Origin of the sequence: Aestuariibius insulae (genome assembly GCF_040783535.2) — a bacterium.
Classification (GTDB): Bacteria; Pseudomonadota; Alphaproteobacteria; order Rhodobacterales; family Rhodobacteraceae; genus Aestuariibius; species Aestuariibius insulae.
Window position 1 is genome coordinate 1 of sequence record NZ_JBFONW020000006.1, and the last position, 56,335, is coordinate 56,335.

Here is a 56,335-nt window from a genome sequence, read left to right on the forward strand (position 1 = left end):
TCTATACGTTCGACGAGAACGGCAAGGTCGCCAGCCTGCAAAACATCGCCCCCGAAGTCCGCTTCAAACTGGCATGGCTTGGCACACTCAGCAGCGTGCTGATGTTCGTGGGCAATTTCTTCCCGCCGGCCGCGATTGCAGGGGCGGCCACAAAATTCGCGTACGACGCGGCCAATAACCAGGTCTCTTTCCAAAACGCACTCACTGTAGCCGCGCAGGTGGCGGGCGCCTACACCACTGGCGGACAGGGTCCGCAATGGCTCGCTCCTGCCCTGACCGCTACCTCCGCGGCCCTGTCCGACAACTGGGACCAGTTCGCCGTCAACTTGATCCTTACCGCAGCCGGAGTTCAGGCGGCCCAGCAAGGGGTTGGGCAGACGGTCAATCTCGCCAAAATCGCGAATGGCGTGGAAGCTGCGATCGTTGTCTATGACGGGATCGAAAGCGGATCGGTGTTCGAGATTGCAGAAGGCGTGTTCCTTCTGGGGGCTAGCTTTGCTGACAATGGCGATGTCAAATTCCTGCTGGGCGGCGCCGATCTCGCCCGAGTTGGACAAGCCGTCGAGGATGGCGATCTCAGCACGATCCTGACCGCCACGGCTGGCTTCCTGATAAGACAAGGTATCTTCACCCAAGGCGAGCAGCGGATTGACGGAACACCCCAGAACACGCCGGAGCCGATCAACTATGTCGTCGGAGGACTGACACTCGCGGGCGCAGTCGTCAAATTGGTGGATAACGCCGATGACGGTCTGGTCACCGACGAAATCCTGTCCTTCATCTCCAGCCTCAATAGCGGGGTGACCAACTTAACCGGACAGGACCAGCTGGAGCTGCTCGGCGGCCGCTTGACCGCGCTGTTCGGAGGCGATCGTCCCATTCGTGGCCTGATCCCGGATATGAACGGTCTGACCGAACGGGGCTACGACCGCGAAGTCCGCATTCTCTATGACGCCGAGGGCGAGCCTGTGGCCTTCCTTGGACTGGATGGAACTGAAATCGGAAGCATCGAGAAAGCTGTCGATGGATCCCATAATTTCTATCTGTTTGACGCAAACGGAGACGAATTCTTTGTCTTCAATCACAACAGGCAAACAGACGAGATCAGCGAATATCGTGTGTTAACGGCGAAAGATCATGCCAACGGGGTAGAGGTCGCCGGGCCTATTGATTGGTTTAAAGGGCTATTTGGGGGCGGGAACGAAAAGACCCCGCAGTCCTTTAACGGCTTGCAGACCGTCGACTCCATCGATGGCCTGGAGCAACATCCATTCGAACGCTCTTTGTTTTATCTCCCAGAGAAAAGCACTGAACCAACTGCTTTGCAGCTGGATGGTGGCTCTTACGCACTGGCCGGTGTTACGGATCCTGGAGGATTTGAACGACAGTTCTATACCTTCCCCAGCTTCAAAGAATTTGATTCCGTAGACTGGCATGCTCAGGAAGGGGACATCGTCGAGGAAGGACAGCTCCTCTATACACTGCAAAGTACTGAAGTCGACAATGAACTTAGAGAGGCGCAAGACAGCCTTGAAGCAGCAGAAGACAGGCTGGCACCTGTCTTGAACGAAGGACGCCGCCAGGCTCTTTCGGAGAAGGGCGATATTCTTAAAGATTTGGGGGAAATAGACACAAGCATTAGAAATATTGCGATCGAAATACGGAGACTCGATACCGATATCAGAAGTGCAGATGGCTCTCTCGACACTTTTCAGGGGCGTATCGATGCAAAGAATGCTCAAATTGCTGCAGCTGCCGCCAGCGTTGCTAGAAACCAAGCATCTATCGACCAGATCGACGGAACAGATGTTGAAGAACAAGGGGGTGTTTCAAACGTACACCTTGTTGAACTTCGGGATCAGCTTGGCACGGCGAAGGAAGTCCTTGCTGAATTTCAGGGAGATTTAGCAGAGATTATGGGCGAACGGGACCGGGTTTCGATTGCGCGCAATGGACTTGTATCTAATCGCGATTTATTGGTGGAGCAAAAAGATACACTCTATGAGCCTCAGATAGAAGTTCTGAATCAGAGGCTTGAGCAAATTTCAGTGCTTGAGAATCTCACACCAGAAGAGGCTTTAAGGCGCGTACAAGAAGATGATACGAATAGTCTTACACCTGCGGTAGCGGATGCTGCGAATGCCGTTCTTGCAGCCAAGGGAACGCTTTCGGGTGCGCAACAAAAGAAAGACGATCTTGAGATTAGATCGCCTATCGACGGCAAATTTTCGCAAGTTCTCCCAGATGGCCTGAGGTTCAATCTCTTGGACGGAACGGTGAAATTGGTGAACGACACCAGCACCGGCTTGGGCCAGGTTCCATCTGATCCCGAAAGAAATCGGCCGACTCAAGGGGCTGATGGCACGACACCCTCCGTGACACCGCTTGAATCCGCTCCGGCCGTCATTTCGCTGTATGGGCTCGCAGAAGCTCAAGCCGACAAATATACGCCAGGCGAAAAAGTGACTTTTCAGACAGAGGATGGGCGTTTAGGGACTGTCGAAGTCGTAGAAGTGACACGTCAATCTACGAATGGATATCGCGTCGTCCTTGAGAATCCGATGTTTCTTGATGGCACCGGATTGACAATGGCTGAATCGGCTCCGATCCGAGTATTCGACTCTGACGCATCGCGTTTGCATAGGAGTACTCATTTGATTAATCCCATAGACAATGTCGCGTTCGCACCGCCTTCGGCTTTGATTGTCAATCCGCAGGAACTGCCGCAAGTAGAGCAGGACTTCTTCATCAAAGTACCAGTCCTAGGTGTGGACGACAGAGGCGAAGAAGTCGTTATCGCACACGTAGAGGTAACCGGACGAACACAGACGGACGGACGAGTGGTCCGGTTGATGAATGGAACCACAGCAAAGATGACCAGGGCAGATTCCGATGTCAGCGTACCGGTCGAGGTCAATATCTCCGATCTAACGCTGACCGCGACGGGGTCTAGTACAGCCGAATCGCCACGTGAGAAAAGTGGAGTTGAATTTCAGGTATCAGTGCCCTTTATCGACAATAACGGTACCGTCTCTCGAGGTCGATCAACTACAATTGGTGGCGACGGTTCACTCAACGGAAATGGATCCTCCGATAAGATAATTCCCGGAGTAAATATCGGCGGCGGCTTTAACGTTGGGTTGAACGGTAACACTGGCTGGACAAAGAACGTGACCGAGCTCCCGTCTTCTCAGCAATTGAAGTTCCCCGTTCATATTGTTCCGAGTGGATACTTGCCAAGGGAAACCTATCCCGATCATGAAACCTTGGAGACTGTCTACATCCATGTCCCAAGCGCAGTAGCTGGAGAAGTTCCTCGGTAGCCAAAGGACCGGGAAACATACCAAATATTAGCCTAGTCCCGGAGGTATGTCCCAAGCGCAAGGGCGCGGCTGCAAGTAAATGAACGCTTGGAGTTGCGGCCTTTATGATGAGGCGTCTCTACCGCGCTCGAAAACTTGATATTGTTGGAAGCAATCTGCGCTCATACAAAAATCGATCGTCTTGCCGCGTCTAGTCACCGACCGGTCCGTTAACCGGGATCCGTCCTCGAGAATCACCGACCAAATACCGACGCGATACCGACCGGATACCGAAGGGCAAAATCGGGACATCTCGGCGCGTTAACCCGGCCGGGGAATTTCACGGTCGGACGAACTTGGCCCCGCTCACCGACCGGGTGCTCTGGCTTCCCGCAGGCTGCGCGGTATCCACGAAAACCCCTGTCTCGCAGGCCACTCCGTTCCCGTTCGCATCGTTGCGCGCATGATAGCCCGGAGCGCCCTTCACAGCCGGCGCGAGCCCCAGATGTTGCGTCATCCGGCAGCCGGACATCGACATCAGGTGCGCGATCGTTACCTGCATCGGAAAGGGGCTCGTCCGGATATAGATCGAGAGCGAGATGCTCAGCACCACCAGCGGCAGAAGCAGGATCCGCGTCAGAATAAAGTGCAAAGACAAGACCTTGGCGCGCTCACGGTCCGCACGCCTCTGCCGCCGCGTAGGCCGCGGTTTGGGAGTTTCGGTCGCTGTCATGATCCCGCTCTAGCGATCAAATACGGCACATCCATGACCTCAGATATGCTTACCGATCTCCCAGCCGGTCCCATCCAAAAGCCGCTCACCCGCCTCCACCGGAAGATCCTCCAGCGCCGATCCCATGCTGTCATTCCAGCGGTTCAGATATCCAAATAGCGCAATAACTGCCATGATTTCAATGACATCCGCGTCGGACCAATGCGCCGTCAGCCGCGCCCCGATCTCGTCCGTGACAGCATTCGGCACCTCGCTCGCCGCCCGGGCAAAGACCAGCGCCGCGACCTCCGCCTCGCTGAACACACCCGAGTTTTCCGGATCCGACACCGCCGCCAGACGCTCCTCGGACGCCCCGAACCGCTCGGAGGCGAGGATCATATGCGCCCGGCAATACATGCAGCCCGAGGCAAAGGACGAGGCGTACCCGATCAGCCGCTTGAACTCCGCCGTCACACCCTCGCTTGGCTTCATCACCGCAACGTTCAGCGCCGTATAAGCCTCGGCGATCTCGGGACGCCATGCCATAGTCCGGATGGAATTTGGAACGACCCCAAGCGGACCTTTGAAAAACTGAACCTTTTCAGCAAGATCCGGGTCGAGCTCCGCATCGCTTAGCGGGGAAACTAGCGCCATGATGTTGTCCTTCTGCCCTATCAGGTGGCAGGCAGGCTAGCAGTCTCCCCGCAGGCTGGCGAGATCAGAAGTCGAAGAGCTCTGACAGAAAACTCTCTTTTTTTCGGCGCTTACGGTGCCCCCCATCGTGTGGCCGATCGTCATAATAGTGGTCATCATCCGAGAATGATGCCGAAGGCGGCGGAGGAGGAGGCGGAGCCGCAGCCGCGGACCGCTCCACGATCTTGTCAAGCTCCCCCCGATCCAACCAGACGCCGCGGCATTGCGGGCAATAGTCAATCTCGACCCCCGCTCGGTCGGTCATCACAAGCTGGGTTCCATCGATCGGGCATTGCATAGGCAGATCTCCTTAAGGGCGGCTCTCCTCCATATATGGATCTACAGATCGCCACCGCAACGGCTCAGCAACCGCTTGCTTAGCCTTTCGTTAACCAACTTCAGCGACGGTCGCTCCGGGGTGATCGGAGAGAGTGATGCGGGTCTGGTTTGCGATTTGTCTGGCCATCTGGGGCGGCACCCTCGATGCCGGTCCGTGGCCGCGCGGAAAGGGCAAGGCCTTTGTCTCTGTCTCGAGCACGTTCTCCCTGACCGGCGATCTGCTCAAGCCGATCCAGTACGAGCCATCGCTCTATGCCGAATACGGTGTGACCGAGCGATTAACTTTCGGGCTTGATGTCTTCGTTGCGGGCGATTTCGATCAGCCGACCGCATTTGTCTTTGGGCGACTTCCGATCCTCGAGAGACGGATTGAGGATCCGGTGGCCGTCACGCTTGGCGTCGGCTTCGAGGAAACCCCTCGCGGGCAAAAGCAGCTCATCCGCGCCGGTCTTGCCTGGGGCCGAGGCTTTGAAAGAGGCTGGCTCGCCGTCGACAGCTTTGCCACGATCGGTCTTGATGGCGGTGATCTGGATCTCAAGCTGGATGCGACCTGGGGCCGTAATTTTGGTAAACGGTGGACAACCGCCCTGCAGCTTCAGACCGGTCAAACTGGCAGGAGGGAGGATCCCTTCGCGAAACTGGCTCCATCGATCATCCTGTCGATCCACGACAAGGCGCGGGTCGAGCTTGGCATCGTGCATCACCTGACCGACGAGGATGTTACAACAGCCGTCAAACTGGGGAGCTGGCTGGAATTCTGATCGAGCTACCAGCCCTCGGTTCCCGGCCCGCCCTTAACGATACCGCGCAGGTTCGAAGTGACCCACCCCCCGTAAAAGCTGCCGGGCTGCGGCGTGACCTTGTCATCTCCAACCCAGACAGCGTCGATGGCATGCGCATAAATCGCCACGTGATCCTTAAGCGCCTCGAAGGCCGCTGTCGGATTGGGGTAGGTCCACGCCGCGCTCTTTACCGTTCGCCCGGCAAAGACGAGGTCGAAATACTTGGCATGCCCTTTCCACTCGCAAAAGCTGCGATGCAAAGAGGGATGCAACGCATCTGGGGCCATCTCTGCAAGTGGGATGTAGTAGGTCGGCGCATGATGGGTTTCGAGGATGCGAAGACCCTTATGGGTCGCGAAAAGCACCTGCCCGGCCACCTCTCCCCGCAGCAGATGCGGCACGGGTTCGAGCGCTGGTGGACGAGGATAATCGCGTACGTTTTCCAGGGGCAGTGTCATAAGAGGCAGGTAGCTCGCACCTGGGCGTCGCCAACCACGACTAGAGCGATGCAATCTGCGATCATCCCGCACAATCCGGTGAAGCCGAATCGGCGGAGGACAGCACGGCACGTGGCAGCGATCTGTGTTAAATCGGCCCGAATTCGCGTTAAGATATCGTTCTGCGCCACGTCATTTGGACCGTATCACGGCTTGATCCGGGCATGTGCAGGCAAGAATGCAGCCCACAAAAGGGTGCGACTGACATCCGCCGCATATCAATAAGTTCCAATGGTTTGCGTGCCGAACCTTGATGTCTACCGCGGATCGGAGCGACCATCTCAACCGATCAGCGCACCCCTCCGATCACAGCACATCTGGTAAATCGCTCTTTAACCATTCGTTCAGACTTCGCCCCTACCGCTTGGAGCTGTCACAGGTCTAGGGACAGACCTTTTTCGCTTACATTCGGGATCGGGCCCGTGCTGAGGAAGTTCGAATGTTTGTTCGTGAAATCGGTCTCGACCGGACGGATACCCCCGTCGGGTCCGTTCAGGAGACTATTGCAGTTATAGGTTTGGGCTATGTCGGCCTTCCTCTCGCGGTCCGTCTTGCCGAAAAGTTCGGCCGGGTCATCGGCTTCGATATCAACCAAGGGCGGATCCAAGGCCTTCGCGATGGCATCGACACCACCGGCGAGGTAGAGCCCTCGCGGCTTGGCGACAGCCGTCTTGCGATCACGCACAATGTCGAGGAGATCGCCGACGCCACCTGTTTCATCGTGACGGTTCCGACCCCGATCGATACGCAGAAAAGGCCCGATCTTGGCCCGTTGAGATCGGCATGCCAGGCCCTTGGGCCGTTGTTGAAGCAAGGCGACCTCGTTGTCTTTGAATCGACCGTTTATCCCGGCGTGACCGAGGATATCTGCGGACCGATCCTCTCCGACTTCTCCGGCCTGACGGCGGGCAGCGATTTCAGTCTCGGCTATAGCCCCGAACGGATCAACCCGGGCGACAAAGCCAACACCGTCGAGACCATTGTAAAGAACGTCTCCGCAGACAGCGATGCGGCGCTCGACCGGGTCGCCGCGATCTACGAACATGTGACCGATGCAGGCATTTGCCGGTGCTCGTCCATCCGCGTGGCCGAAGGCGCGAAGGTTCTAGAAAACACCCAGCGCGACGTGAATATCGCTTTGATGAACGAGCTTGCGCTGATCTGCCAGGCCGTCGGGATCGAAACCTCCGAGGTGATCGAAGCCGCTTCCTCCAAGTGGAATTTCGTGCCGTTCACACCCGGTCTCGTCGGCGGGCACTGCATCGGCGTCGATCCCTATTATCTCGCCGCGCTCAGCGAACAGCATGGGTTGCATCCCGAAGTGATCCTTGCCGGACGCCGCCTGAATGACGGGATGGTCCGCCACGTGGCCAGCGCCGCCGTCAAGATGCTGGTTCAGAAGGGAGATGCCTTGCGGACGGCGCGCATTGGCCTTTTTGGAGTGACGTTCAAGGAAAACGTTCCCGACATTCGGAATTCAAAAGCGATTGAGCTGATCGGCGAACTGGAGACCTTTGGCCTTTCCCCGATGATCCATGACGCGATCTGCCCTCACGATGCTCTTTTCGCCGAAGGCATCACAGCTTCGCCGCTCAGCAAGATGTGGGATCTTGATCTGGCGATCGTGGCATCCCCGCATGACGCGTATCTCTCCGATGGTGCCTTTTTCGAACGGTTGAACCCGGGCGGGATCCTGATGGACATCCGGGGAGCCTACCGCAAACGCGACCGACCTGCTGGCCTGAACTATTGGGCGCTGTGAGCGCGCGATATGTTCTCCATCACCCCCATCGGATCCTGCCGGATCGCAACGCCGCTTCGGCTAGCGCGAAGCCATCACGGCTTCGCCCTTAACCGGACGCGAAGCCTCGGGTTCACGCATTCATCGGCCGAAGCCGTACAGGCGGTGCGGGTTCTGCAAGAAGAGCTGACGATCCCGGAGCCTCTCTGGCCCCTGGTGGCCCGAGACGTGGACCGCACTACGACGCTTGCGACCCCGCATGAACCGGCCGATCTCTATATCGTCGAGATTTCTTCGGCAAAGAAGATCAAGCTGGATGGCATCTGCCTGCAGCACAACTATTTCGGGCATGTTTTTAAGGATATGCTCACCTCTCCTGCGGGCGGCCGAGGCTTCTGGGATCGCGCCGCATCCGGCAATCAAGCTCTGATCGATGAGGGCCTCGCAGGCTGGAACCGGCCGGAGGAGGTTGCGCTCTTGCGGCAGGCCAGGCTTTCAAGGACCACCCCAGAAGAGCTCGAGGCGGATATTCGTATCCTGACCGGCAAACTTCCACAGGTTCTCTTCGTCACCCATGTCAACGCAGTAAAACCCGACGGCCAGCCTATCACCTCTCGCGCAAGCTTCATCGATGAGGTCGAAAGAGCGGTCAAAGCGGCCGGAGAAGAGGTCTTCAATCCAACGCGTTGGATGAACGAAATGGGGCAGACCGCGGCGATCGAGGATTACAGCGACGGGCTCGCCCATTTCACCGAGGCGTTCAGCCTGCGCGTCGCCGACGCCTGGATGGACCGGGTCATAGCCCCCGCAATCGACCGGACGGTTCTTGCGGAAAAGACAGCCGTGACCTGTCTGGTCCCCCATGTGACGGCACGCATCGAAGGTGGACATCTGCAAGGTCTTGGTCCTCGCCTTGCCGCTCTCGCGGATGCGCTGCCGGACGATGCCGCCCTCTCCGCTTTGCAATGCGATCTCGCTCTGGCTGAGCGGAAGGCCGACGATGCTCTCGACGTCTTGGCGAAGCGGATCGAGCGCAATCCGTCCGATATCCGGGCGCGACTGGATCATGCGGACCTTGCGCTGACCCTCGACAGATTTGACGCCGCGTTGGAAAGCGAGACGGAGCTCGCGCTGACGGAAAGCGGACGGCCGGGCCCCGATTTGATCCAGATTGGACGCCGGGCGCTCAAGGCAGGGGAACGTCCGGAGCTGGCCGCCAACTTCTTCCGGCTTGCCTTCCAGACCGTTCCGAAGATGGCAGCAACCGCGCTGGCACGGCTGGCGCTGGAGCATGACGTCGCTCTCTTTCGGATGACAAGCGACCACGACGGTCGCGCCATCTGCGCTGATGTTTCCCCGGACCTCGCTTGGTCGCTCCTGAAGACCCCCGGATCGGGCCTTCAGGCCGAGGATCTTCTCTTCAGAGCGGATGAGCTCAGTATAGAAGTGCTTGCGGACCTCATCGACTGGCTGACACGGCGCGGCAAGCCTGAGATTGCGGTTCTCTTCATCAAGGCTTGGACTGATGCTCATGGTCATCGACCGCTTGAAGCCAAGCCGCTTCAAACGGCCCTCGACAGCTGGCTCGACCGGACCATGCAAGCAGACGACCCTGTCGCCCGCCTTGCGGGTCTTGCCGACCTGACAGACGCGCATCCGCGCCACCGAGAGGCGCGGATCGCCTTTCGTGACGCGCGTCGGGATCTGGTCACACAGATCCGCGCCCTTGCCGCAGAGAATGATCTCAAGGCGCTCGATACGCTCGAGGACCGCTTGGTCGGTGTCATCGAACCGGTCGCAGATCTCCCTCTCTTCCAGGCGCGGCTCCGCTACGCCGCTGGAGAGTACCGGATCGCAATGCGCAAGGGGCTGGAGGCCGCGATCCTCAAGCCGGACAATCTGTCGATCTGGGCGCTCCTGATGCGCGCCGCGCACGCAGCAGGCGACCGCCCTGCCCTCTTGCGATTTGCAGCGAGGGTACGAGATTTGTCGGACGATGCCACGATCCGTCTGCAACAAGAGGCTGAGGGTCATCTTGTTCAGACAGCATCGCCCCGCGCGACGCCCAGCCATCTCGCGGAGGTCTGATCGATGCTCCGTTTCTCCGATTTTGCCCAAAGCGAACCGGCTCTTTCCGAGCCGCCCGAAGAGGTCGTCTGCAAGATCCAGAATCTCGCCAACGGGATCCACGACCCCAGCGAGGCTCGCCTCGCGCTGGACCAGCTCATGCCGGACCTGCGCCGCTACCGCCCGGATCCACGGCTCTTCCTACCCGCCGCCATGCTCGTCGAAAAACAGCGGCAAACCGACGGAATGCTGGAGTTCTGGTCCGATCTTACTGCTCTGTTCCCGGGCGAGATGCTGCCATTGCGGATGACCATGCGCTGGCATCGGCGCGCCAAGCAGGTCGAGACAGGGATCGCAGCTCTCGAGGCGCTCTGCCCCGACGCCCGAACCGATCTGGTTCAGACCGAGATCATGATGCTTGGCTTGTCCGAGCTTCGGGCGCATGAAGCCCTCGATGCCCTAATGGCCGATGCGATGATCGCATTCCCCGACGTCCGGCCAATCCGCATGCGCTACATTCAGTGTCTCGTTCAGCAATCGCGATATCTGGACGCGGACAAGGTAGCCTCTCAAATCATCGGTCGGGACAGGATGGGCGCATCCTCCCAGGCGCTTCTAACACGCGTCGCCCATCGCGCGAGCATCATGCGCCGCTACGGGCTGGACCGCGAAGCGGATGTCATCGGAGAGCTTGCCCGCCGGATGGCACTCAGACCGCGGCGTCCGCTGGATCGATCCGAGATTGGCCAGATCGCTTTCTTCACAGGACAGTTGGGAACAGGCGGTGCAGAACGGCAGATGAGCCGTCTGGCCTCGACCCTTCAAAACCACGCCGAAACCGGAGCACCTGCATCCGGCATGAAGGTAAAGCCTCCACTGGTCTGCGTCCGGCATGCAACGCCCGGTCGTGGCGACTTTTTTCTACCCGTTCTGAAAGACGCCGGGGTTCAGACCAGTGTTCTGAGCGATCTTCCCGCCGAGCCCATGCCCGAGCTGCCAGACGGCCTTTCAGATCTTCTCGAGATCCTGCCTGAAGATCTGCTGGTCAACACCGCGAAACTGATCCCCTGGTTCGAGCAAAACAAGGTCGACGTCGCTTACATCTGGCAGGACGGCGGGGTGCTCGCCGCCGGACTAGCAGCATTGATTGCCGGAGTGCCCCGGATCGTCACCTCCTTTCGCGGACTGCCGCCAAATCTACGGCCCGCCCTTTCCCGCGCTGAGATGAAACCGCTCTATGCGGCTCTGGCTGAGATGCCGCATGTCACTTTCTCGTCGAACAGCCGCAAGACCGCAGAGGCCTATGAAGACTGGCTAGAATTGGCTCGCGGCGCAATCAAGGTGATCCCGAATGCTATCCCCCCCGTCTTGCCGGAGGGATCGCCTGACGATCACGCTTGGTGGAACCGAACGCTCGCGCGGTCTCCGGCCTGCGACAAGACCGTCCTCGGCGTCTTTAGGTTTGACACCAACAAGCGTCCGCTGTTCTGGATCGATTGTGCCGCCGCCCATGCACGGCGCGATCCAGCGACCCGGTTCGTCCTTGTCGGCAGCGGACACGACCACCCCGCCTGTGCCGAGCGTATTCGCGAGCTTGAGCTCGAAGACCGTATCTTCCTGGCCGGACTGCGCGAAAATGTCGGCTTCTTCATGCATCGCGCGGATTTGGTGATGCATCTGGCCCGCATGGAAGGTCTTCCCAACGTTCTGATCGAAGCGCAGCTCGCCGGGGTTCCCGTCCTTGCAACGCCAGCTGGCGGGACATCCGAAGTCGTTGTGGATGGACGAACCGGCTGGATACTCGAGGATGCAGAAGATCCGGCGCAGACCGATGTCTGCTTCGCCCTCGAGCGGATGCTTTCCAATCCGGCAGAGCTGGAGCGGATGGGACAAGAGGCGGCTGGACATGCAGAGCCGCGGTTCCTTATCGACAAGATAATCGACCGTACCGTCGATCTCTTTCTCGAGACAAGGATCTGACCTCATGCGCACTGTCTTCATCACCGGAACTGCCGGTTTCATCGGCTACCACCTCGCGGATCTCCTGCTGGCAGAAGGCTTCCGGGTCGCGGGCTATGACGGCATGACGGATTACTACGATGTCTCGCTCAAGCAGCGGCGCCATCAAATGCTGCTGCAAAACCCAAACTTCACCGCGACCGAGGCGTTGCTCGAGAACGAGGTCGCGCTCAAGACGGCCCTCGATACCGCCAAGCCCGATGTTATCGTGCATCTCGCGGCGCAAGCGGGTGTTCGCTATAGCCTGGAAAACCCGCGCGCCTATGTCGATGCCAACCTGATCGGCACCTTCAACATCATGGAGGAGGCCCGGCATCGCGGCGTCGATCATCTGCTGATGGCCTCGACGTCTTCCGTCTACGGCGGCAACGAGGAAATGCCGTTCATGGAAACGCAGCAGACCGATCATCCACTCACGCTTTATGCCGCGACTAAAAAGGCAAACGAGGCGATGTCGCATGCCAATGCGCATCTGTGGAAGATTCCGACCACGATGTTCCGCTTTTTCACGGTCTACGGACCATGGGGACGGCCCGATCTGTCGCTTTACAAATTCGTTCGGGCCGCGCTCGAGGGCGAGCCTATCGACGTCTACAACCACGGACAGATGTCACGCGACTTCACCTATGTGACGGACCTCGTTCGCGGAATCCGCCTTCTGATAGATACGCCTCCGGTCGAGCCTGCCTCCCGCAAGGACATCGCCGAAGGCGATACGCTTAGCCCGGTGGCCCCCTGGCGCGTGGTGAATATCGGGAACGGGCAGCAAGTCCCGTTGATGGAATTCATCTCCGAAACAGAAGCGGCCCTCGGTTTCGAAATTCAGAAGAACTTCATGGATATGCAAAAAGGAGACGTTCCGGGCACCTGGGCTTCGTCCGATCTTCTGCATGAACTGACAGGCTTCCGTCCACAGACACCTGTTTCAGAGGGAGTTCGCAGGTTTGTCACCTGGTACAGGGATTACTATAGTGTCTAGCGCCCTGCCCCTGCTCGAGCCGACCTATGCCTCGCGGACCGACCGGATCGCCGCGCTCATGCGGCGCGAACGTCAAAGTCGCTTCGCGGCCTCGGCTCTGGGATATTTCTGGAGCTATCTGACACCTCTGACTTGGATCGCGCTTGTCGTAATCGTCTTCCGTCTTCTCGAACGCGCGACACCTCTTTATGTCCCTGCCGAGATTTTCGTGGCGACGGGCATCCTGCCCTATCTCATCTTTCGCTACACAATCACATCGATGAGCCGCTCTCTCGTGAGTGGCCGCTACATGCTGTATTTTCAACCCGTTAGCAGCTCCGAGCTGCTCCTCGCCTCGGCTCTGCTTGAACTCATCAACATGTTCGTGACGGCAATCGTCATCTTCGGACTGATCACCCTGCTCTTCGACGCGCCGCTCCCGGCCGATCCCTTCGGCGTTCTAATAGCGCTCGGTCTGGCTTGGGCACTCGGCGCGGGGTTTGGCCGCCTTGCCGCCGTTCTGGTTCTTGTCAGCGACAGTTTCGCAAGAGCCATCCCGATCATCCTGCGGCCTCTCTTCTGGCTTTCAGGGATTTTCTACACCGCCAGCGAACTTCCCGGCGCCGTACAGAGCCTTCTTTGGTACAGCCCGACCTTCCACATCGTCGAGCTTCTTCGCGAAAGCTATTTCCGCGACTACTCATCGCCTGTCTCTAGCCTGTGGTACCCCGTTTTCATCGCGCTTCTCCTCGCCCTTGCCTCGGTGCCACTCGAACGCCGGATCACAGCGCGCCGGGCGTCGAGGTACCGGTTATGATCAGACTTCACGACGTCACATTGCATCCTGCCAGACGCGACGCCCCGATCTTGCGCAACGCCAACGCTATTTTCCATCCGCGCGAGAAAGTCGGGATCCTGGCCCCAGTCGGTTCGGGCAAATCTTCCATCGCCCGCCTGATTTGCGGCGCTGAGCGTCCAGATAGCGGCTCGATTGAGAGGGCGGGACGCGTCTCCTGGCCGATCGGTCTTGCCGGTCCGTTTCACGCCGAGCTCGGCATTATCGAAAATCTCGGCCTGATCGCGGATCTTCTCGGCGAGGATCGAGATGGTTTGATCGCCTTCTGCCTTTCGTTCTGCGATTTCGGCCAAGCCATCGAAGGCCGGATGAAGGATCTCACGCCCGCCCAGCGCGCCTGTCTGGCCTATGCCTGCTCGCTCGCCGTCGTTTGCGATATCTATGTCGCGGACGAAACGCTGACGGTCGGCGACGCTGATCTAAGGGCAAAATGCGATGCGCTTCTCGAACGTCGCCTGCGCAGATCGGGCCTGATCTTTCTGTCCCGCAACCCCAGCCAGCTCAGCCAGCGCTGCACAAGATTTTACGTTCTGCTTGGCGGTAAGCTGATCTCCTGCCGTACGCCAGAGATCGGTCAGGAGGCGCTTCGCCTCGCCGCTGCGACAGAGCGAGAGGAAAAGGAGATGCTGCATGCCGGATGATCTGCGTGTCCATACACCCGACCCCAAGGAAGAGAGCGAGCGCATTCGCAAATGGCGCGAGGAAAGAGCCCGCGTCGCCGAGGAGGAAAAGCAGGAAAGAATCCGAAAGGCGGCGGAGGACAAAGCCCGCCGCGCGGAAGAGGAGGCAGTCGCCCGGCGGCATGAGGCCGAGGCGCTTCTTCCAACCGAGGATGATCTGGTCGTGTTCGGCGCGTCGCTGAAACGCAAGCGCAGGCAGCGCAAGGCACGCCTGCTTTTGGAACTGGCTGTGTTCGTTCTTCTGCCCGCAGCGCTCTGCTTCATCTACCTATCCCAATACGCCACTCCGCTTTACGAGGCGCGCTCCGTCATCGCGATCTCCCGAACCGGCCCGTCATCCGAGAACGGGGCAGGAGGATTGCTCAGCTCGATGTCATCGAATGCCGCTTCTGCAGAGATTTTCATGGCGCACGAATATGTTCAGTCGCAGGACCTGATGGACACGCTCGAGACAGAAATGGGTCTTGTGACCGAACTGAGCGGCGACCGGGTCGATCCCCTCAGACGCCTGCGCGATGTTCCCATGCTACAGCTCGGCAAGCAGGATCAATTCAGCCGCTTCGTTGACGCTTCGATCAATATCCAATCGGGACTGATGACCCTTTACGTTCGGCTCCCGAACCCCGTGCAATCGACTGAGGTCTCCGAGAAGATCCTCGAGCGCACCGCGGACAGGATGAACGCGCTGGCGGGTGATCTCTTCGGCGAACGGCTAGGTCTCGCGACACGGTCGGTCGAGGCCGCCCGCGCAGATCTGAGAATGGCGCAGGAAACTCTGACCGGATTACAGATCGACAGCGGTGAAACCGATCCCCGCCAGACAGTCGAAGTCATCTACGCGCGCATCCGTGATCTCGAATCCGAAAGTCAGAACCTGCGGGCCGATATTACCCGGGCAGAGATCGAAGGGCGCGGAAACAGCTACACCACCCAGAAGATCACCGATATGGAGGCTCGCCTCCGCGATCAGATCGCCGCGCAGCGCGATCTCCTTGAACACGGATCGGATGGCCAAAGCATGGCCTTGAATACGCGGCTCATGCAATACGAGCTGGCGACGCTCGATGTGCGCGTTGCCGAACAGGCGCTTGCATCAGCGCTCCAATCCCTGTCAGAGGCCCGCGATGCCGCAGCGCTTGATCTGAGCCTGTTTCAGGTTGTGGTGCCGCCCCGGACCTCCGGAACGGCCAGCCATCCGAATGCCGCGATGTCGGCACTCGTGGTTCTTCTAATTGCTCTGGGACTCTTTGCGGCGATCAAGTTCATCCTGCCGTCACGCCCGTAATCCAAGAGTTACAGCGTCACCTTCAAATCACCCGCAGAGGTGCGAAAGAGATCGCCAGCAGAAAGGCCTCCGGCCAGCGCCGCCGTCTGATCTTCGAAAACAGGCAGCGACTTCAGTTCGACCCGGCCTGACTTGCGGACGGTCAGCGCGTTGGACCGCTGGCTCGAAGATGTGCCCGAGCCGACTTGGAACACCACCGGATCGGCCTCCGCCGTGCGATACTCCGAGAACATCCCAACTGCTGTCGATCCTTCGTCGGCAACCGTGTGGCCTCGCCCCGTCGCAAGCGTGTAGCGAGCGCCCAGCGTATTTTGATATCCGAACCCGGCGAAGTAATCCGCGCTATCATTGGCCTCTACCGCCCGCCCGGCCACGATACCGTAATTGGCAAGATTGGCCGTCACGCATTCGTAGCCGATCGCCGCCGTATAGTTTCCATCGGCATAGCACTTGTATCCCCAGCAAATCGCTCCATTCACCCCGGGGCCATCTGCGGGAGTGGACGAGGTCCAGCTGTCGCGCGAGACCAGAGTATCAAAGGTACAGAGGGCGGTCATATCTCCCGGCGCAAGCGGACCGGCGCCTCGGCTGTAGAAGATCTGCGGGGCAGTTTCCGTCACACCGGCATCCGCGATCCGGTGATATCCTGACATCCACAGGCTTTCGCCAAGGAAATGGGTGAAATCGCCCGATCCGGTTTCTGAGAACTCCGTCTTCAGACCGTTCGACGGGACAAAAATGTTCGAATTGTCCACGTGACTGCACAGATACTGAAGCGCCCCTCGCCACTCGTAACGATCATGCAGATCGGACGGACCCATATGGTAAACCGGCGTGTGATCGGCGCACCAGGCCTCGGCTCTGAGCTGCGCGTTAAAAAGGCTGAGATTGTCGCGATGGGTGACGAAGTCATCTTCGAAGTTCGCCTCTCCCTGCGCCATGATGATCTCGTCGACCTGCGTGATACCGGCTTGCTGAAGCACGGCAGACGCAAGAGCGGCCTCGATCTTCGTCTTGATCGCAGCAAACCGCTCGGACGCGGCGCCATTGCTGACCCAGTCCTGAATGGGCCGACCGCCCTGCGCGTCGTAGATGATAAAAACCGGCCGTCCGGTGTCATCCGCGATACGGTGCGCGCGCCCAAGGGCGTAGTTGTTGTTGCCTTGGTTGCCATGCGGGTTAGAGCGGATCCAAGGCTCGGCGGTCCGGTCCGAGCTGCCCCAGTCGTTCGTGACGCCGTCCCAGCACCGCACCAGAGAGGACGCAGGGTTTGGGCCATCCGCATTGGCGCCTGCAGCATTGGACTGGCCAGTCACCGCAATCACGTAGGGCCCATTTACATGGAGCAGTTTAACAGCACCCGCCGTCACGAGATGCGGTATGCTCGACGTGCTGTCGACCCGGTATGCAGCGCGCTCCTTGAGCGTTTTCAGCACCGTGCCATCAGGCCAACTCTGGCTGTCTGCCTTCAGGCCGGACACATCCTCGAAATCCGGGATACCGGTAGAGCCTCCGCCGATACTGCCGGTCAGATCTGCCAGCGTTCCGACATCGGTTCCGCCGGAATTCACGTTGTTCGTGCCGGATGTGGCCGTCATGAACCGCGTCAGCGCAAGCGCGTCGATCGCGGCGTTCTGAAGATCCTGTTCGGATGCCATCAGTTACTCTCCAAATGTCTGAGGATCTGCGTATAGGTGAGGATCGGCTCCCGAACCGGTGGCGGGGCGAACCCGCCGCGCGGTGCAAAATAGAGCCAGGACAAAGCTGCCCCGATCATCACCAACCTGCCACGATATCGGTGGCGCTCGTACCTGTCGCCCAGACCCGGCGCGCACGCACCGGATGCCAGCCGACCTGCATGGCGCGCAATGTAACGACGCGGCCGCCGGCCAGCGTCAGACGAACGTCGCCCGCGCCTCCGACATAGATGGCCCGAGACGTGACGGTCAGATCGGCGCCGTCATCCGGCGTAATATCAAGAGCATCGACAATCGGGGCCGAAAGCCCGACGGCATGGGAGGCAAACGGATCGTTCATGGCAAACGGCCTTTCCTGAAACATGGCGCAACTGCGCGATGTCAGGCGTCCTAAGCCGCCTGTCTAAAGAGAGCCTGACGGGACCGCGCGGTGACCCGGGCCACGCAACAGAGATCAAAGCCCGCCGACCGCCTTCAACTCGCTCACGATCCCGTCGATTCCCTCGCCATTACGCAAAGCCGCAAATACCACCGGACGTCCCGATCTCATCCGGTCCGCATCCTTTGCCATCACCTCGAGCGAAGCACCGACATGGGGCGCCAGATCCGTCTTGTTGACCACCAGAAGATCTGACCGCGTGATCGCCGGCCCTCCCTTGCGCGGGATGTCCTCTCCGGCGGCCACATCGATCACATAGATCGTCACATCTGCCAGCTCCGGCGAGAAGGTCGCGCTCAGATTATCGCCGCCGCTTTCGATGAACACGATCTCAAGATCCGGGATCGCCTCGGTCAATTCCGCAATCGCCGCGAGATTGATGGATGCATCCTCGCGGATCGCGGTATGAGGACATCCTCCCGTCTGGACGCCCCGGATCCGGTCAGATCGCAGCACCTGCATCCGGACGAGCGCCTCTGCATCCTCGGTCGTATAGATATCATTCGTGACGACCGCGATCGAATGGCTGCCCCCGAAGGCCTGCGCCAGCTTGCCCGTCAGCGTCGTCTTCCCGGCCCCGACAGGTCCGCCGATCCCGACGCGCAGAGGCCCGTTCATCGCCCCCATCTCAGGACCGGAACAAGCGCACAGGCAATTCCGCCTGCCGCATCGCCGCTATATCCGCACTGAACGTCGCCATCCCGATCTCCTCTATATCCGATCTCGCCGCCTCCTCCGCGATTTCACAGCACACCGCGCCAAGCGCATGGATCATCGCCTGCGCTCGCGACTGCCCAAGGGGAAGAAGCCGCTGGCCCGCATGGACCAAAGCCGTGACCGTTGCCTGCAGATAAAGCGCCGCGACCGGCTCGACCGGTAACCCTCTCACGCGCACAGCCTCCCCAAGAACGACTGGATAGGCCGTGGCCGCTGTCTCGAGAGCAAAGCTGTCCCGCAGCAAAAGCTGCAAAGCCGCCCCCGTTTCCGTCAGCTCCCGCCGCCGTCCCGCCGATCCGGCAAGCGCCAGCGCCAGATCGTCGACCTCCTCGCCTCGCGCGGCGGATGCCATGAGGATGGCATCGGTCCGGCCAGAGCCAAACCGCAGCATCCCATCGATCCAATCCTCGAGGCCGGAGACATCCAGCCCGTCCGATACCGCCGCCTCGAGCCCCTGACTGAACGAAAAGCCCCCCGTCGGAGAGGAAGGCGAGAGCCATTGCGCCACCATCAAAAGGTCAGTCCCGGTCAGCGATATCAATGCGAATGACCCGCCACACGTCCATGGCCGTAGGCGCCGCCCTCAGGTGTGAACGCAGCCGAGAACGGGCGAAGTTTGGCACCAAGCCGGGCCAGCATATCGCGCATCACAGCCTCGTCCTGCACGATCAGCGCATCGCTTCCGATCTCGCAGGGCGCATGCCGGTTCCCAATATGCCAGGCAAGTCTCGGCAAATCGCCGCGCACCTCCAGAACCGCTTCTTCTGAGGCAACGACGGCCACAAAGCGACCATCCTCCAAGATAAAGGCATCACCATGATCCACCGACATGGCTTTGGGCAAGTCGACGAGGAAATCCCATCCCTCGACGGTCACAAGCCGTTTGCGCCGGAGCAGCCGCGCCGCATAGTCGAGCTGGACCGATCCCGCGACCTCCGCGCTGGATGGCTCGACGCTCCGGGCGACCGGGAGCTCTATCCCCACATCTGTCAAAACAGAAAATACCGCTGCGCCATCGGAAGCTCGGTCGCGGGCTCGCAGGTCAGGAGCTCTCCATCGGCGCGAACCTCGTAGGTCTCCGGATGCACCTCGATCTGAGGCAAAGCGGTGTTCAGTTTCAAATCAGCTTTCCCGATCCCCCGCGTGCCTTCAACGGCGACAGTCTCCTTGGCCAGCCCCAACGCCTGCCCGACCCCCGAGGCCGCCGCACTAACGAACGTCACCGCAGACCGCTCTACCGCGCGCCCATAGGCCCCGAACATCGGCCGACTATAGACCGGCTGCGGCGTCGGGATCGAGGCATTGGGATCGCCCATCTGCGCCGCCGCAATCGTCCCGCCGATCAACACCATCTCGGGCTTCACACCGAAGAACGCGGGATCCCACAGCACCAGATCGGCGCGCTTGCCTTCCTCGACAGACCCGATCTCACGACTCATGCCATGGGCAATCGCGGGATTAATCGTATATTTCGCGATATAGCGGCGCACTCGCATATTGTCGTTGTCGCCCGTCTCTTCGGGCAAGGCGCCCCGCTGCACCTTCATCTTGTGGGCTGTCTGCCAGGTCCGGATCAGAACCTCTCCGACGCGCCCCATCGCCTGACTGTCGCTCGCGATGATCGAAAACGCGCCCATATCATGCAGGATATCCTCGGCGGCAATCGTCTCCTGACGGATCCGGCTTTCGGCAAAGGCGACATCCTCGGGCACCCGCTTATCAAGGTGATGGCACACCATTAGCATGTCGAGATGCTCATCGACCGTATTGACCGTGAAAGGCCGCGTCGGGTTGGTCGAGGATGGAAGGACATGCGCCTCGCCACAGATCTTGATGATATCCGGCGCATGGCCGCCCCCGGCCCCTTCGGTATGGAAAGCATGGATGGTCCGGCCCTTCATGGCCTCGACCGTTGTCTCCACGAACCCGCTTTCGTTCAGCGTATCGGTATGGATCATCACCTGAACGTCCATGTCGTCCGCAACCGACAGGCAGCAATCGATGGCCGCCGGAGTTGTCCCCCAGTCCTCGTGCAGCTTCAGCGCGCAGGCCCCAGCCTCGACCATTTCAATCAAAGCGTCAGGCCGAGAGGCATTGCCCTTCCCCGAGATCGCTAGGTTCATCGGAAACGCATCGAAAGCCTGAAGCATCCGCCCGATATGCCAGGATCCAGGCGTACAGGTCGTCGCCAGAGTGCCATGGGCAGGCCCCGTCCCGCCGCCCAGCATCGTTGTCACCCCCGAATGGAGCGCATCCTCTATCTGCTGCGGGCAGATAAAGTGGATATGGCTGTCAAAGCCCCCCGCGGTCAGGATCTTGCCCTCGCCAGCAATCGCCTCGGTGCCGGGACCGACGACGATATCCACCCCCGGCTGGGTATCTGGATTGCCCGCCTTGCCGATCTTGGCGATCCGCCCGTCCCTCAGACCGACATCCGCCTTGTAGATCCCCGACCAGTCGACAATCAGCGCATTGGTGATCACCGTATCGACAGCCCCTTCGGCCCGCGTGACCTGAGACTGTCCCATCCCGTCCCGGATGACCTTGCCGCCGCCGAACTTCACCTCCTCGCCATAGGTGGTAAAATCCTTCTCGACCTCGATAATCAGCTCCGTATCGGCCAGCCGGACCCGGTCTCCCGTCGTCGGCCCGAACATGCCCGTATAATCAGCTCGGGAGATCCGTGTCGCCATCAGACGCCCCTTTCCGCGCTACCGTGACCCAAGCTTCGGCCCCCGCTTTGCCAGCTACGTGAATTCGCCCCGGTCTTTCGCCCCAAAGGCGCGATTGCGGCATCCATCACCTGATCGGGCCGCTTTCCCATCATCAACGCTTTAGAGGCCGCAACCGTCGCCTCAGTGAAAGCGGGCAGCTTTTCGTCCACCATCCGCCGCTGCTCCTGCGGCGTGACCGACCAGAACCCGGCCATGCCCATTATCCGCATAGCCATCACTGACTGGGTCTCGGCCATCAGTTTCCAGACCTGGAACGAGCTATTCACCATCTCGGCCGGTGTCGGATACATCTTGGAACGTCTGACCATCTCAAAGATCTCCCATGACCTGCGAATTGAACCCGAAGATCCTGCGATCTCCGGCCACATCGATCAGCCGCACCTCGCGGCGCTGCCCCGGCTCGAACCGCACCGCCGTTCCCGCCGCGATATCCAGCCGCTTGCCCCGCGCCGCCTCCCGGTCAAAGTCCAAAGCGGCATTCGCCTCGGCAAAGTGATAGTGCGAGCCGACCTGGATCGGACGATCCCCGGTATTGGCAACCTCCAGCGTCACAGCCTCGCGGCCCGCATTCAGTTCCAGATCGCCGTCGGCCACCATGATCTCTCCGGGCACCATCAGACGAGCGCCATGATCCGCGCCGGACCGCCCGTTCCGCCACGATGCTTGGGCGCGCCCACGACCAGCGTTGCTCCAGCCGCCGGTAGCCCCTCGAGCCCCGCGATACACTCGATCCCGTAACGCCCCGCCGGGAGCCAGGCGTAATGCGTCGCAAAGTCGGCGCTTGGCCCATGATCCAGCGACAGAGTGTCCACCGCCATCGCAACAGCAGTGGTTTCCAGCAGCATCGCGGTCGCATCGGGATGAAAACCGGGGAAATGCATCACACCCTCAGCGTCGACATTGCGAAACCCCTCGCCCGAGGCCTTGGGCGCCCAGCCCGACAGCATCGCAACGCAAGCCCGATCCGGGATATCGCCGTTTGCCGCGATCCAGGCGTCGAGATCCTCCGGCGTCACCTGCGCATCGGGATCAGCATCCGCTTTCTCGCGGATATCGACGACGCATAGCGGAACAACCAGATCCTCGACAGGAAGCTCGTCCACCGACGCCCCATCCGCCGAAAAATGCAGCGGCGCATCGATATGCGTGCCGGTATGCTCGTTCACTGTCAGCACATACAGATTGAACCCGGAATCTGCGAAATCGAACGTCTTTTCTGACGAAAGGCCCGGCTCCCCGAAATAGGTCGGGAAGCTGCCATCATAGGTGTGGGTCAGATCCCGGACCGACCCATGACCTGCCGCCAGCGCCGGAGGCGCAGTTCCGACGGCCGCAACAGCAGCCCCCGCCGCTGCCCCGCGAAACAAGTCCCGTCGACTGACCATCCGGTCCTTCACGCTTTCCATTACGCAGGCATGACACATGAGACGTCTCCTTCACTTCAATGCGGCAGGGTCAGGTAAACGGCCACGCCGCCCGACAACCCGATGATGGTGATCCAGTAGGCAATCGACGGCACATGCCAGTGCCGGTCGCGAAGTCCCTGCCCGTCGGCGGCTTTGCAGATCTCCTCGGGCAGGCCCAACATTTCCCGCTCCATCTGCATAAGGAACAACACGGTCCGGTTAATATCCCGCTGGATAAAGAAAAAACGAAGCGCCCCGCCAAGATTGAAGACGACAGGCAGCATGTAGATCGCATCAAGCTCTGTCGTGCCCAGCATGAAGGTCATAGCGACCTGGCTGCTATAGACCGTGATCCAGCCGAAATAGGCGAATGTCGCGAGGATCGAATGGCGGATCCATTGTTCCCGCTCGGCCTGAAGGGTCGTCACGCGCGACGAGAACAGCCGGTATTGCTCGAGGACGAACCGAAAGGTCCGCTGTTCCTCGCTCCAGGGTTCGATCATCGCATCAAGCGTCATCGGATTGGCCTGTGCACGGTGACAAGCTTCGTGCCATCAGGAAAGGTCGCCTCGACCTGCACTTCGTCGATCATCTCAGGGATCCCCGGCATGCATTGATCCGCGCGGATCACCTCCGCACCGGCCTCCATCATATCGGCGACCGACCGGCCGTCCCGCGCGCCCTCGACCACGAAATCGGTGATCAGCGCGATCGCTTCGGGATGGTTCAGCTTCACGCCCCGCTCCAATCGTTTACGCGCCACTTCGGCTGCCAAGGCCACAAGCAGCTTGTCCTTCTCGCGCGGCGTCAATTGCATCGGATCACAACCCCCAGACCTTTGGCATCGCAGTGTCGGTCAACCTCTCCAGATACGGCAGAAGGGCCCGGCGCAGTTCGAACCCATCCTCCGCTATCACACGCGCGAACAGAACCCCTTCCGAAACAAGGCTCGCCGCCCCCCCTTTGGGAGCGGGATGGCGCGAATGCCGCTCCGCCTCGGGGGAGACTATCAAAACCTGAGCAACCGCTCCTCCGCCACTCGCAAGGACAGGACGGGACAGCTGGCCAATCGCGGCATCAAGGCGGACCGCATCGGCAAAGACCAGCCGGCCACCCCGCCGGACGCGCCATTGGTCGCGAAATCTCAGGTTGGTCAGTCGCTCGCCCATCGCCCGGCGCCCGAAAACAAGGGCTTCGACAGCAATCAGCGTCGCATCCGCCGCAAGATCGGCGTCGAACCGTCGGTCGAGCGCCGCGCTGTCATAGAGAAGTGTTTCCTGGGGAAGCCAGAACAGCGATGCAGCGACATCGAGCCGAAGACGTGTTGCGATCTGTCCCACCTCGCCAGGCTGCGCGCGGTAGGCTCGCTCAGCCGCTTGGGTGGCGTACCGCAACTGCGCCCCTGGCCCGACCTCCAACTCGGTCACGAACCGGTCGCCGCCGGTGACCCCACCGGTCGTGTTCAAGGCAACCAGATCGACCGGTCCAGTGGTTCGGGGAAAGAGAGCTTTCAGCGATCCTTGCTGGCGCAGTTTCTCCAGACCCGCCGTTCCCACCCGGGCGCGAAGAAGTCCTGCCGCGCGAGGCTGAACATCGATCTTGGGATCTGGCAGTTGTGCGTCGAGCAAGGCGCGGGGGGTCTTTCCTGATGCAAGTACGCTCAGGCTAGTCGCTCGAGGCGGTCGCGGCTATCCCGCGTAGCCCTCGGCATGATCCAGGGACGCGAGATAGCCACCGCTTAAGGCACCTGCCCAAAATATGGGCAGGCAAGGCTTGTTTGGCAGCGCCAGATTACGACGGGCGGTCGATCCGAGCGATCACATTGACCGTTCCGCGTACAGGTTGCGCCCAATTAATCTGGATCTGGTCGTCATTCGATCCCGCGGATTCCACCACATGGTGGCCCGGGTAGACCACCTGCCCGCTGCCGTTTCTTAGCGGGCCATCGGACACCACGGCCTCGACCGTGCGGGCCTGCCCGCCAAACGGCAGGAACGGCGCGCAGTCCACGGTCCAGGTCGACGCGGCCGACCCTTCCTCATGCTTAAGGCTAACGGGATTGTAGATCGGCTCTTTGACTGCGTTGAAGGTGTTTCCAGAGAAGACGACATTGACCATTCGCCCGTAATCGAGATCGGCATAGGTCGTATCGACCCGCTCGATGCGGTCGACATTTCCATTCAGCGCCCGGAACACGTTGCCGATCACGCTCAGCCCCTGAATGTAATGCCCCGGCCCATGCGGCTTGATCACGATCCAGTTGAACCAGTCCGCCGCACCGATGGCGGTGAACACATTGCCTGAAATCGTCATGCCACCGAACGAGAACTGGTTGTTAAACTCAGGCCGCGACTCGTGCTCGTTCGTCCACTCGATGAAGTTGTTGTCGATATAGTTTCCGGTGATGAAGCTCATCGTGTTGGGTGTGGTAAACACGATCCCGCCAAGGCGCGGAGCATCCGTTTCGCTGTCTCCGTGAAACCAGTGATTGCCGATGATCGAGTTTCCGGTCCCCGACAGAACGCAGAAATGCCGGAACAGAACCGTGCGGCAATCGCGGATCTTCACGTCATTGGCATTCGCATTCAGCGCGATCGTCGTCCGATCCTGCGCCCGCAGCGGCTGCTCGTTCGACAGGAACTGACACTGATCGATCAAAAGCCCCTGACAGGCGGTATTGATAGAGGTGATCCCCCGATCCTTCGGGCGGGTGATAAAGCAATCGGTGATCATCGAGGCAAGGCCGGTTCGGGCCAGCATGATGGCACTGGCCTCACCCGAGCACTGGAACTCGATCCCCTTCATCTGAAAGACGCTGAGCTGATTGAACCCGCTGAAATCCAGAAGATACTTGAACCGCCGGAACGTATAGACCTGCGTGCCTTCCGCATCGAAAAGAGGCTGGCTCAGCGTCACGCTTTGCTGGCCGATATTCACATCCTGCACATAGACTTCCCGCCCGACGCCGGAGCCTTCGACAAGCGATCCGATGGGGATATTCGCGACGTTCTGCACATTGGTCAGCTGCCGCTCATTGGAAGGGGTATAGGTGCCTTGCGAGCTGACAACGATCGTATCCCAAGCAGGGCCGGGGACCGGAAAGAACTGACCGTTCCGGATCACCCGGCGGGTCGCGAATGTGTCGCGCGTGGCAACAGCCGCCTGCATGTCCATGGGCCGCGTCAGCCCGATCCGGCGCCCGTCCAGATCCAGAGATTCATGGTCGTTGAAATGCAACAGCGCCTGAAACGCCTTGCGGAACGCCTCTTCCTCGTCGCCGAACGCATCGACATAGCTCGAGAAATCGTAGTTCTTGGCCAGAACGAACCGATCCTCGGCATCCATCGTCAGACGACCCTCGAACCGGACCGTATTCGACATCGTCAGGTTCCGCCCGATCCGGTACACACCCGCCGGCACAAGGACATCCCGCCCCTCTGCCGCACTGTCGGCCGCGATGAAAGCATCGGTGTCATCCGTCGTGCCATCGCCCTTCGCGCCATAGTCCCGCACGTCGACGGTCGAGATCAGCGAGCCCAGAAATGCACCCGACGCATCCTCAACCGTGATGTCATCGATCCGAACCACACCGCCATTTGGCCCTTCGATATTCAGCCCGATATGCCCGTAGGCGACATTGTCGTCCCAGACCATATCGACGCCGCCGCGCTCACCGATGCCGATGATCGCCCGAACCTCGAAGACCTCTCCGTAAGCGGTCAGCTGAACCTCGGGCCCGGCCTCGGGAACGCTACCGACGCGCGATCCGTTGGACCGCGCCGCGTAGCCCGCGATCCGCACGATCGGCAATGCGCCCGCCACACATTTCACCCGCGCCGTCACCTGCAGATAGCAACCCGGCAGAATCGGCGTCTCGCCCATAAACCGAAGCTTGGTCACGCTGTCGGTCTTTATGATCTCCAGACAGCCGCCGAAGTCCTGATCGGACGGCACGAACGCGCCCGACCCCGATCCGGCATAGGTGTCCGATCCCGGCGTGCCGTCGCCGCTCGACCACTGATCCAGCCCTGCCGCAAACGGCGGCGGCGTCAGCACCAGTCCGTCGGTAATCGCCTTGTTCATGAAGATCCCCTTTCCCATTCGGCCCCGACATCAAGGGCGCTCTTGCGAAAGAGGGATTAGAAGCGAAATCTCAACGAGCTCTGAGACCACCGTCACGGTGGCCCCGGCCCCGCAACGGGGCGCGAGCTAGGCGCCGAGCCCCGGCATGGGAAGAAGCTGGACCCCGTTAATCTGCCAGCCCTCCTCGGTCTCGATCATCTGATAGTCCAGCATATGCAACTTTCCGTCCGCATCGCGCACCATCACCTGCTGCCAAAGCCGCCCGGCCACCTCGCGCAGGTCCAGATACCGCACCTCTGCGTTGTTCCAGACCATCGGATAGCCCTGCTCGACCATCGTTCCAAAGGTTTCGGGCGTGCCGAACATGCCTTTGATCATGGGCGAGGCGTATTCGAACGCCGCCTCGGGATCGCGCGCCTGAAAGGCCTCCATCTGGTTCTGGATCGTCCGCTCTATCGCGGCGCTGTCTCCAGTATTCTGGGCAAATCCATAGCTCGCCCAGACCAGTCCCAACGCCAGTATACACCATCTGAACATGACCGATTTCTCCTCATCACCATGTCACTGATACGCAACATAGCGGAAATCGGTTTCATTTCTCCAAACGGCCTTCCAGAGCATCTCCAATCAGCCGCGCCGTATCCTCGATCCCGTAAAGCGCGATGAACCCGCCAAACCGCGGTCCCTGACTGGCACCCAGCAGCACCTCGTAAAGCGCCGTGAACCAGGCCCGAAGCGGCTCGAACCCGTGGTCCTTGCCGACGGCGAACACCATCGATTGCAGCTCTTCGGGATCGGCGCTGCCGTACCAGCCCTCCAGCCGCGTCTTGAGATCCTCCAGCGCCGCCCGCTCAGTGTCAGAGGGCGCGCGGTAAACCTTCTCGGGCTTCACGAAGTCGTTGTAATACCGCACAGCAAAACCAGCCGCCTGATCCAGATCCGGATGGCTTTCAGGCGAGGTGTCGGGCGCATAGCGCTGAATAAAGCCCCAAAGCTGCGCCTTCTCCTCGGCCGCAGACACGCTGGCGAGGTTCAAAAGCATCGCGAACGGCACCACCATGTTCGAGGCAGGCACGTTATGCCCGTGGATATGAAAGACCGGATTGCTCAGCCGCTGATCCGGCTCCTGCCCGCCATAGGCGCCAAGCTGCTGGTGATACTCGTCCACCGCCTTCGGGATCACATCGAAATGCAGCCGCTTCGCCGTCTTGGGCTTCTGATACATGAAATATTGCAGGCTCTCGGGCGAGGCATAGGCCAGCCAGTCCTCCATCGAGAGGCCATTACCCTTCGATTTGGAAATCTTCTGCCCATGCTCGTCATTGAACAACTCGTAATTCAGCGTCTCGGGCGGCCGCTCCCCCAGCGCGCGGCAGATCTTGGTCGATTGCTGCACGCTGGTAATCAGATCCTTTCCGGACATTTCGTAATCGACGCCCAAAGCGGCCCAGCGCATGGCCCAATCGGGCTTCCACTGCATCTTCACATGCCCGCCGGTCACCGGCACCTCGATCCGCTCTCCATCCGGCTCCTCATAGACGATCGTGCCCTTCTCCACATTCCGCTCCAACGTCGGCACCTGCAGGACATGCCCCGTCTTCGGAGAGATCGGGAGGAAACACGAATAGGTCGCCTGCCGTTCGGGCCCCAGTGTCGGCAGCATGATCTCCTGAATCTTGTCGAACCGCTCCAGCGCCCGCAGCAGCATCTCGTCAAAGACCCCGCGCGTGTAATAGTCCGTCGCGCTCACGAACTCGTATTCGAACCCATAGCTATCAAGGAAATCCATCAGCATCGCGTTGTTGTGCTGGGCAAATCCGTCATGCGTGCCAAAGGGATCGCGCACACGCGTTAGCGGCAGGTTCAGATCCTTTGCCATCTCCTTCTGCATCGGCACGTTGGTCGGCACCTTCCGCAATCCGTCCATATCGTCGGAAAAGCAGATCAGGCGCGTCGGGATATCGCTCAGGATCTCAAAAGCGCGCCGCACCATCGTCGTGCGCGCAACCTCCCCGAACGTGCCGATATGCGGAAGCCCCGACGGCCCGTATCCCGTCTGGAACAGAACATGCCCCTTCTCGGGCGCCCCGCGCTCATACCGTTTGAGCACTCTGCGTGCCTCTTCAAAGGGCCAGGCCTTGGATCGCATCGCAGCGTCGCGCAAATCGGTCATCGCTTCTTTCCCTTCGCCCGACCGCCGGGCGTGCGCGTGCCTATTGCGGGGCCGCAAGCAGGTCAATAAATGACTATCCTAAATGAAGGCAAAGGACGCCCAGTGAACCAACCCACCCCAATGACCGCTCAGGACGCGCTTGCCGCCATGATGGTGGCCGTTTCGGCTTCGGACGAGCATATGCGCACGTCCGAGCTTCTCAAGATCACCAATATCGTCGAAACACTTCCGGTCTTCGCGGGCTACGACCCCGACAAGCTGACGCTTGTCTCCCAGACGGTCTTCGATCTTTTTGAACAGGAAGACGGGCTCGATGCGCTTTTCGGCCTCATCCGCTCCGCGCTCGAGCCCCGCCTTCACGAAACCGCCTACGCTCTGGCCTGCGACGTGGCCGCCTCTGACGGCATCATCGCCCAGTCCGAGGCCCGTCTGCTGGAAGAGATGCGTTACGAACTCGACCTCGACCGCCTCCATGCCGCTGCCATCGAACGGGGCGCGCGCGCCCGGCACATGACGCTCTGACGCAAAAGGGCGGCCCGTTCAGGACCGCCCATTGCTTACCTTAGTCCAACCCGGATCAGTTGTTGGTCTCGCCCTCTTCGACTTCGGGCTCTTCGACCTCAACCTCTGCTTCGGCCTCTTCCTCGGGTGTGTTCACATCGACCGTCGGCACCGTCACTTCGACCTCGGTCGTTCCGGTTTCGATGGATCCCACATCGGCATCGAATTCGGGCGCCTGGCCCCCTTCGACCTCGACATCCACATCCGGCAGCTCGGCCTCTTGGGTCTGATCGACATCGATCAACGTCACGCCCAGCCAGATTGCGATACCGACAATGATAACACCCACAATCGCGAGAACGGGTTTCATTCTTTTATCTCCTTGTCCCAATAGGACATTCTGCTTCGATCATCAGGTCGACTCCCGAAAGACAAATTGGTTCCACAGCAATATGCCGAAGATTATTGGAACTTTGACCTCTCGCGGACCATTCCCAATGCAGACACAGCAAAAACACCAAAGGAGACCTCCAATGGAATTCATTCTTGGTCTGATCCACCTCGCGCTCGTTATCTACGCGGTCTACAATATCGTGACCTCGGGCGCATCGACAGGTGCTAAGGTATTGTGGGCACTGTTTGTTTTGATCTTCCCGGTCGTCGGCTTTATCGTCTGGCTGATCGCGGGACCACGCGGATCAGCTGCCACAGCCTAACGTAAGATCATATCTTAAAAAGGGGCGGCTCCATCGCGAGCCGCCCCTTTTTTTATCCATTATCATGCCAATTCAATCGGCAATCTATTGCCCATAAAGGCGGCCCCACCGCTGTAGCAGCCTCTGTTGCAGCTTTTTCGATCTCGTATTCCAAGCGCGGCCTCCATCGGGGCGCTCCCGCTGCGCCCGTGTCAGCGTCGCCCGGCGGGCGCTGTCGGCCGAGAAATACGCAAAGGCAAGGTCCGTCCCATCCACCGCATCGGCAAATCCCGCAAGAGCGCTCACAAAGTTCAGCGTGCCGGTCTTGGCCTGCACCTTTACAGGATGATCGCCGATGATGCGCCGGTCCTCGCCCCGCATCGGGATCGTCTTGAGAAGAGGCCGCAAAGGCCCGTTCGGCCCGGAGGCGACGAGGATCTTGATCATCTCCGCCGGAGAGATTGCCGACGCATCGCCCAGTCCCGAATGATCCACGAACCGGGCAGCAACCCCGAACTTGGACGCCGCCCAAAGCGACATGGCCCGGCCTGACGCTTGAAGGCTGGCAGGCACCTGGCCCGAGGCCGCCGTCGCCGTCATGCCCATCGCCTCTGCTGTGATATTGGTCGAATAAAGCAGCATATCGCGAACGATAAGGCGCAATTCCGGCGACCGCCGCTCGGCCAGCACGTCGCCGCGCGGACGCGCCGTCGTTTCGACCACATCGCCCTCGACCGTGATCCCCTCGGCATCGAGCATCCGCAGAAACACATCGCCCGCATAAAGGGCAGGCTTGCGCACGGGAAGCCACCGGCTCCCGCCATTACCCAGCGCCCCGCGCGCCACCGTCCACTGATCGGCATCGCTGCCTTCGCTATAGGTATAAACCGGACTGCGCCGCTCCACGACCTCCATCCTCGAGATCGAGACGGTGGGTTTGTACTGCTCCGTGCGCGCGTCCATCGCCACGTCATAGCTGTCGCCGTTGCGCTTCCACTCGAAATGCACGCGATTGAAATTGAGGTTGATCCCCGACACCGACGGCGAATAGCCGACATAGTCAGGCTGCCCGGGATCGATGCTGGACACGAACGGCAAAGCCCCGGCCCAGACCTTCAGATCGCCCGACACCCGCAGGACACCCTGCTCCTTCAGCCGTGTCGCGAAGCGCGCCAGATGATCCGTATTCATCACCGGATCGCCGCCGCCGACCAGCACGAGATCACCATCGAGCAACCCGTCACTGACCGGAGCGGTCCCCAGAACGGTTGTCCGGAACCGATAATCCGCGCCCAGCTTGTCCAGCGCGTAAACCGCCGTCACAGCTTTCAAGGCACTGGCCGGCGGCAACGGGACATCCGTATCGACCCCCTCGAGCACCACGCCGGTCCGCGCATCGGCCACGGCAAAGGCAACCGCCCCGCTTAGCCCTGCCTCATCGACCATCTTCTGCGAATTGGTGCGGGCCACAGGCCGCCGCGAGGCCGCATCGTCAGGCCGCCTGACCGGCCTCAGCGATGTCAGCGGAGCGTTTGCCCAAGCTGCGCCTGCGATGCCGGACGTGATCCCGCCCAAAAGCGCGCGGCGCGTCACATTTGAAATCAACCGTTTCGTCATCCCAAAAGTCCTCTGCCACAGGCCACGATCCCCAAGCAAGATCCCGGCCCGGTCTATGGGGGCATAACCGGCCAAACTCGCGCAAAGTTCATCACGCGTTTACATCTGATCCCCCCGCGCGGCGCGGATGAGGCGATCCTGAGGCAGTCAGACCGACGGCACCCAATCGCCAGCCGCCCTGATCGCGCTGGACGACACCTCCATCATCGGCAGGTTTTGAAATGCCCAGGCTGGCGCTTCGGTCTGCCCCAACAAACGCGCCCGCTGTCCCTTGAGCCGGGAGGCCCCAAAGACCCGCGCCGCGACCGACATCCGGGCCGAGATCCGCTCTCCGGGCCGGGCAAGCACTCCGACTGGCACCGTCTCCATGATCCACCGCCAGCGCTCCCAGTGATGGAACTGCGCCAGATTGTCCGCGCCCATGAGCCAGACGAACCGGACCCCCGGATAAAGCCGCAATAGCGCCTCCAGCGTCTCAGCCGTATAGCGCGTGCCGGTTCGAACCTCGATATCCGTCACATCCACGCGCGGATGCCTGATCAAAGCGCGCGCCGCTCTCATCCGGTCCTCCACCGGCGCCGGTCCTCGCGCCTTGAGCGGATTACCGGGAGACACCAGCCACCAAACACGGTCCAGCCCGAACCGTTTAAGCGCCTCTCGCGTGATATGTGCATGCCCTTCATGTGGAGGATCGAAAGACCCTCCCAAAAGACCGATGACCTGACCGGCGCGGGCATAGGGAAAACCAGAGCGCATGCGCTTCCATCCCGCGAAAATCTCGTTTTTGCAATGGGGTAGACGGACCCAGACCGTCAGGCAGGCTTGTCCTCAAGCGGCACGACCTCATCCCCCAGGGTGATCCGTCCGTCTGCCAGAACCTCCGCATACCAGCCGCCATGCCCTCGGACCGCCGAATAGCCACCCGTTCCCAGAACCTCTTCCATCCGCGAACATGGATGGCACGGCCCTGTCACCCTCAACTCGGCCTCGCCAACGCGAAGACGCCGCCCCTTCAAAGCGGCGAGGTTCAGCCCTGTCACGCTCAGATTCCGCCGCAGCAACTCTGGCGGCAGACGCTTATGCCCCAGCATCGCGGCGATCACCGGCAGATGTTCTCCTTGCACGAGCGTCACCGCCCTCAGCTCCGACACCCCGTGATCCCCCTCGATCCCGGCCCGCGTCACTCCCGCCTGCTCCAGAACGCGCATCGGGGCCCGCCGCTCCGGACGGACCCCGATCCAGTCAAGCCGCCCGGGCTGCGCAAACCGCGCCATCATCTCGCGCAGGTCGCTCATCCCCGACGGCCTTTCTTCACATCACGCGCCGACGATCATGCCGCCATTGGGATGCAATGTCTGCCCATTGAAGTAATTGCCGTCCGACGAGCACAGAAACAGATAGGACGTGGCAACCTCCCAAGGCTGCCCGGGCCGCCCCATCGGCACGCCGGATCCGAAATCCTCGACCTGCTCGGCAGGCATCGTGCCCGGAATGAACGGCGTCCAGATCGGCCCGGGAGCGACCGTGTTCACCCGAATCCCCTTCTCGATCAGGTTCTCCGCCAGGCTCCGCGAAAACGCCAGCGACGCACCGCGCGTGGTCGAATAGGAGATCAGCGATCCCATCCCCGCAAATGCATTCACCGACGACGTGTTCACGATCGACGCACCCTCGCTTAGATGCGGCAAGGCGGCCTGCGTACAGAAGAAATACCCCATGACATTGCTGTCAAAGGTCCGCCGCAGCGTCTCCTCGTCCAGCTCCGTCAGATCCTCGTCCAGCCATTGCTGCGCGGCATTGTTGATCAGAATATCCAGCTTGCCGAACCGCTCGACCGTCTTGGCGACGATCTCTTCGGCATGGGCCTTCTTGCCGATATCGCCGGGAAGCAGCAGCGCCTCGGACCCTTCGGCCTCAACCAGCCGCTTCGTCTCCTCGGCATCCTTGTACTCCTCAAGATAGGCGATCGCCACCTTCGCGCCTTCCCGCGCGAATAGCACCGACACGGCCCGCCCGATCCCGCTGTCGCCGCCTGTGATCAGCGCGACCTTGCCCTCCAGCTTTCCGACGCCGGGATGGCGCGGCATATAGTCCGGCGCTGGCTCCATCTTGTGCTCGTCGGCGGGCATGGCATCCTGATCCTGAGCGGGGATCTTCACAGCTTCATTCATGGTGTCACTCCTCATTTGCGTCGCCAGCAAACGGATTGCGCCCCCCACACGTTCCAAGGCCGGGCGGCCAAACTGCGCCGGCCCTATGGTCGCCCGCTGCCGGTTACCCTACATCAGGAGGGCGCCCGAGGAGAGAGAGCCCCCATGTCCGACACCGCCCCCTTCCGCCCGTTCGAGACCGCCTTCGACCACGACACCGCCCTTACTCACCTGCAAGAGGCGACGCGCGGCGCCGATGACGGCGAGCTCTTCGTCGAACGCCGCCGGTCCGAGATGCTTTCCTTCGACGATGGCCGCGTGAAAAACGCCAGCTACGACGCCTCCGAAGGGTTCGGCCTCCGCGCCGTCAAAGGCGAAACGGCAGGTTATGCCCATTCCACCACGCTGGACGAACACGCCCTCCAGCGCGCCGTCTCCACCGCGCGTCTGGCCATCGGGGACGGCGGCGGCACCATCGCGGATGCGCCCTCGCCGACCAATCGCAAGCTCTATACCGATGCCGATCCCATCGCCGACGCGACCTTCCCGGCCAAGATCGATACTCTCAAGGAGATTGACGCCTATGCCCGGCAGCTCGACCCCCGCGTCGTGCAATGCTCCGTCGCCCTCGCCGCCTCCCATCAGGAGGTCGCCATCCTGCGCCCCGACGGCACGCTCGCGACTGACATTCGCCCTATGGCCCGCCTCAATGTCTCGGTCATCGCCGAAGAGAACGGCCGCCGCGAAACCGGCACCGCAGGCGGCGGCGGGCGCCACGGCCTGACCCAGCTCATCGATCCGGATCACTGGCAGCCGCTTGTCCGCGAGGCGCTGCGCATCGCGACCGTCAACCTGACCGCTATCCCCGCCCCCGCGGGCGTTATGGATGTCGTCCTTGGCCCCGGCTGGCCCGGCATCCTGCTGCACGAGGCCATCGGTCATGGCCTCGAGGGAGACTTCAACCGCAAGGGCACCTCCGCCTTCGCGGGCTTGATGGGAGAACGCATCGCCTCGCCCGGCATCACCGTCCTCGATGACGGCACACTTCCGGACCGGCGCGGTTCAATCACCATCGACGACGAGGGCACGCCCTCTTCGGCGACGACGCTGATCGAGGACGGGATCCTCGTCGGCTACATGCAGGACCGGCAGAACGGACGTCTCACCGGCGGGGCCTCGACCGGCAATGGCCGCCGGGAAAGCTACGCCCACCCGCCTATGCCGCGCATGACGAACACCTATATGAAAGCGGGGAACACCGATCCCAAGGACCTCCTCGCAGGCCTCAAGGACGGGCTTTATGCCGTCGGCTTTGGCGGCGGTCAGGTCGATATCACCAACGGCAAGTTCGTCTTCTCCTGCACCGAAGCCTACCGCGTCGAAAACGGTAAAGTCGGCGCGCCCGTCAAAGGCGCGACCTTGATCGGAGACGGCGCAACCGCACTCCAGCAAATCCGCGCCAACGGCAACGACTTCTCACTTGATCCGGGCATCGGCAATTGCGGCAAGGCCGGTCAGTGGGTCCCTGTCGGCGTCGGACAGCCCTCGATGCTGATCGGCGGTCTGACCGTCGGCGGCGCGGCCGCCTAGGCGCATCGGCTCGCCATCGATGCGCCTACCCGCTCGCGCACAAACCGCTATTTCCTCCGCGGGGTCGCAGCCAGACTGATCCGAAAACCGCTTTCTGTCCTGCGCATCGGGCATTAGGAGCGGTTATGATTTCCCCAGACCGTTCTGCCAGAAGAGCCTCGACTTATATCCATACTCGGTCACCGCAACGCGGGCGCTTCTTATCTGTTCATCCGTCAGAACGACCGGCAGCTTGCCGCTCTTTTCAGCCTGCGCCTTCAGATCGACAGCGATGTCCATAAAGGCATTGCTGCTCAATCCGCTTACCGGTCCATTCCTGATCTTCAGACCGTTGACCACCGTGTAGGCGGAACTGTTGTTCAGTTCATACCAATGCTCTGCGATAAAGGCCGCGCCTTCCTCGCGCTTGGAAGACGCGATCTTCACGCATGAAACCGACGCATCCAATGCGGCATGGGTTGCCTCGTGAATAGCCGTCTTGGTTCCCTCGATCGTGTTGAACACGTCGGCTGACTTGAATCTGATCTTATCGGACCCGTCGCTATATGTGCCAACCGCTTTAGCCTTTTTGAGCAAATCCGGATCAAAGAAAACCCTGACCCGGCGGGATTGTAGTGCCGTCGCAACAAGACGAAATGCCATTGGCGTCACCTCGACCCCGCGCATCTTGAACCCGATCTTTTGCACATGAGGGCCGGTCAGAAGGGAGGCATATCTCTGATAGAATTCAGCGGATGCCTCGACCGGGTCTGTCTTGGAATTGCTTTGAACCAACACGGCGTTCTCCAAATAAGTCAGAAATATTGCTAATTTGTTAGGGCGCACGGACGGCCAATACAAGTGAACGTCATACTCACCGACCTAACCTGTCCGCAAATTATAGGACAGGAACCCATCCCCCTGCCTCTTTCGGCAACCGTCCGGCGAGACGGGGATCGTCAAAGACCTCCACCTTCCGCGCATAGGCCTCGAACCCGGCCTTGCGGTAAAACCCCATCGCCCCCGGCGAATCGAGCGTGCAGGTATGCAGCCAGACCCGCTTCACCCCGCGCGCGAAGGCCTTGTGCAGCGCCTGTTCAATCAACCAGCGTCCCAGTCCGCGCCCCATCCCGGCGCGGCTCAGGCCAAAGAAGGTCACTTCGCAATCCCCGGCGACGCTGAAATCCAGCTCCAGCATTCCCAGATCCGCGCCGTCCTCTACCGGAACCCAAAGCTCTGTCCCTTCAGCATCCAGCACCGCCCGAAGCGCGTCGTCCGAAAGCGCTAGACGCGATGCCCAAAGCCACTCCTCCCCCAAATCGCGAAAGAGCGTCCGGTAGGCCTGTGCAGACATGCCGTCACGCCGCTCCAGCGTAACGCCGTCCGGTGTCGCGACGGTCCCTGAAGGCGGTTGGCGCCGCTGCAGAAAGGTGACCACCGCAGCCAGCTTGCCGGGCGGCAGATCGTGATATCCATCATCCAGCATATTGGGCTCATCCTTCGGCTTTGGCATCGGCAAGAGGGCTCTTGCGGACCGACTTACAGGCTGGCCCTCGAGGTGCCAACTTGATCGCAAAATGGGAAGTCGGCGCTCAAGCTTGCGAAAATCCACATACGCAATACCGACCGGATACCGACCACATACCGACACGCCGTTTTTGTTCATCTTTGATTAACCAAGCAGGACTAGACCGGTGTCTGCAACAGGCGGAGCACCCACAATGGCCCCGGTCGATCTGTCTCCTGATCACCACCCAAACCCTCCGATCTCGGGAGAGGATGATCTGGCCTGGCTCCGCTTGTTGCGATCGCGGCGCGTTGGAATCTCTACGTTTTTTCGGCTGATGAACGATCACGGCTCGGCCGTGGCTGCTCTGGCCGCGCTTCCCGGCATCGCCCGCGAGGCCGGGATCGACAGTTACGAGGTCTGCCCCGAAGGCGTCGCCCGCGCCGAACTTCGCGCCGCCCGCGCCGCCAAGGCCAAATTCATTCGTTGGGACAGCCCGACCTACCCCGATCTCCTCCGCGAGATCAGCGATCCGCCGCCTTTTCTCTGGGCTATCGGGCGCACCGAACTACTTGCAAAGACAGGGAAAATCGCCCTCGTTGGCGCCCGCAACGCCTCCTCCCTCGGCACCCGGATGACAAGCACTCTTGCCACCGCGCTCGGCGCCGAAAACCGCATCATCGTCTCCGGCCTCGCCCGCGGCATCGACACCTCCGCCCACACCGCCAGCCTCGAGACCGGTACAGTCGCGGTGGTCGCGGGCGGCGTTGATGTCTGCTATCCTGCTGAAAACACGAACCTTTACGATGCGATCTGCCACAAGGGCCTCATCCTGTCCGAGCAGCCCATGGGCCTGCAACCGCAAGCCCGGCACTTCCCCAAACGCAACCGCATCATCTCCGGCCTCTCCGAAGCTGTTGTCGTGATCGAGGCTGCCGCGAAATCCGGCAGCCTCATCACCGCCCGAAGCGCTCTCGATCAAGGCCGCGACGTCCTCGCCGTTCCGGGTCATCCTTTCGACGCCCGCGCCGCCGGTTGCAACATACTGATCCGCGACGGTGCCCGGTTGGTCCGAGGTGTGTCCGATGTCCTTGAAACCGCGTCTCATCAACTCGCTGCAAGCGACAAACTCCCGTTGCCGGACCCGACACCTCCGAAACGAACGCTTCGGCAAACGGCAGATCTGCACAGCCAAATCCTGTCCCGCCTCGGCCCGTCACCAATGGCTGAGGATCAACTCATCCGCGACCTCGCCGGCCCCTCCGAAACGATTACGCCAGCGCTTCTGGATCTCGAATTGGACGGCAAGGTCCAGCGCCATCCGGGCGGTCTTTTATCGAGGAACTAGCGTGGGTCGAACCAGGATCGCGAAGGCAAGGTGTGGCGCCAAACCGTCGGCGGACGCAATCCGGACCGGCGCGCGGCAATCGCCCGCCCCTCATTGACAATCCCCCCTCCGACCCCACATCACTCGCCGCCAGACCGTCTCGCTCCCCGGAAGGATGTCCATGCCCGTCGTCGTCGTCGAGTCGCCCGCTAAGGCCAAGACAATCAACAAATATCTCGGCTCCGACTACACCGTTCTGGCGTCCTATGGTCACGTACGCGATCTGCCGCCCAAGGATGGATCGGTCGACACCGACAACGGATTCGACATGCTGTGGGAGGTGGCGTCGGACAGCAAAAAGCACGTCAAAGCCATCGCCGACGCTCTGGCCGAAGACGGCGAACTGATCCTCGCCACCGACCCCGACCGCGAAGGCGAGGCAATCAGTTGGCACCTTCAGGAGGCGCTGACAAAGCGCAAGTCGATCAAGAAAGACACGCCGGTCAGCCGCGTGGTCTTCAACGCAATCACCAAGTCCGCCGTCACCGAGGCGATGAAAAACCCCCGCCAGGTCGATATGGAGCTGGTCGAGGCCTATCTCGCCCGTCGCGCACTCGATTATCTGGTAGGCTTCAACCTCTCGCCCGTACTTTGGCGCAAACTGCCCGGCGCCAAATCGGCAGGCCGGGTCCAATCCGTCTGCCTGCGCCTCATCGTCGAGCGCGAGATGGAGATCGAGGTGTTCCGCCCGCAGGAATATTGGTCCGTCAAGGCGATCTTTGAAACTCCGCGCGGCCAGACCTTCGAGGCGCGGATGACGGTCCATGGCGGCAAGAAGCTCGACCGCTTCGATCTGGGTGACGAAACCGCTGCCGAACTCGCGGTCACCGCCGCCGCATCCCGCAGCTTTCACATCGCCAGCGTCGAAGCCAAACCCGGCACGCGCAATCCCGCCCCGCCCTTCATGACCTCGACCCTGCAACAGGAAGCCTCCCGCAAGTTCGGCATGGGCGCCAAGCAGGCAATGAGCACCGCGCAGCGGCTCTACGAGGCTGGACACATTACTTATATGCGGACCGACGGCATCGACATGGCGCCCGAGGCCGTCCATGCCGCCCGCGATGCGATCAAGGATAAATACGGCCCCAGCTATGTTCCGGACAGCCCCCGGATGTATAAGAACAAGGCCAAAAACGCGCAGGAAGCCCATGAATGCATCCGGCCCACCGATCTGGCCGCCGATACCGAAAGCCTGCGCATTTCGGAAGCCGACCAGCGCAAGCTCTATGATCTGATCTACAAACGCACCATCGCCAGCCAGATGAGCGCGGCTCGCCTCGAGCGCACCACGGCGGAGATCGAAAGCGAGGACAAGCAGGTCGTCTTCCGCGCCACAGGTCAGCGTATCGCATTCGACGGCTTTCTTAAGATTTACGTCGAAGGCCGCGACGACGCGCCAGAAGAGGATGACCGCATCCTGCCGCAGATCATGCAGGGAGAGGATGCCAAATTCGCGGCAGCGTCGGAGCTTTACGACGATTACCGCAAGACCGGCGCGGACAGCGAAGATGTAATCGACGATGCGCCCGCCGCGTCTGACCTGCAGAAGAACGGCCATGCGATCCTCGCGAGCAAGGCGATCCTAGGCCTTCAGCATCACACCCAGCCGCCCCCGCGCTATACAGAGGCGACGCTGGTCAAGAAGATGGAAGAGCTCGGCATCGGCCGCCCCTCCACCTATGCGTCGATCGTCACAACGATCCAGGATCGCGGCTATGTCATCAAGGACAAGAACCGCCTGATCCCCGAGGATAAGGGCCGCCTTGTTACCGCGTTTCTCTCCAACTATTTCAAGCGCTACGTCGAATACGACTTCACCGCATCGCTCGAGGAAGAGCTCGACGACGTCTCCGCCGGAGAGCGCGATTACAAGGACGTGCTCGACCGCTTCTGGCGTGATTTCTCCGCCGCCATCGCCGAGACGTCCGATCTGCGCATCACCGAGGTGCTGGAAAAGATCAACGAGGTGCTCGAGCCGCATCTCTTCCCGCCGACCCCCGACGGCACCGATCCGCGCCTCTGCCCCAATTGCGGCGAAGGCCGGCTGTCGATGCGCACCGCCCGCTCCGGCGGGGCTTTCATCGGCTGCTCGAACTATCCCAACTGCCGCTACACGCGTCCCTTTGGACCGCCCGATCCCGAGGCAGAGGCGTCTGCCATCCCGCCCGACGGCAAGCTGCTGGGCGAGGATCAGGGCGACGAGATCCGCATTTTCAAGGGCCGTTTCGGCCCCTATGTGCAGCGCGGCGAGGTGACCGAAGAGAACAAGAAACCCCCGCGCCAGTCGATCCCCAAGGAATGGGAGCCTGAAAGCGTCACGCTCGAACAAGGCGTTCGCCTTCTGTCGCTCCCGCGCCTTCTGGGCCCGCATCCCGAAGACGGGGTCGAGGTCTGGGCCAATATCGGCCGTTACGGTCCCTACATTAAACACGCCATAAGCACCTCCGAGCGGGGCGGCACGAACGCCAATCTCGACGAGATTGAGGAGGTCTGGACCGTCGGCATGAACCGCGCCGTGCAGCTTCTGGCCGAAAAGGTCGCGAGCCGCGGCAATCGCGGCAAGGCAGCCACCCCGATCCGCGAGTTGGGCGAACACCCCGAAGCAGGCGGGCCGGTCAATATTTTCGACGGCAAGTACGGCCCTTACGTGAAGTGGGAAAAGATCAACGCCACGATCCCCGACACGATTGAGCCTGCGGATCTGACGCTCGCTCAAGCGGTCGATCTGATCGACGAGCGTGCCGCCAAAACCGGCAAGAAGCGCAAGCCCGCCAAGAAGAAGGCCCCGGCAAAGCGCAAGGCTCCGGCAAAGAAGGCCGCGTCCGGCGACAGTTAGGCGTCACCACCGATTTCGCTTGATCCTACGTCACCCAACCCCGTATCGCTTATGCATTCCAGTGATCCGGGGATCCAATATGCATTTTTACACCCTTATTTCCGCCACGCTTCTGGCTGCCCTCTCGACCACCGCCGCCGTTGCTGACAGCTTGTCCAAGGATGGTGCCTCCTCGCTTATCAGCTCCGTCGGAGCCCGCGATGCAGGCAAATGGGCGTCGGTTCCGACCGATGGCGCTTCAATTTCCCTGCCTGTCCGGGGCACAGATCGCACCGACCGTGCGCTCGCCCTGATTGATGATACCAGCCTGCGCAGCCTGCTGCGCAATGCCAATGCATCGGTCATCGGCGAAGGCGACACCGACTACGTCGTCACTCTCGACGCGACCAATCTGACCCTGCCCGGCGCCGATCCGGATAGCCCTCTGCCCGCCTTGATCCGCGAGGTCGATCTCGCGGCGGACGTGACCCTCGCCGAACCCTGGAGCGGGACCAACGCACCGCAGATCGAGGCTCTGTCACTCACAGAAGCCAAGCTCGACTGGGGCGATCTGCAACTGGATGCGACCGGCTCCGCGACACTGAACGAGGCAGGCCTCGCCACAGGCAGCTTTGCCGTCAACGTCCCCGATTGGGAACGCGCGCTGGCCCTGATCCCGGCGAATTCGCCGATCAGCGCCGCCCGCGTCACGCCCGTTCTCGCCGCCCAGTCGGACGGCCCCGGCCTCAGCTTCGATGTCCGGCTGGACGACAACCGCGTCAGCATCATGGGCATCCCGATCACCACGCTGGCCCCCTTCACGCTCGACTAGGCCGCGTTGACACCAAGGCACCGCCCCGCCAAAACGGGACAACTCCAATCGATGCAGGCCCCGTCCCGATGCAGAAAATCTATTCCTCCGCCACGGACGCCCTCGACGGTCTTCTCACGGACGGAATGTTCATCGCGGCGGGCGGCTTCGGCCTGTGCGGCATCCCTGAGCTGCTGCTTCAGGCGATCAAGGAGGCGGGCACCAAGGATCTGACCTTCGCGTCCAACAATGCGGGAGTGGACGATTTCGGCATCGGGATCCTGCTGCAAACCCGGCAGGTCAAAAAGATGATCTCGTCCTATGTCGGCGAGAATGCCGAATTCATGCGCCAATATCTGTCCGGCGAGCTCGAGCTGGAATTCAACCCGCAAGGCACGCTCGCCGAACGGATGCGCGCAGGGGGCTGCGGCATCCCGGGCTTTTATACCAAGACCGGCGTCGGCACACAGATCGCGGAAGGCAAGGAACACAAGGACTTCGACGGGGAGACCTATATCCTTGAACGAGGCATCTTTGCTGATCTAGCTATCGTCAAGGCATGGAAAGCGGACGAGACAGGCAACCTGATCTTCCGCAAGACCGCCCGCAACTTCAATCCGCCCGCCGCGATGTGCGGCAAGGTCTGTGTCGCCGAGGTCGAGGAAATTGTTCCGACCGGCAGCCTCGATCCCGACCATATCCATCTACCCGGGATCTACGTGCACCGGCTGATCCAAGGCGAACACGAGAAACGGATCGAACAGCGGACTGTGCGAGAGGGGTAAGAGTATGCCAAACGAAGAGTTCCGGAAACGCCGCCACGAAACCGCCGAGCAATTCTACGGCTGGATCCTCGAAGCGAGAAAACTGGTCGACGAACATTTCCCGAGCGAGGGCAAGAGCATCCACAATCAGCTTGTCGTCGAAACCGCCAAGTCGCTTATGACCATGCACAAGATGACCGAGATGCAGCATTCGATCGACGGTCTGCGCAAGGAAATCATGGGCATAGAGGAGAGCTGACCAATGCCGTGGGACCGCAACCAGATGGCCGCCCGCGCAGGGCAGGAATTGCAGGACGGCTGGTATGTCAATCTGGGCATCGGCATCCCGACGCTGGTTTCCAACTACATTCCCGATGGCATCACGGTGACGCTTCAATCCGAGAACGGGATGCTCGGCATGGGTCCCTTCCCGACCGAGGAAGAGATTGACCCCGACCTAATCAATGCGGGCAAGCAGACAATCACCGAACTGCCGCACACCGCCTATTTCGACAGCGCGCAAAGCTTCGGAATGATCCGCGGCGGCAAGATTGCCATGGCCATTCTGGGCGCGATGGAAGTCGCCGAAAACGGAGACCTCGCCAACTGGATGATCCCCGGCAGATTGGTCAAGGGCATGGGCGGCGCGATGGATCTCGTCGCCGGTGTGGGCCGCGTCGTCGTCGTGATGGACCACACCAACAAGCACGGCGAGTCCAAGCTGCTCAAGGAATGCACCCTGCCCTTGACTGGCACCGGCGTCGTCGACCGGATCATCACCAACCTTGGCGTGCTCGACGTGGTCGAGGGCGGGCTCAAGATCGTGGAGACTGCCGATGGCGTGACCGAAGATGAACTGAGGGCCGCCACTCAAGCGACGATCGTGGCTTGATCCGGTGACCGACGATATCGTCAAGGAAGTCGAGGGCTCAAAGGGCCGCTATGTCATGAAGACGCCGGATGGCGAGGCAGAGCTGACGATCTCGATCCTGTCCCCCAAGCTGGTCATCGCCGATCACACGATGGTGCCCCAGGCGCTCGAAGGTCAGGGCCTCGCGCTCAAACTCGTCACCCACCTGATCGAGGATGCCCGCACCGAAGGTTTTCAGATCGTCCCGCTCTGCCCTTATGTGAACGCGCAGCGCCGCAAGCACCCGGATTGGGCCGACGTCTTCCAGACCTGATCCATCGCCTTCATTTCCTGCAAAACGCTTCCATACTGTTGCCTGATTTTCCGCCTAGAGGATCCGCCGTGACCTCCGTCACCCACCGGATCACGTCGTGGTCCATCAAATTTTCCGGCTTCGTCGTCTTCCCCGTCGCCGAATGCCAAGCTGCAAAGGCCGTCTGATGCGCTGGAAAACCGACACCTATACCGGCTGGGGCCGTGTCCACTCCGCGACCGGAGAGCTTGCCCGCCCCGAACGGCTCAGCCATCTGGCAGCCATTGCCGCCAGTGAACCCGCTCCCGCCATCGGGCGCTGTCGCAGCTACGGCGATGCCTGCCTCAACGACGAGGGACGCGCGGTCGATACCAGCCGTCTCGACCGTGTCCTCTCCTTCGATCCCGAAACCGGGTTGATGGAGGCCGAGGCAGGTCTGCGCCTCGGTGAGATCGCACGTCTTTATGCCCCCAAGGGCTGGCTACCCGCGGTCATGCCCGGCACCGGGTTCGCAACCGTCGGCGGGGCAATCGCCATGGACGTGCACGGCAAGAATCACCACCATGCCGGATCCTTCGGGCAGCATGTCACCGAAATCACACTCCTTCAGGGCGATAAGACCGTCACGGTCACCCCCAAGGACGAGGGGCTCTTCAAGGCCACGGTCGGGGGCCTTGGTCAAACGGGCATCATCGCTTCGGCCAAGCTTCAGCTTCAGCGCTGCAAGGGCGATCTGATGATGGTCACCGAACGCCGCGCCACGGACTGGGACGCGTTCATCGATCTGCTCGACAGATCCGAGGCGACCTACACCGTCGGCTGGATCGACGCGACCGCGACCGGTAAGGAACTCGGTCGCGGCATCCTCGAAGAGGGCGAAACCGGCGCAGGCCTCGTTCCAGCGCCCAAACGCTCCAAATCGGTGCCCTTCAACGCCCCGCAGGCGGCCCTCTCGGCCCCCGTGGTGCGAACCTTCAACACGCTCTACTATTCGCGCGTGCCAAAATCCGGCCGGACGACCGTCAAGCCGATCCAAGACTTCTTCTTCCCTCTGGACCGGATCCATGACTGGAACAAACTCTACGGCAAAACGGGATTTCACCAGTTTCAATGCGTCGTCCCGCTCGATCAGGCCCCGGCCCTGCGCGAGATGATGGCCCGCATCGCCAAAAGCGGTCTCGCCTCTCCGCTCGCGGTTCTCAAGCGGATGGGACCCGGGCGCGCCGGATATCTCAGCTTCCCGATGGAAGGCTATACGCTCGCGGTCGACTTCCCCAACCGGGGCCGCGCCGAAGCCCTGATCGCCGAGCTCGAGAAGATGACCAGTGACGCAGGCGGGCGCATCTATTTTGCAAAAGACGCTCTTTCGAGCGGGCTTTATGTCGACGAGATGTATCCCGACCTCCCCCTCTGGCAGGCCGAGGCCGCCAAAGCAGATCCCAATGGCGCGCTCAAAACCGATCTCGTGCGCCGCCTTAAACTGAGAGACGCGTCATGAGCGAAACCTGGATTATCCTTGGTGCGACGTCCTCAATCGCCCGCTGTCTTGCCCGCGATCTCGCGGGTGAAGGCGCATCTCTTATTCTTGCCGGACGCGACCGTGCCGATCTCGATGCGACAGCCGCCGACTGCCTTGCGCGCGGCGCAGGCGCGGCCACACCCATCGAATTCGACGTTCGCGACCCCGCAACCTTCGCCGCGATCCTCGATCTGACAAAGGACGCCCCCGGCCCCCTATGTGCCGCCGTCTTCACCGGCTCGATGCCGGATCAAGAGGATATCGACGCCGATCCATCTCTTATCGATGGTGTCATAACCGACAGTTTTACCGGTCCAGCTCGCTTTTTGCAGCAGCTTGCCCCTCTTCTTGGAGAAAAGGGGAGCGGCACGGTCCTCGGGATCGGATCCGTCGCCGGCGACCGCGGGCGACTTGGCAACTATGTCTATGGATCCGCGAAAGCGGGCTTCGCCACCTATCTCAGCGGTCTGCGCAACAGGCTTGGCCGCTCGGGCGTGCATGTGGTGACGGTCAAACCCGGCCCGGTCGACACCGCCATGACCTGGGGCCTAGATGGGCTCCCCTTCATGACCACCCCCGACAAAGCCGCAGCCCATATGCTCAAGGCGGCCCGCAAAGGCCGGAACGTCGTCTATACGGCCCCGATCTGGCGGATCATCATGATGGTGATCCGGTCCGTCCCCGAACCGATCTTCAAGAAGATGGAGATCTAGGGGCCAGCCCCTTAGCTGCCAGCCGTCGCGAACACGCAGCCATCGCTGGCCAGCTGAGGCGGCGTCAGGCAAAGCCCACGCGCCACGGACCAGGCGGCGATGACCTTCGGCACGTAATTTCGGGTTTCCGTATAGTTCGGAACGCCCCCGGCCCGCTTCACGGCGTTTTCGCCAGAGTTATAGGCCGCAAGGACGAGAATCGGATCGCCTCCGAATTCCTTCATCAGCCAATCCAGATAGGCGACACCGCCTTTGATGTTCTCCTTGGGATCGAGGCTGTTGCTCACCCCGAACCGCTCAGCGGTCGCTGGCATCAACTGCATCAATCCCTGGGCGCCCGCATGACTGGTGGCATCCGCCCGTCCCGCGCTTTCGGTCGCGATCACGGCCAAGACAAAGGCAGGAGAAACTTGCTTGCCCACCGTCTCGGACAGGATCGTGATACCATGCGCCTTTGCGATCGACTGCAAATGCTGCAGGCGCGGAGCACTCAGCGCCTGCCCGCCCGGGCTTGTTCTCAGGTGAGTGACGGCATCCTCTATCCGGAACGGGCCCCCTCCTTCGATTTCAGGAGAAATCGCCTCCCAGAACCAGCGCGCTGCCGATCCTTCCGGCGGTGTCGGCACCGCAGCCGCATCCGTGGAGGCCTTGGGGACACGCGGCTTCGGCGGGACTTGCACCGTAATCCGGCGCGTTGCCGATGCGCTTGGGGGGCCGACACGCTTGAAGGTAAAGTCCGGCTGAAGCCTATGACTATCGGCCGCCACACTCGAAGCGCCTACCCAAAGGACTGCCGCTCCGAAGGCGACGGATCGAAAAATGATTCTGCTCATGGTCCAGACTTCTCCGCCCGGTTCTTGTTATCGAGGAAGGATATCTCAGAAAACGGCGAGTCAGGCTACGAAGACTGGTCGAATTAAGGCAAAACCGCCCAATTCGACGTGTTTTTGCAACGCGACCGAACCCTCGAGCAAGATCTGGCCCGTAAATTCTCCTTCGTATTCAGACGCCTAAGTAAAATTTGAGATTATTCTGGGAAAAAGTATCCCTTCTTCTGAGTCACGCCAAAGTGTAGCCCGAATCCAAAGGGTATAACTCCTCATCCAAGACGGGGATCGGGCCACGAAAGAGGCCGGCCTGAGTTAGAACCGGCAAGGGTAGTAAAACTGAGCGATCATCCTTTGGAGGGACTACAATGCTTAACTTCATCAAAAATTTCCGCAACGACGAAGACGGCGCCGTGACTGTTGACTGGGTCGTGCTGACCGCACTCATCGTCGGCATCGCATTCGTGCTTCTCGCACAGATCCGCGGTGCAACCAACGCACTCGGCACGAGCATCTCGACCGAGATGGGCAAGATCACGGTCGGCAGCTAAGCCGTACCAAGAATTTCGCTGCAGCCCGGTTTTTTGGGCTGCAGCGCTCTACCTCGAAGAGTGTAGACTAGGTCACACAAAAATCAGCGAATAGAACGATTGCCGCCCACTGGGTGACGCAATCCTTTTGTCATTTATGCCCATCAAATGTGATGCGCAGAATGTGCATGCAGATCAGACCAGAACGGTTTCACAGATCCCTTCTATCTGGAGAATGATATGCTTTCTATTCTGAACATGTTCCGCAAAGACGAAGATGGCGCCGTGACCGTTGACTGGGTCGTCCTCACCGCACTCATCGTCGGTATTGCGTTTGTACTGCTGACGCAGATCCAGGGCGCAACCAATGCATTGGGCACTAGCATCTCAACCGAGATGGGCAACATAACCGTTGGTGCCGGCGGCTAGTTAGTTTCGCTCATATAGACAGATTGTTCGCGGTTCGCTGCACAATTTCCAAACAAGACCCATCAAAACCCCAGCCTAAGCAAATTTGCGCCATATTTGGACAGCAAATGAAGGCTGGGGTACAAGCGGATTGCTGCCGCTGAGCAGGAGTGACCAAATGACGACGATGCTAAGCCGTTTCAAGGCCGACGAAGCTGGTGCTGTAACTGTAGACTGGGTCATTTTGACTGCATTGATCGTCGGCATGGCTATTCCGGTCCTAACTCTTGTCGGTGACGCAACGGGAACCAAAAAGAAAGAGATTGCTGACTTTATAAGTAGCGTCACAGTCAGATAACCGGACTTGCGGCTTGGCCCTCGGACAGCATATCTTCCGCTGAAAATCTAGAGGGATACTCTCATGAGAGCCGTTTTTGGACTAGTTTTGCTGCTTGGGCTCGGCTTGGCCGGCTTTGCTGTCTATACAGCTCAAGGATATATAGAGCAGGACGAAGCTCGCTCCGCCCAGCTCGAGGCGCAGTTAGCAAGCATAACTCCGACAGTCGAAGTCGTTGCTGCAGCCACCCCACTCGAATTTGGCGATCAGGTGACTCAAGAGTCCCTTCAGATCATCCGATACCCCGAGACGAACCTTCCAGAGGGTGTGTTCCGGACGGTCGAAGAGGTCTTCAATGAAGGCCCGGGGACGTCTCGCTATGTCTTGCGACCGATGGAAATTAACGAGCCGGTCATGCTTGTCAAAGTCACCGACCCAGGCGTCGTTCCCGGAATATCTCAAGCTCTCAGCCCCGGCATGAATGCTGTAGCGCTGCCTGTGGACGCCTCCCGCGGTGTCTCGGGTTTTTTGCGGCCCGAGAGTAACGTCAACGTCTACTGGACCGGACAGGCCTCCGGCCGGGCGGACGAATTCACACGCCTCATCGAGAGCAACATGCGCGTGATCGCGGTCGATCAGATCACCGATCCGAACTTCTCCGGGAATCGTGTGGCGTCGACTGTCACGGTCGAAGCCACGCCTCAGCAAGTCGCCCGTTTGAGTCAGGCCCTTAATACAGGGCGCATCTCTCTTTCCCTTGTCGGTCGGGGTGATGTCGCTGTCGACGAACAGATCGAGGTGAACACCCGCGAGGTTCTTGGGATCGAAGACGAGGTTGTCGTCCAAGAAGAACAAGAAGAAGTCTGCACCGTTAGAACCCGTCAAGGAACGCAGGTTGTGGAGACTGTCGTGGAATGTAACGACTGACCTTTAATCCCCTCTCACAACACCTTTAAAGGCCGCTTCCCCTCCCGGGCAGCGGCCTTCGTTTTGGCAACTGTTGCGAGATATCCACATCAAGTTTGACCACTACCCCTTTGATTCTTGATTTATTTTTCGCCCCGGCGCACTGTCACTACAGGCAGGCATGAGACCTGCACTTCGGGCGTGATCATAGAGGCAGGTCACATGAAATATGACAAATTCCTAAAAGCGGCCCTTATCGGGCTAACTCTCGCGGCTCCGGTCGTGGGTACTTCGGTTTCGGCCGAAACTCTCCGTGTTATGCGCGGCACTTCCTCAAGCTCACTCAACGTACCGGTCAACCGGGCGGTGGTGGTCGAGAGCGACGTTCCGTTCACGGAGCTCAGCATTGCCAATCCCGGCATTGCAGACATCTCCACGCTCTCCGATCGGACGATCTATGTCCTCGGCAAGGAGCCTGGGCGGACAACCCTCACCCTTCTTGGGGCGGATGGTCGTCTGATCACCAATGTGGAAGTCCACGTCACCGCGGATCTCGCAGAATTCAAAGAACGCCTGTCGCAGATCCTCCCCGGTGAAAAAATCGAGGTTCGCGCCGCGAATGACGGGATCGTCCTGTCGGGAACGGTATCGAGCACGGCCAAGCTGGATCGCGCAGTCGATCTTGCCAACCGCTATGCGCCTGAGCGCGTCTCCAACCTCATGGTTGTCGGCGGCACTCAGCAGGTCATGCTGAAAGTGCGCTTCGCAGAAATGCAGCGCAGTGTCAGTAAGGGTCTAAACGGTGGCGTCATCGTTGGAGATACCGGAGACCCACGGCAGTTCGGTGCTGGTGGACTGGGCGGTCTCGTGGTTCGCAACCCGGACGATCAAGGCATCGGGACCCTCGGAGCCGTATTTGGCCTCACGGACGCCGCGGTAGGTGGCCTTTCGGGTGGCTTCACAGTCGGTGATGTTGCATTCAATGTCTTGTTGGAGGCTCTCGAAAGCAAGGGGATGGTTCGCACACTTGCCGAGCCAAACCTGACAGCGCTCAGCGGACAGGAAGCCAGCTTCCTTGCTGGTGGGGAATATCCTGTTCCTGTCGCTCAAGAGGACGGAGTGATTACCGTCGAATTCAAACCCTTCGGTGTTGAACTTGCCTTCGTCCCGGTTGTTGTGGACGGAGATCGTATCAATCTTGAACTCAAAGCTGCGGTGAGCTCTATCGATACCACACAGAGCTTTTCGTTCGGCGATGGTTTCGAGATCGATGCCTTTCGGAGACGAGAGACCTCAACCACAGTCGAAATGAGGGATGGAGAAAGCTTCGCTATCGCAGGTCTTCTTCAAGATGACTTCCGTGACAGCGTATCTCAGGTTCCGTTCCTTGGTGACATTCCGGTTCTCGGCTCCCTCTTCCGGAGCACAGCTTACGAGAGGGATCAGTCGGAACTGGTCATCATAGTCACGCCGCACTTGGTCACTCCGACCCGCGGCGAGGCCTTGGCCCTTCCGACGGACCGGATGCGGATCCCGACCGAAAGCCAGCTCTTCCTGAACGGACGGGTCGGTGTCGACGCAAGCGAGCTGCCCGCGGGTGCAGCAGGAGAGGTAGCGCAGCAGGACTTTAGCGGGTCCTACGGCTACGTGATGGACTGATAGCAGGAAAGCGAGGGACAATCCCATGAAACACCTTCTCGCAACGGTAGCACTGCTGGCAGTCACAGCCTGTGCTCAAACCGCTGGCACCAATTCCTTTAATCAGGAGGCAGGTGCGGTCGCAGACACCGGAAGTTTCGGCAATGCGACAATGAACAACATGCTCGTCATGTCGGGACAGCGGGACTTCTCAATTGCACTGGCGCGGCGCTTCGCTGCGGAAGTGCCCACGATGGTGAACTTTGCGTTCGACTCGACCGTCCTGGACGCGGAAGCCCGGCGGGTCCTGATGGAGCAGGCGAACTTCATTCGCCAGTTCCCGGAAGTCCGGTTCAAGGTTTACGGCCACACCGATCTGGTTGGCTCTAACGCCTATAACCGCAGACTTGGTCTTCGCCGCGCCCAAACGGTTGTGGCATTCCTGACCAGTCAAGGCATCAGTCGCTCTCGTCTCGAGGCTGTCGTCTCACTTGGCGAAACCCAGCCTTTGGTTGTAACCGAGGGCCGGGAAGAGCGGAACCGCCGCACTGTGACCGAGGTTTCCGGTTTCGTGCAACGGCATCCCGGTGTTCTGAATGGCAAATATGCCCAGGTTATCTTCCGCGAATATGTGGATAGCGCCCAGCGCCCATCCACTGTCGGCGCCGAACTCGGCGATATCACCGACGGCTAGATTGCTGTTAACCTGAACGCGACAATTTGACGGCCTCCGCATCGCGGGGGCCGTCAACGGTTTGGGGGATATCGGCCGGTTGTCGCCGCATTCCGCACAATTGGAGCTTTTTGGTCTAATTCTCGCCAAGTTTCGCTGCGAGTAAGACTCAATGTTACACGTATGCCCGGCGTCGTTCCGGGTTTGGGCTATGGCCGGGGGGCGCCCACGGAACGAGCGGACATCGCGGTCTGCACGTATTCCTCCGCCATAAAGTCCGGGAATGAGGACGTTTATCGATGACGAGCAGCGCTGCCCTGCAATCCGAATCGCAACCGATCGTCGCCTGCACGATCAGTCGGGATGTTCAGCTCTTCGATCTGCTCATCGAAGACATGGAAGCAGAACTGGGCGAGGCCTGGGGCGATCTGACCTTCGATGATGCACTTACCTTTTTCGAACAGCCCGACGCCGACCAGCTCCAGTTCGTCGCGATCGCGGTAAACGATCAGGACGAGGAACATCTCGACTACGTTGGCGAAATCATCACCGGCGCCAAGGAGCGCGGGATCAAGGTTATCGTCATCGCAGATGACATCACGCCTGCCGCGCTTCATCGTCTCCTGCGGATGGGGGGCGACGAATTCATACCCTACCCCCTTCCAGAAGCGGAACTGGCGAAGGCGATCGAGCGGGTGAATCGCCCGGATCCGGTCGCGCCCGTCTCCGCAGATGGCGCCCCTGTGATCAAGGCAACTGGTGACAAGGACGGCAAGGTGCTTGCGGTTCACGGCATGGCAGGCGGCACCGGAGCCACGACAGCCGCGGTCAATCTCGCTTGGGAGCTGGCGACAGTTGCCTCCAAAAAGCCGCCCACCGTTTGCCTGATGGATCTCGATTTTCAGTATGGAAGTGTCGCGACCTATCTCGACCTCCCCCGGAGGGAGGCGATCTTCGAGCTGCTTCAGGATACCGAAGGCATGGACAGCGACTCCTTCGTCCAGGCTCTTCAGCCCTATCAGGATATCCTGCAAGTATTCACCGCCCCGTCCGAGATGCTCCCTTACGACATCGTGGAGCCTGCAGATATCGAGCGGCTGGTCGAAATGGCCCGCACCAATTTCGACTATGTCGTAATCGACATGCCCTCGAGCATCGTCCCCTGGACCGAGATTGTGCTGAACGCCAGCCAGATCTACTTCGCAACGCTCGAACTTGAGATGAGGTCGGCGCAGAACACCCAGCGGCTCAAGCGCCTCATGCAGGCCGAAGAGCTACCGGTCGAAAAATTCCGCTTCCTGCTCAATCGCGCACCGAAATTCACCGATCTGAACGGCAAAAGCCGGATCAAGCGCCTCGCGGAATCGCTGGGGATCGCTATCGAAGTCCAGCTTCCCGATGGCGGCCGCGCGATCGTGGAAGCCAACGATCATGGCGCTCCTCTCGGAGAAAGCGCCGCTAAGAACCCGCTTCGGAAAGAGTTCTCGAAGCTTGCTCAATCTGTTCACGAGCTCAACAAAGCCGCTGCAGCAGCCGGTTAAGGGAAAGCAAAATGTTCTCACGTTACAAGAATCAAGACGCCTCCAAATCCGCAAAACCGGCCGCGCCAAGCAACGTCACCAAAATGCCGGCGGCCGAGAAGAAGCCGTTGGTCAAACCTGGCAAGCCCGCATCAGCGGCGCCCATGGACAAAGAGAAGAAGCGCAAGGAACGCCTGGGCGAGATCAAGCTCGAGCTTCACAAGGCGCTTCTCGACAACCTGAACCTGTCCGCTCTGGAAAACGCCTCCGAACAGGAACTGCGCCAGGAAATCATCTCGATTTCCTCCGAAAGCCTCGAAGAGATGGGCGTCGTGCTCAACCGCGAGGATCGCACGATCCTGACGCAGGAGCTGTTCCACGAGGTCAAAGGCCTCGGTCCGCTCGAGACGCTCCTACAGGACGACAGCGTTAACGATATTCTCGTGAACGGCCCGCAGCAGATCTTTGTCGAACGTGACGGCAAGCTGATGCTCAGCGATGTGACGTTTAAGGATGAAAAACACCTTCTGCGGATCATCGACAAGATCGTCTCCGCCGTGGGTCGCCGGGTCGATGAATCCAACCCCTATGTCGACGCCCGTCTGGCAGACGGCTCGCGTTTCAACGCGATGGTGCCGCCAATCGCCGTGGACGGATCGCTCGTCTCCATTCGTAAGTTCAAGAAAGACAAGCTGTCGATCGACGAGCTGGTCAAGTTCGGCGCCTTCACCGAAGAAATGGCCGCTTACCTGCAAGCCGCGGTATCGACCCGCCTTAACATCATCGTTTCGGGCGGTACGGGTTCCGGTAAAACGACATCGCTCAACGCGCTTTCGTCCTTCATCGACGACGCCGAACGCATCCTGACGATCGAGGATACGGCGGAACTTCAGCTCCAGCAAACCCATGTTGGACGGATGGAAAGCCGCCCGGCCAACGTCGAAGGCAAGGGCCGCGTCTCGCAGCGCGACTGTCTTAAAAACGCGCTTCGTATGCGTCCCGACCGTATCATCGTCGGGGAAACGCGGGGCGAGGAAGTCATCGACATGCTTCAGGCCATGAACACCGGCCACGACGGCTCGATGACGACGATCCACGCCAACTCTGCTCGTGACGCTGTCTCCCGTCTTGAAAACATGGTTGCGATGGCCGGTCTCGAGATGCCGATCAAGGCGATCCGCTCGCAGGTCGCATCCGCTGTGAACCTCATCGTGCAGGTCTCGCGTCTTCAGGATGGCTCGCGCCGCATGGTGTCGATCACTGAACTGACCGGCATGGAAGGCGACGTCATTTCGATGCAGGAAGTCTTCCGCTATCAGCGCGTGGGCCTGACGCCCGATAACAAGATCATCGGGCACTTCACGGCAACCGGTGTCCGGTCGAACTTCTCGGACCGCTTCAAGATGTGGGGCTTCGATCTGCCTGCATCGATCTTCGAACCCATGGTCGCGGAGTAAACTGGTATGGAAATCTCAACTCAGCCGATCATTTATGCGCTGATCTTCGTCGCCGTTCTGGTTGTCGTCGAAGGCCTCTATCTGGTGGTTTTCGGCAAATCGATTAGCCTCAACAACCGGGTCAACCGCCGTCTCGACATGCTCGAGAAGGGCGGCAGCCGCGAACAAGTGCTCGAACAACTCCGCAAGGAGATGGGCCAGCACATGTCCTCGGCCAATATCCCGCTCTATTCGATGCTGGCCGAAAAGGCGCGCAAGGGAAACATCGCCTTCACGCCGATGCAGCTCATCATGATCATGGGTCTGCTCAGCGTCGTGGCTTATGTCGGTATGTCTTTCGGCACCAGCGCCGCACCTATCGTTCGTATCTTCCTGGCAGCCGCCTTCGGGATCGGCGGCGTCTTCATCTGGGTCAGCAACAAGGCCAAAAAGCGGATGGGCATGATCGAGGAACAGCTTCCCGATGCCGTCGAACTGATGGTCCGCTCGCTTCGCGTGGGTCACCCCTTCTCCTCCGCCGTCGCCATCGTGGCCAAGGAAGTCCCCGATCCGCTCGGCTCTGAGATGGGCATCATTTCGGACGAAAGCGCCTATGGCCGCGACGTGTCCGAAAGCCTCAAGGATCTGGCAGAGCGCATGGACATGCAGGATCTTCGCTTTCTCGCGGTCGCCGTGACGATCCAGCAGCAGGCCGGTGGTAACCTTGCCGAGATTCTCGACGGCCTCGCCAAGGTGATCCGGTCGCGCTTCAAGCTGTTCCGCAAGGTCAAGGCCATCACGGCCGAAGCGCGCTGGTCCGGCGTCTTCCTGTCGCTCTTTCCGATCGTGGCGCTCATCACGATCAACGTGCTCAAGCCCGATTACTACACGGACGTGAAAGACACCCCCGTCTTCATTCCTGCCTGTCTCGTTGTCGCAGCATTCCTGACCGTGAACATCTTCGTGATGCGCACGCTCACGAACATCAAGGTCTGAGGATCATACGATGGAAGCCTTCACAACTCTCCTGACCGAGCAACTCGGCCCCTTTGGACCGCTGCTGGTCATCGGCATCCTCGGCCTGTTCCTCATCCTGTTGACAGCGCCGGTTCTTCTTAAAAAGCAGAAAGACCCACTCGACCGTCTGCGAGCTGGCAATACCGTCGTCACGAAAGGCGACAAGAAGGCCTCCCTGCGCTTTGGCGGAGGAAAAGGGGATCGTCTTGATCGCTACAAGAACTTCCTTGAGCCCAAGGACGAAGAAGAGCTTTCCGCGATCCGCCTCAAACTTATTCAGGCGGGTTATCGCGGCAAGACCGCCGTCCAGACCTTCTACTTCGCGCAATTCGCGCTCGGTCTGATCTTCCTTGTCATCGGCGTGATCTACGCGATCCTGCAAAGCACCAACGGTGAGCCCAGCACGACGACGATCCTTCTTTCCGTGTTGATCCCCGCCGGCATCGGGTATTTCCTGCCTAAATACTGGATTACGAAGCGCCTTCAGACCCGTCAGGAGCAGATCCAGAACGGCTTTCCCGACAGCCTCGACATGATGCTCGTCTGCGTCGAAGCGGGCCAATCGCTCGACCAGGCCATCATCCGCGTCTCGAAAGAGATCCGCGCGGGCTTCCCGGATCTGGCCGACGAATACGAGATGGTCGCCAACGA

The 56,335-nt window shown here is 60.4% G+C and carries 58 protein-coding genes (1 of these 58 cut by a window edge); 31 read left to right on the top strand and 27 right to left on the bottom strand.

Going from position 1 to position 56,335, the window contains the following annotated elements; genetic code table 11:
• Positions 1-3,323, top strand: a 3,323-nt coding sequence (locus AAD018_RS15800; RefSeq protein WP_412005299.1) for a hypothetical protein, incomplete at its 5' end; no start/stop codon positions are given.
• Positions 3,324-3,642: 319 nt separating this feature from the next.
• On the opposite strand, the gene AAD018_RS15805 is transcribed toward AAD018_RS15800, so the two are convergent.
• The 3 genes from AAD018_RS15805 to AAD018_RS15815 form a co-directional block, all read right to left on the bottom strand.
• A complete protein-coding gene (locus AAD018_RS15805; RefSeq protein WP_367315882.1) occupies positions 3,643-4,035 on the bottom strand; it encodes an excalibur calcium-binding domain-containing protein in 393 nt (130 codons plus the stop codon).
• Positions 4,036-4,074: 39 nt separating this feature from the next.
• Positions 4,075-4,668: a carboxymuconolactone decarboxylase family protein gene (locus tag AAD018_RS15810; protein WP_367315880.1), complete on the bottom strand. Its 594-nt coding sequence runs from the start codon at positions 4,666-4,668 to the stop codon at positions 4,075-4,077.
• A 64-nt stretch (positions 4,669-4,732) separates the two neighbouring features.
• Complete coding sequence (locus AAD018_RS15815; RefSeq protein ID WP_367315879.1) at positions 4,733-5,005, bottom strand: TFIIB-type zinc ribbon-containing protein; 273 nt, start codon at positions 5,003-5,005, stop codon at positions 4,733-4,735.
• Positions 5,006-5,141: 136 nt separating this feature from the next.
• On the opposite strand from AAD018_RS15815, the gene AAD018_RS15820 reads away from it, so the two are divergent.
• The gene (locus AAD018_RS15820; protein WP_367315878.1) at positions 5,142-5,807 is read left to right on the top strand and encodes a hypothetical protein; all 666 of its coding nucleotides are present in this window, start codon (positions 5,142-5,144) and stop codon (positions 5,805-5,807) included.
• A 5-nt stretch (positions 5,808-5,812) separates the two neighbouring features.
• On the opposite strand, the gene AAD018_RS15825 is transcribed toward AAD018_RS15820, so the two are convergent.
• Entirely contained in the window at positions 5,813-6,286 is a 474-nt protein-coding gene (locus AAD018_RS15825) for a DUF427 domain-containing protein (RefSeq protein WP_367315877.1), read from the bottom strand.
• Between the two features lie 478 nt (positions 6,287-6,764).
• Between AAD018_RS15825 and AAD018_RS15830 the strand changes: the two genes are divergently transcribed.
• The 7 genes from AAD018_RS15830 to AAD018_RS15860 are packed head-to-tail and all read left to right on the top strand — an operon-like array spanning position 6,765 to position 15,931.
• Positions 6,765-8,087, top strand: coding sequence for a nucleotide sugar dehydrogenase (locus tag AAD018_RS15830; RefSeq protein WP_367315876.1), 1,323 nt, complete (start codon positions 6,765-6,767; stop codon positions 8,085-8,087).
• A 9-nt stretch (positions 8,088-8,096) separates the two neighbouring features.
• The gene (locus AAD018_RS15835; RefSeq protein ID WP_367315875.1) at positions 8,097-10,154 is read left to right on the top strand and encodes a hypothetical protein; all 2,058 of its coding nucleotides are present in this window, start codon (positions 8,097-8,099) and stop codon (positions 10,152-10,154) included.
• A gap of 3 nt (positions 10,155-10,157) precedes the next feature.
• Positions 10,158-12,113, top strand: a complete 1,956-nt coding sequence (locus tag AAD018_RS15840) for a glycosyltransferase (RefSeq protein WP_367315874.1) — start codon at positions 10,158-10,160, stop codon at positions 12,111-12,113.
• Between the two features lie 4 nt (positions 12,114-12,117).
• The gene (locus AAD018_RS15845) at positions 12,118-13,131 is read left to right on the top strand and encodes an NAD-dependent epimerase/dehydratase family protein (protein ID WP_367315873.1); all 1,014 of its coding nucleotides are present in this window, start codon (positions 12,118-12,120) and stop codon (positions 13,129-13,131) included.
• A complete protein-coding gene (locus AAD018_RS15850; RefSeq protein ID WP_367315872.1) occupies positions 13,124-13,927 on the top strand; it encodes an ABC transporter permease in 804 nt (267 codons plus the stop codon). The genes AAD018_RS15845 and AAD018_RS15850 overlap by 8 nt, the downstream gene beginning before the upstream one ends.
• A complete protein-coding gene (locus AAD018_RS15855) occupies positions 13,924-14,607 on the top strand; it encodes an ATP-binding cassette domain-containing protein (protein ID WP_367315871.1) in 684 nt (227 codons plus the stop codon). The genes AAD018_RS15850 and AAD018_RS15855 overlap by 4 nt, the downstream gene beginning before the upstream one ends.
• Entirely contained in the window at positions 14,597-15,931 is a 1,335-nt protein-coding gene (locus tag AAD018_RS15860; RefSeq protein WP_367315870.1) for a hypothetical protein, read from the top strand. Before AAD018_RS15855 ends, AAD018_RS15860 begins: the two co-directional genes overlap by 11 nt.
• Before the next feature lie 8 nt (positions 15,932-15,939).
• On the opposite strand, the gene AAD018_RS15865 is transcribed toward AAD018_RS15860, so the two are convergent.
• The 15 genes from AAD018_RS15865 to AAD018_RS15935 form a co-directional block, all read right to left on the bottom strand.
• Positions 15,940-17,589: a hypothetical protein gene (locus AAD018_RS15865; RefSeq protein ID WP_367315869.1), complete on the bottom strand. Its 1,650-nt coding sequence runs from the start codon at positions 17,587-17,589 to the stop codon at positions 15,940-15,942.
• A 118-nt stretch (positions 17,590-17,707) separates the two neighbouring features.
• On the bottom strand, positions 17,708-17,968 hold the full coding sequence (locus AAD018_RS15870; protein WP_367315868.1) for a spike base protein, RCAP_Rcc01079 family: 261 nt from the start codon (positions 17,966-17,968) through the stop codon (positions 17,708-17,710).
• Between the two features lie 114 nt (positions 17,969-18,082).
• Complete coding sequence (gene ureG / locus AAD018_RS15875; RefSeq protein ID WP_367315867.1) at positions 18,083-18,694, bottom strand: urease accessory protein UreG; 612 nt, start codon at positions 18,692-18,694, stop codon at positions 18,083-18,085.
• A 1-nt stretch (position 18,695) separates the two neighbouring features.
• On the bottom strand, positions 18,696-19,295 hold the full coding sequence (locus AAD018_RS15880; protein WP_412005300.1) for an urease accessory protein UreF: 600 nt from the start codon (positions 19,293-19,295) through the stop codon (positions 18,696-18,698).
• Positions 19,296-19,321: 26 nt separating this feature from the next.
• Positions 19,322-19,768 (bottom strand): urease accessory protein UreE, encoded by a 447-nt coding sequence (locus AAD018_RS15885; protein ID WP_367315865.1) that lies wholly within the window; start codon positions 19,766-19,768, stop codon positions 19,322-19,324.
• A gap of 5 nt (positions 19,769-19,773) precedes the next feature.
• A complete protein-coding gene (gene ureC / locus AAD018_RS15890; protein WP_367315864.1) occupies positions 19,774-21,477 on the bottom strand; it encodes an urease subunit alpha in 1,704 nt (567 codons plus the stop codon).
• Positions 21,477-21,827: an antifreeze protein gene (locus AAD018_RS15895; RefSeq protein WP_367315863.1), complete on the bottom strand. Its 351-nt coding sequence runs from the start codon at positions 21,825-21,827 to the stop codon at positions 21,477-21,479. The genes ureC and AAD018_RS15895 overlap by 1 nt, the downstream gene beginning before the upstream one ends.
• A gap of 1 nt (position 21,828) precedes the next feature.
• The gene (locus AAD018_RS15900; RefSeq protein WP_367315862.1) at positions 21,829-22,134 is read right to left on the bottom strand and encodes an urease subunit beta; all 306 of its coding nucleotides are present in this window, start codon (positions 22,132-22,134) and stop codon (positions 21,829-21,831) included.
• Positions 22,134-22,943: a cyclase family protein gene (locus AAD018_RS15905; protein WP_367315861.1), complete on the bottom strand. Its 810-nt coding sequence runs from the start codon at positions 22,941-22,943 to the stop codon at positions 22,134-22,136. The genes AAD018_RS15900 and AAD018_RS15905 overlap by 1 nt, the downstream gene beginning before the upstream one ends.
• Positions 22,944-22,960: 17 nt before the next feature.
• Positions 22,961-23,443 (bottom strand): hypothetical protein, encoded by a 483-nt coding sequence (locus AAD018_RS15910; RefSeq protein ID WP_367315860.1) that lies wholly within the window; start codon positions 23,441-23,443, stop codon positions 22,961-22,963.
• Positions 23,440-23,742 carry an urease subunit gamma gene (locus tag AAD018_RS15915; protein ID WP_367315859.1) on the bottom strand — a complete coding sequence of 101 codons (303 nt, stop codon included), beginning with the start codon at positions 23,740-23,742 and terminating at the stop codon, positions 23,440-23,442. Before AAD018_RS15915 ends, AAD018_RS15910 begins: the two co-directional genes overlap by 4 nt.
• Before the next feature lie 4 nt (positions 23,743-23,746).
• Positions 23,747-24,553, bottom strand: a complete 807-nt coding sequence (locus AAD018_RS15920; RefSeq protein WP_367315858.1) for an urease accessory protein UreD — start codon at positions 24,551-24,553, stop codon at positions 23,747-23,749.
• A 163-nt stretch (positions 24,554-24,716) separates the two neighbouring features.
• The gene (locus AAD018_RS15925) at positions 24,717-27,008 is read right to left on the bottom strand and encodes a glycosyl hydrolase family 28-related protein (protein WP_367315857.1); all 2,292 of its coding nucleotides are present in this window, start codon (positions 27,006-27,008) and stop codon (positions 24,717-24,719) included.
• Positions 27,009-27,134: 126 nt separating this feature from the next.
• On the bottom strand, positions 27,135-27,545 hold the full coding sequence (locus AAD018_RS15930; protein WP_367315856.1) for a DUF4864 domain-containing protein: 411 nt from the start codon (positions 27,543-27,545) through the stop codon (positions 27,135-27,137).
• Between the two features lie 55 nt (positions 27,546-27,600).
• On the bottom strand, positions 27,601-29,181 hold the full coding sequence (locus AAD018_RS15935) for a lysine--tRNA ligase (RefSeq protein WP_367315855.1): 1,581 nt from the start codon (positions 29,179-29,181) through the stop codon (positions 27,601-27,603).
• 120 nt (positions 29,182-29,301) lie between these two features.
• On the opposite strand from AAD018_RS15935, the gene AAD018_RS15940 reads away from it, so the two are divergent.
• Positions 29,302-29,703, top strand: coding sequence for a tellurite resistance TerB family protein (locus AAD018_RS15940; RefSeq protein WP_367315900.1), 402 nt, complete (start codon positions 29,302-29,304; stop codon positions 29,701-29,703).
• Between the two features lie 55 nt (positions 29,704-29,758).
• Here the strand turns inward: AAD018_RS15940 and AAD018_RS15945 are convergent, their stop codons facing one another.
• Positions 29,759-30,052: a hypothetical protein gene (locus AAD018_RS15945; RefSeq protein ID WP_367315854.1), complete on the bottom strand. Its 294-nt coding sequence runs from the start codon at positions 30,050-30,052 to the stop codon at positions 29,759-29,761.
• 163 nt (positions 30,053-30,215) lie between these two features.
• Between AAD018_RS15945 and AAD018_RS15950 the strand changes: the two genes are divergently transcribed.
• Positions 30,216-30,398, top strand: a complete 183-nt coding sequence (locus AAD018_RS15950; protein ID WP_367315853.1) for a PLDc N-terminal domain-containing protein — start codon at positions 30,216-30,218, stop codon at positions 30,396-30,398.
• 84 nt (positions 30,399-30,482) lie between these two features.
• Here AAD018_RS15950 and dacB read toward each other — a convergent pair whose 3' ends face one another.
• The 4 genes from dacB to AAD018_RS15970 form a co-directional block, all read right to left on the bottom strand.
• Positions 30,483-31,994: a D-alanyl-D-alanine carboxypeptidase/D-alanyl-D-alanine endopeptidase gene (gene dacB / locus AAD018_RS15955; RefSeq protein ID WP_367315852.1), complete on the bottom strand. Its 1,512-nt coding sequence runs from the start codon at positions 31,992-31,994 to the stop codon at positions 30,483-30,485.
• 147 nt (positions 31,995-32,141) lie between these two features.
• Positions 32,142-32,750 carry a nicotinate-nucleotide adenylyltransferase gene (locus tag AAD018_RS15960; protein ID WP_367315851.1) on the bottom strand — a complete coding sequence of 203 codons (609 nt, stop codon included), beginning with the start codon at positions 32,748-32,750 and terminating at the stop codon, positions 32,142-32,144.
• 56 nt (positions 32,751-32,806) lie between these two features.
• Positions 32,807-33,289, bottom strand: coding sequence for an MOSC domain-containing protein (locus AAD018_RS15965; RefSeq protein WP_367315850.1), 483 nt, complete (start codon positions 33,287-33,289; stop codon positions 32,807-32,809).
• Positions 33,290-33,310: 21 nt separating this feature from the next.
• Positions 33,311-34,165 carry an SDR family oxidoreductase gene (locus AAD018_RS15970; RefSeq protein ID WP_367315849.1) on the bottom strand — a complete coding sequence of 285 codons (855 nt, stop codon included), beginning with the start codon at positions 34,163-34,165 and terminating at the stop codon, positions 33,311-33,313.
• A gap of 144 nt (positions 34,166-34,309) precedes the next feature.
• Between AAD018_RS15970 and tldD the strand changes: the two genes are divergently transcribed.
• Positions 34,310-35,734, top strand: coding sequence for a metalloprotease TldD (gene tldD, locus AAD018_RS15975; RefSeq protein WP_367315848.1), 1,425 nt, complete (start codon positions 34,310-34,312; stop codon positions 35,732-35,734).
• 123 nt (positions 35,735-35,857) lie between these two features.
• Here the strand turns inward: tldD and AAD018_RS15980 are convergent, their stop codons facing one another.
• Positions 35,858-36,574, bottom strand: coding sequence for a hypothetical protein (locus tag AAD018_RS15980; protein WP_367315847.1), 717 nt, complete (start codon positions 36,572-36,574; stop codon positions 35,858-35,860).
• A gap of 37 nt (positions 36,575-36,611) precedes the next feature.
• A complete protein-coding gene (locus tag AAD018_RS15985; RefSeq protein ID WP_367315846.1) occupies positions 36,612-37,226 on the bottom strand; it encodes a GNAT family N-acetyltransferase in 615 nt (204 codons plus the stop codon).
• A 208-nt stretch (positions 37,227-37,434) separates the two neighbouring features.
• On the opposite strand from AAD018_RS15985, the gene dprA reads away from it, so the two are divergent.
• The 9 genes from dprA (at position 37,435) to AAD018_RS16030 (ending at position 46,392) form a co-directional block, all read left to right on the top strand.
• Positions 37,435-38,568 (top strand): DNA-processing protein DprA, encoded by a 1,134-nt coding sequence (dprA, locus tag AAD018_RS15990; RefSeq protein ID WP_367315845.1) that lies wholly within the window; start codon positions 37,435-37,437, stop codon positions 38,566-38,568.
• Positions 38,569-38,728: 160 nt separating this feature from the next.
• Entirely contained in the window at positions 38,729-41,443 is a 2,715-nt protein-coding gene (topA, locus tag AAD018_RS15995; RefSeq protein WP_367315844.1) for a type I DNA topoisomerase, read from the top strand.
• A gap of 79 nt (positions 41,444-41,522) precedes the next feature.
• Positions 41,523-42,254 carry a DUF2125 domain-containing protein gene (locus AAD018_RS16000; protein WP_367315843.1) on the top strand — a complete coding sequence of 244 codons (732 nt, stop codon included), beginning with the start codon at positions 41,523-41,525 and terminating at the stop codon, positions 42,252-42,254.
• Between the two features lie 68 nt (positions 42,255-42,322).
• Positions 42,323-43,018 (top strand): CoA transferase subunit A, encoded by a 696-nt coding sequence (locus tag AAD018_RS16005; RefSeq protein WP_367315842.1) that lies wholly within the window; start codon positions 42,323-42,325, stop codon positions 43,016-43,018.
• Between the two features lie 4 nt (positions 43,019-43,022).
• Positions 43,023-43,256 (top strand): hypothetical protein, encoded by a 234-nt coding sequence (locus AAD018_RS16010; protein WP_367315841.1) that lies wholly within the window; start codon positions 43,023-43,025, stop codon positions 43,254-43,256.
• Between the two features lie 3 nt (positions 43,257-43,259).
• Entirely contained in the window at positions 43,260-43,889 is a 630-nt protein-coding gene (locus AAD018_RS16015) for a 3-oxoacid CoA-transferase subunit B (RefSeq protein ID WP_367315840.1), read from the top strand.
• Between the two features lie 4 nt (positions 43,890-43,893).
• Positions 43,894-44,181 (top strand): GNAT family N-acetyltransferase, encoded by a 288-nt coding sequence (locus AAD018_RS16020; protein ID WP_367315839.1) that lies wholly within the window; start codon positions 43,894-43,896, stop codon positions 44,179-44,181.
• Positions 44,182-44,347: 166 nt separating this feature from the next.
• Complete coding sequence (locus AAD018_RS16025) at positions 44,348-45,658, top strand: FAD-binding oxidoreductase (protein WP_367315838.1); 1,311 nt, start codon at positions 44,348-44,350, stop codon at positions 45,656-45,658.
• Positions 45,655-46,392: an SDR family NAD(P)-dependent oxidoreductase gene (locus AAD018_RS16030; protein ID WP_367315837.1), complete on the top strand. Its 738-nt coding sequence runs from the start codon at positions 45,655-45,657 to the stop codon at positions 46,390-46,392. Before AAD018_RS16025 ends, AAD018_RS16030 begins: the two co-directional genes overlap by 4 nt.
• Before the next feature lie 11 nt (positions 46,393-46,403).
• Here the strand turns inward: AAD018_RS16030 and AAD018_RS16035 are convergent, their stop codons facing one another.
• On the bottom strand, positions 46,404-47,225 hold the full coding sequence (locus tag AAD018_RS16035; protein WP_367315836.1) for a lytic transglycosylase domain-containing protein: 822 nt from the start codon (positions 47,223-47,225) through the stop codon (positions 46,404-46,406).
• A gap of 362 nt (positions 47,226-47,587) precedes the next feature.
• Between AAD018_RS16035 and AAD018_RS16040 the strand changes: the two genes are divergently transcribed.
• From AAD018_RS16040 to AAD018_RS16085, 10 genes are all read left to right on the top strand, one after another.
• Entirely contained in the window at positions 47,588-47,770 is a 183-nt protein-coding gene (locus tag AAD018_RS16040) for a Flp family type IVb pilin (protein ID WP_367315835.1), read from the top strand.
• Positions 47,771-47,989: 219 nt separating this feature from the next.
• Positions 47,990-48,178 (top strand): Flp family type IVb pilin, encoded by a 189-nt coding sequence (locus AAD018_RS16045; protein ID WP_367315834.1) that lies wholly within the window; start codon positions 47,990-47,992, stop codon positions 48,176-48,178.
• Between the two features lie 157 nt (positions 48,179-48,335).
• Positions 48,336-48,515, top strand: coding sequence for a Flp family type IVb pilin (locus tag AAD018_RS16050; protein ID WP_367315833.1), 180 nt, complete (start codon positions 48,336-48,338; stop codon positions 48,513-48,515).
• A 63-nt stretch (positions 48,516-48,578) separates the two neighbouring features.
• Complete coding sequence (gene cpaB / locus AAD018_RS16055; protein ID WP_367315832.1) at positions 48,579-49,421, top strand: Flp pilus assembly protein CpaB; 843 nt, start codon at positions 48,579-48,581, stop codon at positions 49,419-49,421.
• A gap of 201 nt (positions 49,422-49,622) precedes the next feature.
• Positions 49,623-51,059 (top strand): type II and III secretion system protein family protein, encoded by a 1,437-nt coding sequence (locus AAD018_RS16060; RefSeq protein ID WP_367315831.1) that lies wholly within the window; start codon positions 49,623-49,625, stop codon positions 51,057-51,059.
• 25 nt (positions 51,060-51,084) lie between these two features.
• Entirely contained in the window at positions 51,085-51,732 is a 648-nt protein-coding gene (locus tag AAD018_RS16065) for an OmpA family protein (RefSeq protein WP_367315830.1), read from the top strand.
• A gap of 278 nt (positions 51,733-52,010) precedes the next feature.
• Positions 52,011-53,252 carry an AAA family ATPase gene (locus tag AAD018_RS16070; protein WP_367315829.1) on the top strand — a complete coding sequence of 414 codons (1,242 nt, stop codon included), beginning with the start codon at positions 52,011-52,013 and terminating at the stop codon, positions 53,250-53,252.
• 11 nt (positions 53,253-53,263) lie between these two features.
• Positions 53,264-54,688, top strand: a complete 1,425-nt coding sequence (locus tag AAD018_RS16075) for a CpaF family protein (protein ID WP_367315828.1) — start codon at positions 53,264-53,266, stop codon at positions 54,686-54,688.
• Positions 54,689-54,694: 6 nt separating this feature from the next.
• A complete protein-coding gene (locus tag AAD018_RS16080) occupies positions 54,695-55,663 on the top strand; it encodes a type II secretion system F family protein (protein ID WP_367315827.1) in 969 nt (322 codons plus the stop codon).
• A 10-nt stretch (positions 55,664-55,673) separates the two neighbouring features.
• Positions 55,674-56,335: the 5' portion of a type II secretion system F family protein gene (locus AAD018_RS16085; protein ID WP_367315826.1), read on the top strand. It continues 313 nt past the right edge of the window; only the first 662 of its 975 coding nucleotides appear in the window; the start codon lies at positions 55,674-55,676; its stop codon lies beyond the right edge, outside the window.

Bases quoted from the DNA above. Each gene is read 5' to 3' on its own strand.
- AAD018_RS15805 (WP_367315882.1), bottom strand. From the start codon at position 4,035: ATGACAGCGACCGAAACTCCCAAACCGCGGCCTACGCGGCGGCAGAGG.
- AAD018_RS15810 (WP_367315880.1), bottom strand. From the start codon at position 4,668: ATGGCGCTAGTTTCCCCGCTAAGCGATGCGGAGCTCGACCCGGATCTT.
- AAD018_RS15815 (WP_367315879.1), bottom strand. From the start codon at position 5,005: ATGCAATGCCCGATCGATGGAACCCAGCTTGTGATGACCGACCGAGCG.
- AAD018_RS15820 (WP_367315878.1), top strand. From the start codon at position 5,142: ATGCGGGTCTGGTTTGCGATTTGTCTGGCCATCTGGGGCGGCACCCTC.
- AAD018_RS15825 (WP_367315877.1), bottom strand. From the start codon at position 6,286: ATGACACTGCCCCTGGAAAACGTACGCGATTATCCTCGTCCACCAGCG.
- AAD018_RS15830 (WP_367315876.1), top strand. From the start codon at position 6,765: ATGTTTGTTCGTGAAATCGGTCTCGACCGGACGGATACCCCCGTCGGG.
- AAD018_RS15835 (WP_367315875.1), top strand. From the start codon at position 8,097: ATGTTCTCCATCACCCCCATCGGATCCTGCCGGATCGCAACGCCGCTT.
- AAD018_RS15840 (WP_367315874.1), top strand. From the start codon at position 10,158: ATGCTCCGTTTCTCCGATTTTGCCCAAAGCGAACCGGCTCTTTCCGAG.
- AAD018_RS15845 (WP_367315873.1), top strand. From the start codon at position 12,118: ATGCGCACTGTCTTCATCACCGGAACTGCCGGTTTCATCGGCTACCAC.
- AAD018_RS15855 (WP_367315871.1), top strand. From the start codon at position 13,924: ATGATCAGACTTCACGACGTCACATTGCATCCTGCCAGACGCGACGCC.
- AAD018_RS15860 (WP_367315870.1), top strand. From the start codon at position 14,597: ATGCCGGATGATCTGCGTGTCCATACACCCGACCCCAAGGAAGAGAGC.
- AAD018_RS15865 (WP_367315869.1), bottom strand. From the start codon at position 17,589: ATGGCATCCGAACAGGATCTTCAGAACGCCGCGATCGACGCGCTTGCG.
- AAD018_RS15870 (WP_367315868.1), bottom strand. From the start codon at position 17,968: ATGAACGATCCGTTTGCCTCCCATGCCGTCGGGCTTTCGGCCCCGATT.
- ureG (WP_367315867.1), bottom strand. From the start codon at position 18,694: ATGGGGGCGATGAACGGGCCTCTGCGCGTCGGGATCGGCGGACCTGTC.
- AAD018_RS15880 (WP_412005300.1), bottom strand. From the start codon at position 19,295: ATGGTGGCGCAATGGCTCTCGCCTTCCTCTCCGACGGGGGGCTTTTCG.
- ureC (WP_367315864.1), bottom strand. From the start codon at position 21,477: ATGGCGACACGGATCTCCCGAGCTGATTATACGGGCATGTTCGGGCCG.
- AAD018_RS15895 (WP_367315863.1), bottom strand. From the start codon at position 21,827: ATGGTCAGACGTTCCAAGATGTATCCGACACCGGCCGAGATGGTGAAT.
- AAD018_RS15900 (WP_367315862.1), bottom strand. From the start codon at position 22,134: ATGGTGCCCGGAGAGATCATGGTGGCCGACGGCGATCTGGAACTGAAT.
- AAD018_RS15905 (WP_367315861.1), bottom strand. From the start codon at position 22,943: ATGTGTCATGCCTGCGTAATGGAAAGCGTGAAGGACCGGATGGTCAGT.
- AAD018_RS15910 (WP_367315860.1), bottom strand. From the start codon at position 23,443: ATGACGCTTGATGCGATGATCGAACCCTGGAGCGAGGAACAGCGGACC.
- AAD018_RS15915 (WP_367315859.1), bottom strand. From the start codon at position 23,742: ATGCAATTGACGCCGCGCGAGAAGGACAAGCTGCTTGTGGCCTTGGCA.
- AAD018_RS15925 (WP_367315857.1), bottom strand. From the start codon at position 27,008: ATGAACAAGGCGATTACCGACGGACTGGTGCTGACGCCGCCGCCGTTT.
- AAD018_RS15930 (WP_367315856.1), bottom strand. From the start codon at position 27,545: ATGTTCAGATGGTGTATACTGGCGTTGGGACTGGTCTGGGCGAGCTAT.
- AAD018_RS15935 (WP_367315855.1), bottom strand. From the start codon at position 29,181: ATGACCGATTTGCGCGACGCTGCGATGCGATCCAAGGCCTGGCCCTTT.
- AAD018_RS15940 (WP_367315900.1), top strand. From the start codon at position 29,302: ATGACCGCTCAGGACGCGCTTGCCGCCATGATGGTGGCCGTTTCGGCT.
- AAD018_RS15945 (WP_367315854.1), bottom strand. From the start codon at position 30,052: ATGAAACCCGTTCTCGCGATTGTGGGTGTTATCATTGTCGGTATCGCA.
- AAD018_RS15950 (WP_367315853.1), top strand. From the start codon at position 30,216: ATGGAATTCATTCTTGGTCTGATCCACCTCGCGCTCGTTATCTACGCG.
- dacB (WP_367315852.1), bottom strand. From the start codon at position 31,994: ATGACGAAACGGTTGATTTCAAATGTGACGCGCCGCGCGCTTTTGGGC.
- AAD018_RS15960 (WP_367315851.1), bottom strand. From the start codon at position 32,750: ATGCGCTCTGGTTTTCCCTATGCCCGCGCCGGTCAGGTCATCGGTCTT.
- AAD018_RS15965 (WP_367315850.1), bottom strand. From the start codon at position 33,289: ATGAGCGACCTGCGCGAGATGATGGCGCGGTTTGCGCAGCCCGGGCGG.
- AAD018_RS15970 (WP_367315849.1), bottom strand. From the start codon at position 34,165: ATGAATGAAGCTGTGAAGATCCCCGCTCAGGATCAGGATGCCATGCCC.
- tldD (WP_367315848.1), top strand. From the start codon at position 34,310: ATGTCCGACACCGCCCCCTTCCGCCCGTTCGAGACCGCCTTCGACCAC.
- AAD018_RS15985 (WP_367315846.1), bottom strand. From the start codon at position 37,226: ATGCCAAAGCCGAAGGATGAGCCCAATATGCTGGATGATGGATATCAC.
- dprA (WP_367315845.1), top strand. From the start codon at position 37,435: ATGGCCCCGGTCGATCTGTCTCCTGATCACCACCCAAACCCTCCGATC.
- topA (WP_367315844.1), top strand. From the start codon at position 38,729: ATGCCCGTCGTCGTCGTCGAGTCGCCCGCTAAGGCCAAGACAATCAAC.
- AAD018_RS16000 (WP_367315843.1), top strand. From the start codon at position 41,523: ATGCATTTTTACACCCTTATTTCCGCCACGCTTCTGGCTGCCCTCTCG.
- AAD018_RS16005 (WP_367315842.1), top strand. From the start codon at position 42,323: ATGCAGAAAATCTATTCCTCCGCCACGGACGCCCTCGACGGTCTTCTC.
- AAD018_RS16010 (WP_367315841.1), top strand. From the start codon at position 43,023: ATGCCAAACGAAGAGTTCCGGAAACGCCGCCACGAAACCGCCGAGCAA.
- AAD018_RS16015 (WP_367315840.1), top strand. From the start codon at position 43,260: ATGCCGTGGGACCGCAACCAGATGGCCGCCCGCGCAGGGCAGGAATTG.
- AAD018_RS16025 (WP_367315838.1), top strand. From the start codon at position 44,348: ATGCGCTGGAAAACCGACACCTATACCGGCTGGGGCCGTGTCCACTCC.
- AAD018_RS16030 (WP_367315837.1), top strand. From the start codon at position 45,655: ATGAGCGAAACCTGGATTATCCTTGGTGCGACGTCCTCAATCGCCCGC.
- AAD018_RS16035 (WP_367315836.1), bottom strand. From the start codon at position 47,225: ATGAGCAGAATCATTTTTCGATCCGTCGCCTTCGGAGCGGCAGTCCTT.
- AAD018_RS16040 (WP_367315835.1), top strand. From the start codon at position 47,588: ATGCTTAACTTCATCAAAAATTTCCGCAACGACGAAGACGGCGCCGTG.
- AAD018_RS16045 (WP_367315834.1), top strand. From the start codon at position 47,990: ATGCTTTCTATTCTGAACATGTTCCGCAAAGACGAAGATGGCGCCGTG.
- AAD018_RS16050 (WP_367315833.1), top strand. From the start codon at position 48,336: ATGACGACGATGCTAAGCCGTTTCAAGGCCGACGAAGCTGGTGCTGTA.
- cpaB (WP_367315832.1), top strand. From the start codon at position 48,579: ATGAGAGCCGTTTTTGGACTAGTTTTGCTGCTTGGGCTCGGCTTGGCC.
- AAD018_RS16060 (WP_367315831.1), top strand. From the start codon at position 49,623: ATGAAATATGACAAATTCCTAAAAGCGGCCCTTATCGGGCTAACTCTC.
- AAD018_RS16065 (WP_367315830.1), top strand. From the start codon at position 51,085: ATGAAACACCTTCTCGCAACGGTAGCACTGCTGGCAGTCACAGCCTGT.
- AAD018_RS16070 (WP_367315829.1), top strand. From the start codon at position 52,011: ATGACGAGCAGCGCTGCCCTGCAATCCGAATCGCAACCGATCGTCGCC.
- AAD018_RS16075 (WP_367315828.1), top strand. From the start codon at position 53,264: ATGTTCTCACGTTACAAGAATCAAGACGCCTCCAAATCCGCAAAACCG.
- AAD018_RS16080 (WP_367315827.1), top strand. From the start codon at position 54,695: ATGGAAATCTCAACTCAGCCGATCATTTATGCGCTGATCTTCGTCGCC.